The 57671-nt window shown below is 38.9% G+C and carries 61 protein-coding genes (2 of these 61 cut by a window edge); 55 read left to right on the forward strand and 6 right to left on the reverse strand.

Annotation, left to right across the window (positions count from 1 at the left end; all coding sequences use genetic code 11):
* The 5 genes from KH893_RS03960 to KH893_RS03980 all read left to right on the forward strand — a co-directional run.
* A protein-coding gene (locus KH893_RS03960; protein ID WP_281164844.1) for a peptidoglycan D,D-transpeptidase FtsI family protein crosses the window boundary here: on the forward strand, positions 1 to 1829 show its 3' portion. Its footprint begins 229 nt before the window's first position; the window shows 1829 of its 2058 coding nt (coding positions 230-2058); its start codon lies beyond the left edge, outside the window; the stop codon is at positions 1827 to 1829.
* Between the two features lie 128 nt (positions 1830 to 1957).
* Entirely contained in the window at positions 1958 to 2107 is a 150-nt protein-coding gene (gene rpmG, locus KH893_RS03965; protein ID WP_010580767.1) for a 50S ribosomal protein L33, read from the forward strand.
* 130 nt (positions 2108 to 2237) lie between these two features.
* Positions 2238 to 2468 carry a YqgQ family protein gene (locus tag KH893_RS03970; RefSeq protein WP_281164845.1) on the forward strand — a complete coding sequence of 77 codons (231 nt, stop codon included), beginning with the start codon at positions 2238 to 2240 and terminating at the stop codon, positions 2466 to 2468.
* Positions 2461 to 3420 carry an ROK family glucokinase gene (locus KH893_RS03975; RefSeq protein ID WP_281164846.1) on the forward strand — a complete coding sequence of 320 codons (960 nt, stop codon included), beginning with the start codon at positions 2461 to 2463 and terminating at the stop codon, positions 3418 to 3420. Before KH893_RS03970 ends, KH893_RS03975 begins: the two co-directional genes overlap by 8 nt.
* A 30-nt stretch (positions 3421 to 3450) precedes the next feature.
* A complete protein-coding gene (locus tag KH893_RS03980) occupies positions 3451 to 3858 on the forward strand; it encodes a rhodanese-like domain-containing protein (protein ID WP_281164847.1) in 408 nt (135 codons plus the stop codon).
* Between the two features lie 64 nt (positions 3859 to 3922).
* Here KH893_RS03980 and KH893_RS03985 read toward each other — a convergent pair whose 3' ends face one another.
* Positions 3923 to 4099, reverse strand: a complete 177-nt coding sequence (locus tag KH893_RS03985; RefSeq protein WP_281164848.1) for a DUF3042 family protein — start codon at positions 4097 to 4099, stop codon at positions 3923 to 3925.
* Between the two features lie 96 nt (positions 4100 to 4195).
* Between KH893_RS03985 and miaA the strand changes: the two genes are divergently transcribed.
* The 4 genes from miaA to glnA all read left to right on the forward strand — a co-directional run bounded on the left by miaA (position 4196) and on the right by glnA (position 8229).
* Positions 4196 to 5119 (forward strand): tRNA (adenosine(37)-N6)-dimethylallyltransferase MiaA, encoded by a 924-nt coding sequence (gene miaA / locus KH893_RS03990; protein ID WP_427859822.1) that lies wholly within the window; start codon positions 4196 to 4198, stop codon positions 5117 to 5119.
* Between the two features lie 6 nt (positions 5120 to 5125).
* A complete protein-coding gene (locus tag KH893_RS03995; protein WP_281164850.1) occupies positions 5126 to 6397 on the forward strand; it encodes a methionine gamma-lyase family protein in 1272 nt (423 codons plus the stop codon).
* 75 nt (positions 6398 to 6472) lie between these two features.
* Positions 6473 to 6859 carry a MerR family transcriptional regulator gene (locus KH893_RS04000; protein WP_281164851.1) on the forward strand — a complete coding sequence of 129 codons (387 nt, stop codon included), beginning with the start codon at positions 6473 to 6475 and terminating at the stop codon, positions 6857 to 6859.
* 26 nt (positions 6860 to 6885) lie between these two features.
* Positions 6886 to 8229, forward strand: a complete 1344-nt coding sequence (gene glnA / locus KH893_RS04005; protein ID WP_281164852.1) for a type I glutamate--ammonia ligase — start codon at positions 6886 to 6888, stop codon at positions 8227 to 8229.
* A 43-nt stretch (positions 8230 to 8272) separates the two neighbouring features.
* On the opposite strand, the gene KH893_RS04010 is transcribed toward glnA, so the two are convergent.
* Positions 8273 to 8590 (reverse strand): hypothetical protein, encoded by a 318-nt coding sequence (locus tag KH893_RS04010; protein ID WP_281164853.1) that lies wholly within the window; start codon positions 8588 to 8590, stop codon positions 8273 to 8275.
* Between the two features lie 174 nt (positions 8591 to 8764).
* Between KH893_RS04010 and gmk the strand changes: the two genes are divergently transcribed.
* The 11 genes from gmk (at position 8765) to KH893_RS04065 (ending at position 20428) form a co-directional block, all read left to right on the forward strand.
* Positions 8765 to 9385 (forward strand): guanylate kinase, encoded by a 621-nt coding sequence (gene gmk, locus KH893_RS04015; protein ID WP_281164854.1) that lies wholly within the window; start codon positions 8765 to 8767, stop codon positions 9383 to 9385.
* Positions 9382 to 9594 carry a DNA-directed RNA polymerase subunit omega gene (gene rpoZ / locus KH893_RS04020; RefSeq protein WP_281164855.1) on the forward strand — a complete coding sequence of 71 codons (213 nt, stop codon included), beginning with the start codon at positions 9382 to 9384 and terminating at the stop codon, positions 9592 to 9594. Before gmk ends, rpoZ begins: the two co-directional genes overlap by 4 nt.
* Before the next feature lie 106 nt (positions 9595 to 9700).
* A complete protein-coding gene (gene coaBC / locus KH893_RS04025) occupies positions 9701 to 10894 on the forward strand; it encodes a bifunctional phosphopantothenoylcysteine decarboxylase/phosphopantothenate--cysteine ligase CoaBC (RefSeq protein ID WP_281164856.1) in 1194 nt (397 codons plus the stop codon).
* Positions 10894 to 13311 (forward strand): primosomal protein N', encoded by a 2418-nt coding sequence (gene priA, locus KH893_RS04030; RefSeq protein ID WP_281164857.1) that lies wholly within the window; start codon positions 10894 to 10896, stop codon positions 13309 to 13311. The genes coaBC and priA overlap by 1 nt, the downstream gene beginning before the upstream one ends.
* A 20-nt stretch (positions 13312 to 13331) precedes the next feature.
* A complete protein-coding gene (gene fmt, locus KH893_RS04035; protein ID WP_281164858.1) occupies positions 13332 to 14285 on the forward strand; it encodes a methionyl-tRNA formyltransferase in 954 nt (317 codons plus the stop codon).
* On the forward strand, positions 14282 to 15601 hold the full coding sequence (gene rsmB / locus KH893_RS04040) for a 16S rRNA (cytosine(967)-C(5))-methyltransferase RsmB (protein ID WP_281164859.1): 1320 nt from the start codon (positions 14282 to 14284) through the stop codon (positions 15599 to 15601). The genes fmt and rsmB overlap by 4 nt, the downstream gene beginning before the upstream one ends.
* 14 nt (positions 15602 to 15615) lie before the next feature.
* A complete protein-coding gene (locus KH893_RS04045) occupies positions 15616 to 16368 on the forward strand; it encodes a Stp1/IreP family PP2C-type Ser/Thr phosphatase (RefSeq protein WP_281164860.1) in 753 nt (250 codons plus the stop codon).
* Complete coding sequence (gene pknB, locus KH893_RS04050; RefSeq protein ID WP_281164861.1) at positions 16365 to 18227, forward strand: Stk1 family PASTA domain-containing Ser/Thr kinase; 1863 nt, start codon at positions 16365 to 16367, stop codon at positions 18225 to 18227. The genes KH893_RS04045 and pknB overlap by 4 nt, the downstream gene beginning before the upstream one ends.
* A gap of 12 nt (positions 18228 to 18239) precedes the next feature.
* Complete coding sequence (gene rsgA / locus KH893_RS04055; RefSeq protein WP_281164862.1) at positions 18240 to 19109, forward strand: ribosome small subunit-dependent GTPase A; 870 nt, start codon at positions 18240 to 18242, stop codon at positions 19107 to 19109.
* A gap of 15 nt (positions 19110 to 19124) precedes the next feature.
* On the forward strand, positions 19125 to 19775 hold the full coding sequence (rpe, locus tag KH893_RS04060; protein ID WP_281164863.1) for a ribulose-phosphate 3-epimerase: 651 nt from the start codon (positions 19125 to 19127) through the stop codon (positions 19773 to 19775).
* Between the two features lie 2 nt (positions 19776 to 19777).
* Entirely contained in the window at positions 19778 to 20428 is a 651-nt protein-coding gene (locus KH893_RS04065) for a thiamine diphosphokinase (RefSeq protein ID WP_281164864.1), read from the forward strand.
* 40 nt (positions 20429 to 20468) lie between these two features.
* Here KH893_RS04065 and rpmB read toward each other — a convergent pair whose 3' ends face one another.
* Positions 20469 to 20654, reverse strand: a complete 186-nt coding sequence (gene rpmB, locus KH893_RS04070; RefSeq protein ID WP_010580492.1) for a 50S ribosomal protein L28 — start codon at positions 20652 to 20654, stop codon at positions 20469 to 20471.
* Positions 20655 to 20873: 219 nt separating this feature from the next.
* Between rpmB and KH893_RS04075 the strand changes: the two genes are divergently transcribed.
* From KH893_RS04075 to rplS, 15 genes are all read left to right on the forward strand, one after another.
* The gene (locus KH893_RS04075; protein ID WP_010580491.1) at positions 20874 to 21236 is read left to right on the forward strand and encodes an Asp23/Gls24 family envelope stress response protein; all 363 of its coding nucleotides are present in this window, start codon (positions 20874 to 20876) and stop codon (positions 21234 to 21236) included.
* A 27-nt stretch (positions 21237 to 21263) separates the two neighbouring features.
* Positions 21264 to 22970 carry a DAK2 domain-containing protein gene (locus KH893_RS04080; RefSeq protein WP_281164865.1) on the forward strand — a complete coding sequence of 569 codons (1707 nt, stop codon included), beginning with the start codon at positions 21264 to 21266 and terminating at the stop codon, positions 22968 to 22970.
* A 23-nt stretch (positions 22971 to 22993) separates the two neighbouring features.
* Positions 22994 to 25078 carry an ATP-dependent DNA helicase RecG gene (gene recG, locus KH893_RS04085; RefSeq protein WP_281164866.1) on the forward strand — a complete coding sequence of 695 codons (2085 nt, stop codon included), beginning with the start codon at positions 22994 to 22996 and terminating at the stop codon, positions 25076 to 25078.
* A gap of 26 nt (positions 25079 to 25104) precedes the next feature.
* Positions 25105 to 26115 (forward strand): phosphate acyltransferase PlsX, encoded by a 1011-nt coding sequence (gene plsX / locus KH893_RS04090; RefSeq protein WP_281164867.1) that lies wholly within the window; start codon positions 25105 to 25107, stop codon positions 26113 to 26115.
* A gap of 11 nt (positions 26116 to 26126) precedes the next feature.
* Positions 26127 to 26369, forward strand: coding sequence for an acyl carrier protein (gene acpP, locus KH893_RS04095; protein ID WP_281164868.1), 243 nt, complete (start codon positions 26127 to 26129; stop codon positions 26367 to 26369).
* A 111-nt stretch (positions 26370 to 26480) separates the two neighbouring features.
* Entirely contained in the window at positions 26481 to 27188 is a 708-nt protein-coding gene (gene rnc, locus KH893_RS04100; RefSeq protein WP_427859793.1) for a ribonuclease III, read from the forward strand.
* A gap of 12 nt (positions 27189 to 27200) precedes the next feature.
* Positions 27201 to 30728, forward strand: coding sequence for a chromosome segregation protein SMC (smc, locus tag KH893_RS04105; protein ID WP_281164869.1), 3528 nt, complete (start codon positions 27201 to 27203; stop codon positions 30726 to 30728).
* Between the two features lie 18 nt (positions 30729 to 30746).
* Positions 30747 to 31754, forward strand: a complete 1008-nt coding sequence (ftsY, locus tag KH893_RS04110; protein WP_281164871.1) for a signal recognition particle-docking protein FtsY — start codon at positions 30747 to 30749, stop codon at positions 31752 to 31754.
* Between the two features lie 36 nt (positions 31755 to 31790).
* A complete protein-coding gene (locus KH893_RS04115) occupies positions 31791 to 32129 on the forward strand; it encodes a putative DNA-binding protein (protein ID WP_281164872.1) in 339 nt (112 codons plus the stop codon).
* 13 nt (positions 32130 to 32142) lie between these two features.
* On the forward strand, positions 32143 to 33579 hold the full coding sequence (gene ffh, locus KH893_RS04120; protein ID WP_281164873.1) for a signal recognition particle protein: 1437 nt from the start codon (positions 32143 to 32145) through the stop codon (positions 33577 to 33579).
* 94 nt (positions 33580 to 33673) lie between these two features.
* Positions 33674 to 33949: a 30S ribosomal protein S16 gene (gene rpsP, locus KH893_RS04125; RefSeq protein ID WP_281164874.1), complete on the forward strand. Its 276-nt coding sequence runs from the start codon at positions 33674 to 33676 to the stop codon at positions 33947 to 33949.
* 11 nt (positions 33950 to 33960) lie between these two features.
* Positions 33961 to 34224, forward strand: a complete 264-nt coding sequence (locus KH893_RS04130; RefSeq protein ID WP_281164875.1) for a KH domain-containing protein — start codon at positions 33961 to 33963, stop codon at positions 34222 to 34224.
* Between the two features lie 47 nt (positions 34225 to 34271).
* On the forward strand, positions 34272 to 34784 hold the full coding sequence (rimM, locus tag KH893_RS04135) for a ribosome maturation factor RimM (protein WP_281164876.1): 513 nt from the start codon (positions 34272 to 34274) through the stop codon (positions 34782 to 34784).
* The gene (gene trmD, locus KH893_RS04140; protein ID WP_281164877.1) at positions 34781 to 35515 is read left to right on the forward strand and encodes a tRNA (guanosine(37)-N1)-methyltransferase TrmD; all 735 of its coding nucleotides are present in this window, start codon (positions 34781 to 34783) and stop codon (positions 35513 to 35515) included. The genes rimM and trmD overlap by 4 nt, the downstream gene beginning before the upstream one ends.
* Before the next feature lie 99 nt (positions 35516 to 35614).
* Positions 35615 to 35965 carry a 50S ribosomal protein L19 gene (gene rplS / locus KH893_RS04145; RefSeq protein WP_281164878.1) on the forward strand — a complete coding sequence of 117 codons (351 nt, stop codon included), beginning with the start codon at positions 35615 to 35617 and terminating at the stop codon, positions 35963 to 35965.
* Positions 35966 to 36015: 50 nt separating this feature from the next.
* Here the strand turns inward: rplS and KH893_RS04150 are convergent, their stop codons facing one another.
* Positions 36016 to 36429 (reverse strand): ImmA/IrrE family metallo-endopeptidase, encoded by a 414-nt coding sequence (locus KH893_RS04150; RefSeq protein ID WP_281164879.1) that lies wholly within the window; start codon positions 36427 to 36429, stop codon positions 36016 to 36018.
* A 22-nt stretch (positions 36430 to 36451) separates the two neighbouring features.
* A complete protein-coding gene (locus KH893_RS04155) occupies positions 36452 to 36760 on the reverse strand; it encodes a helix-turn-helix domain-containing protein (protein ID WP_281164880.1) in 309 nt (102 codons plus the stop codon).
* 209 nt (positions 36761 to 36969) lie between these two features.
* Here KH893_RS04155 and KH893_RS04160 point away from each other — a divergent pair, with 209 nt between their 5' ends.
* Positions 36970 to 37179 carry an XRE family transcriptional regulator gene (locus KH893_RS04160; protein ID WP_281164881.1) on the forward strand — a complete coding sequence of 70 codons (210 nt, stop codon included), beginning with the start codon at positions 36970 to 36972 and terminating at the stop codon, positions 37177 to 37179.
* A gap of 54 nt (positions 37180 to 37233) precedes the next feature.
* On the opposite strand, the gene KH893_RS04165 is transcribed toward KH893_RS04160, so the two are convergent.
* Positions 37234 to 37353, reverse strand: coding sequence for a DUF4044 domain-containing protein (locus tag KH893_RS04165; protein ID WP_010580166.1), 120 nt, complete (start codon positions 37351 to 37353; stop codon positions 37234 to 37236).
* A gap of 205 nt (positions 37354 to 37558) precedes the next feature.
* Here KH893_RS04165 and dapG point away from each other — a divergent pair, with 205 nt between their 5' ends.
* The 19 genes from dapG to dapF form a co-directional block, all read left to right on the forward strand.
* On the forward strand, positions 37559 to 38764 hold the full coding sequence (dapG, locus tag KH893_RS04170) for an aspartate kinase (RefSeq protein ID WP_281164883.1): 1206 nt from the start codon (positions 37559 to 37561) through the stop codon (positions 38762 to 38764).
* Positions 38758 to 39126 (forward strand): DUF3397 family protein, encoded by a 369-nt coding sequence (locus KH893_RS04175; RefSeq protein WP_281164884.1) that lies wholly within the window; start codon positions 38758 to 38760, stop codon positions 39124 to 39126. The genes dapG and KH893_RS04175 overlap by 7 nt, the downstream gene beginning before the upstream one ends.
* A 138-nt stretch (positions 39127 to 39264) precedes the next feature.
* Positions 39265 to 39696: a division/cell wall cluster transcriptional repressor MraZ gene (mraZ, locus tag KH893_RS04180; protein WP_281164885.1), complete on the forward strand. Its 432-nt coding sequence runs from the start codon at positions 39265 to 39267 to the stop codon at positions 39694 to 39696.
* Between the two features lie 12 nt (positions 39697 to 39708).
* Positions 39709 to 40656, forward strand: coding sequence for a 16S rRNA (cytosine(1402)-N(4))-methyltransferase RsmH (gene rsmH, locus KH893_RS04185; RefSeq protein ID WP_281164886.1), 948 nt, complete (start codon positions 39709 to 39711; stop codon positions 40654 to 40656).
* Positions 40657 to 40677: 21 nt separating this feature from the next.
* The gene (ftsL, locus tag KH893_RS04190) at positions 40678 to 41049 is read left to right on the forward strand and encodes a cell division protein FtsL (protein WP_281164887.1); all 372 of its coding nucleotides are present in this window, start codon (positions 40678 to 40680) and stop codon (positions 41047 to 41049) included.
* Positions 41046 to 43187 (forward strand): penicillin-binding transpeptidase domain-containing protein, encoded by a 2142-nt coding sequence (locus tag KH893_RS04195; protein WP_281164888.1) that lies wholly within the window; start codon positions 41046 to 41048, stop codon positions 43185 to 43187. The genes ftsL and KH893_RS04195 overlap by 4 nt, the downstream gene beginning before the upstream one ends.
* A gap of 14 nt (positions 43188 to 43201) precedes the next feature.
* Complete coding sequence (locus KH893_RS04200) at positions 43202 to 44692, forward strand: UDP-N-acetylmuramoyl-L-alanyl-D-glutamate--2,6-diaminopimelate ligase (protein WP_281164889.1); 1491 nt, start codon at positions 43202 to 43204, stop codon at positions 44690 to 44692.
* Entirely contained in the window at positions 44689 to 45651 is a 963-nt protein-coding gene (gene mraY / locus KH893_RS04205) for a phospho-N-acetylmuramoyl-pentapeptide-transferase (protein WP_281164890.1), read from the forward strand. Before KH893_RS04200 ends, mraY begins: the two co-directional genes overlap by 4 nt.
* Positions 45579 to 47051: a UDP-N-acetylmuramoyl-L-alanine--D-glutamate ligase gene (gene murD, locus KH893_RS04210; RefSeq protein ID WP_281164891.1), complete on the forward strand. Its 1473-nt coding sequence runs from the start codon at positions 45579 to 45581 to the stop codon at positions 47049 to 47051. Before mraY ends, murD begins: the two co-directional genes overlap by 73 nt.
* A gap of 1 nt (position 47052) precedes the next feature.
* Complete coding sequence (murG, locus tag KH893_RS04215) at positions 47053 to 48141, forward strand: undecaprenyldiphospho-muramoylpentapeptide beta-N-acetylglucosaminyltransferase (protein ID WP_281164892.1); 1089 nt, start codon at positions 47053 to 47055, stop codon at positions 48139 to 48141.
* 18 nt (positions 48142 to 48159) lie between these two features.
* The gene (locus tag KH893_RS04220) at positions 48160 to 49002 is read left to right on the forward strand and encodes a cell division protein FtsQ/DivIB (protein ID WP_281164893.1); all 843 of its coding nucleotides are present in this window, start codon (positions 48160 to 48162) and stop codon (positions 49000 to 49002) included.
* 136 nt (positions 49003 to 49138) lie between these two features.
* On the forward strand, positions 49139 to 50467 hold the full coding sequence (ftsA, locus tag KH893_RS04225) for a cell division protein FtsA (protein ID WP_281164894.1): 1329 nt from the start codon (positions 49139 to 49141) through the stop codon (positions 50465 to 50467).
* Between the two features lie 24 nt (positions 50468 to 50491).
* On the forward strand, positions 50492 to 51748 hold the full coding sequence (gene ftsZ / locus KH893_RS04230) for a cell division protein FtsZ (protein ID WP_281164895.1): 1257 nt from the start codon (positions 50492 to 50494) through the stop codon (positions 51746 to 51748).
* A gap of 35 nt (positions 51749 to 51783) precedes the next feature.
* Positions 51784 to 52197, forward strand: coding sequence for a cell division protein SepF (locus tag KH893_RS04235; protein ID WP_281164896.1), 414 nt, complete (start codon positions 51784 to 51786; stop codon positions 52195 to 52197).
* A 14-nt stretch (positions 52198 to 52211) separates the two neighbouring features.
* The gene (locus KH893_RS04240; protein ID WP_281164897.1) at positions 52212 to 52481 is read left to right on the forward strand and encodes a YggT family protein; all 270 of its coding nucleotides are present in this window, start codon (positions 52212 to 52214) and stop codon (positions 52479 to 52481) included.
* 26 nt (positions 52482 to 52507) lie between these two features.
* Entirely contained in the window at positions 52508 to 53290 is a 783-nt protein-coding gene (locus KH893_RS04245) for a YlmH family RNA-binding protein (protein WP_281164937.1), read from the forward strand.
* Positions 53291 to 53305: 15 nt separating this feature from the next.
* Positions 53306 to 54004 carry a DivIVA domain-containing protein gene (locus KH893_RS04250; protein ID WP_281164898.1) on the forward strand — a complete coding sequence of 233 codons (699 nt, stop codon included), beginning with the start codon at positions 53306 to 53308 and terminating at the stop codon, positions 54002 to 54004.
* Between the two features lie 261 nt (positions 54005 to 54265).
* Positions 54266 to 57061: an isoleucine--tRNA ligase gene (gene ileS / locus KH893_RS04255; protein ID WP_281164899.1), complete on the forward strand. Its 2796-nt coding sequence runs from the start codon at positions 54266 to 54268 to the stop codon at positions 57059 to 57061.
* Positions 57062 to 57236: 175 nt separating this feature from the next.
* Positions 57237 to 57671 carry the 5' end (the start) of a diaminopimelate epimerase gene (gene dapF, locus KH893_RS04260; protein WP_281164900.1) on the forward strand. The gene runs 558 nt beyond the window's last position, so the window shows 435 of its 993 coding nt (coding positions 1-435); it begins with the start codon at positions 57237 to 57239; the stop codon falls past the right edge of the window.

Below are 57671 nucleotides of genomic sequence, written 5' to 3' on the forward strand. Positions count from 1 at the left end.
GGAAAGTCTTGGTCGCTAATAACGCTTCGCGGGCAATTACCTATACTAAACCATTAAGTGTTACAACGACGAAGATGTACCAAATTGCTAATCGATTGGTAAAAGTTGCTGATTTCGATACGGCCAGTCTAACTGCATCAAATAAGGCGGATTATTATTTAGCGATTCCGGCGCATTTAAAACAAGTTGAAAAAGCAGTCGAAAAGCAAAAAGGAAAACTGGGTAGTTCTGAATTGTATCGTCAAGAAGTAATCTATGTCAAAAAGCATAAACTCACGCAGAACTTTACTTCAAACCAAAAACAGGCCGCTTTGGTTTATTCTAAAATGAATGGTGCTTATGCTTTATCAACGGTTTATTTGAAATATAGTGGTGTTTCAGATCAGGAAATGGCGCGGATCGGTGAAAATCTGACTGAGTTACCGGGAGTCAAAGTTGGTACAAGCTGGTCAAGAAGCTATCCAAATGGCAACTCAGTCAAGAGTGTGATTGGAACAGTAACTAGTCATAAACAAGGATTACCAAGTGATCAGATCAATAGCCTATTAGCAGAAGGTTATTCGCGGGATGATAGCGTTGGTTCCAGTTATATCGAATCACGCTATGAAAATGTTCTGAAAGGAACTAAATCAGTTATTACGCTAGAAACACAGAATAATAAGATAACTAAAGAAGTTAAAACTTATGGTGGCAAGCGTGGTGATAATTTAGTTTTAACAATCAATGCCAAATTCCAGCAGCAGGTTCAAAATATTGTTAAGTCTGCAGTTAAAAACAATGCGGGTAGCAATCCATATTTAGCAGGCGGTTATGCAGTAGTTATGAATCCTAAAACTGGTGGGATTTATGCTTTAGCGGGTGTTAGTCGAAATCTTAAGACTGGCAAAATTTCCGAAAATGCTTTGGGTGCAATTAATCAGTCATTTGTAATGGGGTCAGTTGTTAAAGGGGCAACCGTGATGGGCGGTTTATTGTCTGGAGCAATCACACCAGAAAACAATACTATGACTGATATGCCAATCAAACTGAAAGGAACAGCAACTAAGGCTTCTTGGTTCAACAAAACTGGATCAGATAATATGTCTTTGACAGCTGAAGATGCTTTAATGGTTTCTTCTAACTCATATATGATGCAGTTGGCTATGCGTGAAGGTGGTTTTCAATATAGTGAGAATGCCGGGTTAGATTTGCCAACTTCGATTTTTAGCAAATTGCGGGGATATTTTAAGCAATTTGGCTTAGGTGTTAAAACAGGTATTGATATCCCTGGTGAAGCTTCCGGCTTTGAAGGACCAGCTAACCAGAAAAATATTGGTAAAGCACTTGACTTATCTTTTGGAAACTACGATTCATATACGACGCTTCAATTGGCTCAATATATTTCAACGATTGCTAATGGTGGTTATCGTTTGCAACCGCATATTTTACAGTCAATTAGATCAAGTAATAGTAATGGAACTTTAGGTCGAACGGTTTACGAATTTGAACCAAATGTTTTAAATGTCGTTGAAGCAACTTCTGCTCAGTGGAATGTTGTTAAAACAGGTCTGTGGGATGTAGTTCACGGTACCAACTCGTTGCGGACTGGGACGGTGTTGACTGATGTAAAGCCGGCAGTTGCGGCAAAGACCGGGACAGCTGAAACATTCCATGGCTCAACAGAAACGGAAACAGATAGTATTGTCACTTATGCCCCATATAAAAATGCTAAGGTGGTCATTGCATTGGCTTTTCCAGGAATGGCTAGTGGTAACTCAACTCATATCAGTACTGAAACACCGAAATCAATCTACTCAGCTTTTTGGAAAACAGTTGAAAGTAATAAATAATTATCTGTCAAGTAAAATTGCTTAACAAATGTATAAAAAAACTAGCGCTCAAACAAAAAAAATGATATGATAAAAAACGTTGAGGCTGACAAGCTTTTAATTTTTAAAAGTGTTAAGGAGGGGCAAGAATGCGGGTCAACATTACATTGGAATGTACCGAATGCCACGAACGGACTTATTTGACAAATAAAAACAAGCGTAATAATCCTGATCGCTTGGAATTGAAGAAATATTGTCCACGTGACAAAAAGGTAACTTTGCATCGTGAAACAAAATAACAGGATAACAGGAAGTCTCCTGTTTTTTTTTGTTTTTTTAGAAAGCGTTAACTAAAATAAGTATGTAAATGTTTGTTGAGTTGAGTTTAAAAAATATAATTTTTCCTTTATAATAATGGAGGATGTTTGTGTGAAAACACTTTATGATGTACAGCAGCTTTTAAAAAAATTCGGAATCTATGTATACGTTGGGAAACGTTTGTGGGATATAGAATTAATGGCTTTGGAGCTAGATCATTTGCATCAAAGCCATGCAATCGATGATCAAATTTTTATCAAAGCCCGGCTGGTTTTAACACGTGAACATCATTTAGAAGAAGAACGTGAAAAAGAAAAATCTGGAGGCGAAAAATTTGAATAAAAAATTGGTTGGAATCGACTTAGGCGGTACTACGATCAAATTTGCGATTTTGACCGTCAATGGTGAAATTCAGCAAAAGTGGAGTGTCGCAACAAACATTTTAGATGAGGGCAGTCATATCGTACCAGATATTGTTGCATCGTTACAACATCATTTGAAACTCTATCAAATGACAGCCGATCAATTTACGGGAATTGGAATGGGTTCTCCCGGAACAGTTGATTTAAAAAAGGGGACTGTCATTGGAGCTTATAATTTAAATTGGAAAACATTACAGCCAGTCAAAGAAGTTATTGAAGATAAGCTTGGGATCCCATTTACAGTCGACAACGATGCCAATGTAGCTGCTTTAGGAGAACAATGGAAAGGCGCTGGTGAAAATGATGCGGATGTAGTTTTCATTACACTGGGAACTGGTGTTGGCGGTGGAATTATCAGTAATGGTCAATTAATTCATGGGGTGCAGGCTGCTGGTGAAATTGGACATATGAACGTTGAACCAAATGGATACTTATGTACTTGTGGCAATCATGGATGCTTAGAAACATATGCTTCGGCAACTGGAATTGTTCGAGTGGCACATGATTTAGCTGAAGAATACGCTGGTTCAGCGCAGTTAAAACAGCAATTAGATAATGGAGAGGACGTTTCTGCTAAAACAGTTTTTGATTTAGCTAAAGTCGATGATCAACTGGCTTTGATGGTTGTTGATCGAGTTTGCTCCTATCTTGGTAGAGCTTGTGCAAATATTGGCAATCTGCTTGACCCGTCGGCAATTGTAATCGGCGGAGGAGTTAGTGCTGCTGGAGAGTTTTTATTGAGGAAAGTTGATCAATCTTTTCAACAGTATGCTTTTCCGACTGTGCGGCAGACAACTAAATTAAAATTGGCACAGTTAGGCAATGATGCGGGTGTGATCGGTGCAGCATCATTAGCTTTAAAGTTTAAATAGTTGGATTAGTAAGAAGAGGTGATTATAGGTTTGTTGGCGGCAGTTTCGGTTTGGATAATTTTAAATATTGTATTGGCACTGATTATCCTGGGCTTCTTGGTATATCAATTATATATCTGGTGGCGTGGGAAAAAGGTTGCAACGATTTTGGTCAATGATGATTTTAAGGCAGGAATGCACAAAGCACAGATCATTGATTTGCGTGAAAAAAATAATTTTGATAGTGGTCATATTTTAGGTGCACGAAATATGCCTTTTAGTCAATTTAAAATTTTACGTGAGTCCTTAAGGAAAGATATGCCGATTTATTTATATGATCAGGGCAAAGCTTTGAGTGTTAGAGCAGCTGTTCAGTTGTATAAATTAGGGTATCGAAAACTTTATATTTTAAAAGATGGCTTTGAACATTGGGACGGGAAAGTTAAGAAGTCAAATTGATTTAATTACTGAATAAAAAAGGCCTGGATTTTGTCCTGGCCTTTTTAGTACACCCGGGAAATGATTAACCTTGGTGTGCAGAGTGCATTTTGTGAAGTGTACGTCTTTTTTGATCATCGACCATGGCTTCTTTTGCTTCAATTGGGTCAACAACGTTTTTCTTAAAAGCATAAAGACAGCCGGCTACTGTTCCAATAGCAGTTACCAAACCAAAAACAAAGCCTTTTTTAAAAGTGTTCATTTAAGTTTCCTCCAATCGGTTCGATTTAACTTTATTATGAATGAATTTAGCAAAAATATCCAGTTAAATGAGATTTACATTGAGGAGGTTGAAAACATTACCACTAAACTCTTATTGATTGTTGGACCAACAGCAGTCGGAAAAACTGACCTTTCATTGAAAATAGCGCAAAAATTTAATGGAGAAATAATTTCTGGCGATTCAATGCAGATTTATCGAAATTTAGATATTGGTACAGCCAAAGTTTCAATGACCGAAAGAAAAATTATTAAGCACTATTTGATCGATATCTGTCAGGTTGATCAAAGTTATTCAGTAGCTGATTTTATTGACCAGTGTCAATTCATCATTGATTTGATCAAACAAAAGCATAAACTACCGATGATCGTTGGGGGAACAGGATTTTATTTACAAGCTTTATTGGATAATTTTCATTTAGGTGGGATTCAATCAACTGGTAAAGTGGAATTGCGAAGAAAATGGGAAGCTTTTGCTCAGGCTGAAGGAAAAGATGCCCTTTGGCAGAAATTGAATAAAATTGATCCATTAGCTGCAAAAAAGATTCCTCCAGCAAATCAAAGGCGCATTATTCGAGCTTTGGAAGTCCAACAGCTCACAAACAAGCTTTTTTCAGCTCAACATGATTTTAGACAGTCAAATTTTGATCCGCTGATTTTAGGCTTGAATTTTGATCGTCAATTACTTTATCAACGAATAAATCAGCGAGTTGACTTGATGTTCCAACAAGGACTATTAGCAGAAGCTCGCTGGTTATATGATCAAGGGCCTGGTTTACCTGCTGGCAAAGGGATCGGTTATAAGGAATTGTTCCCATATTTTGCTGGGCAGACAACTTTAGCAGATGCCAAGGAATTGATCAAAAAGAATTCTCGTCATTACGCAAAGCGGCAGTTAACTTGGTTTCGCAACAAAATGAAAGTGACGTGGCTTGATCCAACTGACACGGATTTTGAAAAACAAGCTTTCGACAAAATTGATAAATGGCTTCAGAAAGGATAGAGAAAGATGAATTTATGGATGAAAGATTTTCCTGCCAGTTTACAGGAAAGAATTTTAAAAACGGATCAATTGATCCAGCCAAGGCTTGAGAAAATTGATCAACAGGTTTTATACAATCAAGAACGGGTTTTAGAGTGCTTCAAAAATCATTGGGTGGCCGAAGAAGACTTTGCTGGTTCAACTGGTTATGGATATGATGATCTAGGCCGGAGCAAATTAGAAGCGATTTATGCAGAGTATTTTCGAACTGAAGATGCCATGGTCAAACCGCAAATGATGTCAGGTACTCATGCTATTACCACCGCTTTTTTTGCAATTTTACGCCCTAATGACAAACTATTTTATTTAACTGGAATGCCTTATGATACGATTCAACAGGTAATTGGTTTGGTCGGCAATGAGCCAGGAGCTTTAAAAGACTTCCAAATTGATTTTGATTACCAGCCATTGCTTGACAATGGTGAAGTTGATTTTGCTGGTGCAAAAGAGAAACTTAAAGATCCGGCAATCAAGCTGGTTACCCTACAGCGTTCCCGTGGTTATGCAATCCGCAAGAGTTTTACGGTTGCTAAGCTGAAAAAGATGATTGAATTTGTGCGTCAAATTAGACCAGATGTTGTGATTTTTATTGACAATTGTTATGGTGAATTTTCAGAAATTCATGAACCAACTGAATACGGGGCAGATTTAATGGCGGGATCTTTGTATAAAAATGCTGGTGGTGGAATTGCCAAAACTGGTGCCTATTTAGTTGGCAGAAAAGATTTGATTAAATTAGCAGGCAATCGTTTAAATGTACCAGGAGCGGGAAAATCTGAAGGGGCAACGATTGGCCAGATTCGTGATATGTATCAGGGATTTTTCGTTGCGCCGCATGTTACCGGTGAAGCAATCAAAGGGGCAATTTTTGCGAGTGCTTTGCTAGCGAGCCTTGGGTTGCATGTTTCTCCACGTTGGGATGAACCGCGAACAGATCTGGTTCAAACGGTTACCCTGGGCTCACCAGAAAAAATGATTCAATTTTGCAGTGCGATTCAACATTATTCGCCAGTTAATGCTTTCGTTGATCCGGTTCCTAGTAAAATGGATGGCTATAAAGACCAAGAGATTATGGCTTCTGGCAGTTTTACTGAAGGTTCAACAATTGAACTTTCTTGTGACGGACCGATGCGACCACCGTATGCTTTATACATTCAAGGAGGGTTAACTTACGCACACGTAAAAGTTGCGATTTGTAAGGCAACGGAGGAAACTTTCTTTAAAAATAAAAACATGTAAGAAAAACTAACATTGAGTGTTGACAAGCAGTTGCTCGCTTGCTATGATTAATGCGTAGTTTAGAGGAGGGTTGTTATGAAAGAGAAAGAACTTAGACGGTCGCAAGCTGTTTTGCCGATTGGAACAGTTATGAAATTAACTAAGCTTTCTGCGCGTCAAATTCGTTATTACGAAGAGCAAGAATTAGTTAAGCCACAACGCAATGAAGGAAATCGTCGGATGTATTCATTAAATGATATTGATCGTTTGCTGGAAATTAAAGATTACCTTGATGAGGGAATCAATATGGCAGGTATCAAGCACATTTATGAAGAAAAAGAACGAAAACAGGCGGAAAAGCAAGCTCAGTTGCAAAAGCCTTTAATTGATGCTGATGTTCGCCGCATCTTACGCGATGAGTTCATGTCAATCGGTGGCTTAAGCAAGCAAAGTCTTTCTTTTAAACATAACAGAAACTTCTAAAATTTGATAATAGGGAGCGATTCGCAATGGCAAAGCCTAACTACACAAAAGACGATATTCGTCGCATGGTCAAAGAAGAAAATGTTAAGTTTCTTCGATTAATGTTTACCGATCTATATGGCGTGATCAAAAATGTTGAGGTCCCAGTAAGTCAATTGGATAAATTGCTTGATAATAAACTAATGTTTGATGGTTCATCAATTGATGGATTTGTTCGAATTGAAGAAAGTGATATGTGGCTTTATCCGGACTTGTCGACTTGGATGATTTTCCCATGGGGTAATGAGCATGGAAAAATTGCTCGAATCATTTGTGAAGTTTATAATGCTGATCGAACACCATTTGCTGGTGATCCGCGTAATAACTTGATCCGAGTTTTAAATGAAATGAAGAAACTTGGTTTTACTGATTTCAATATTGGACCGGAACCAGAATTCTTCCTGTTCAAGCTTGATCCAGAAACTGGCAAACCAACTTTGAATCTGAATGATAAAGGCAGCTATTTTGACTTAGCACCAGTTGATTTAGGCGAAAATTGTCGACGTGACATTGTTCTTGAGCTCGAAAATATGGGCTTTGATGTTGAAGCTTCTCACCATGAAGTCGCTCCTGGACAACATGAAATTGATTTTAAATATGCTGATGCCTTGCAAGCATGTGATAATATTCAAACTTTCAAATTAGTTGTTAAAACTGTTGCTCGCAAACACGGCTTGCATGCAACTTTCATGCCAAAGCCACTTGATCGAATCAATGGTTCAGGAATGCATATCAATATGTCACTCTTTACAAAAGATGGCAATGCTTTCTACGATGAAAATGGCGATATGCAATTATCTGAAACGGCACATTACTTCTTAGGTGGTTTATTGAAACATGCTCGCGGGTTTACGGCGGTTACTAACCCAATTGTTAACTCGTATAAACGTTTAGTCCCAGGCTATGAAGCACCAGTCTATGTTGCTTGGTCAGGTCGCAACCGTTCACCGTTAGTTCGGGTGCCGATTGCCCGTGGCTTATCGACTCGTTTGGAATTAAGAAGTGTTGATCCATCAGCCAATCCATATATGGCAATTGCTGCTATTTTGGAAGCTGGCTTGGACGGATTGCGCAGTAAGCTCGAAGCTCCAAAACCAGTTGATCGCAATATTTATCGGATGGATGATGAAGAACGCAAAGCAAATGGAATTGTTGATTTACCATCAACTTTGCACAACGCAATCAAAGCTTTACAACAGGATGAAGTGATTGCTAAGGCATTAGGTCCACATTTGTATCAGAACTTTGTGGAAGGTAAGAAACTTGAATGGGGAGCTTATCGCCAAGAAGTTTCACAATGGGAACGTGACCAGTATTTGGAGTTATACTAAAAGAAAAAAACAAGAGCAATTACTTGCTCTTGTTTTTTTACGCTTAAATAAGCTTCAAAAATTTAATGTTTTTGAATGTGACGAGTGTTGGAATTGCATTTTGATCAACTAATAAAAAAGTTTGCGGTCGATGAAGGCTAGACCTTAATTTTCCAGTGACGGCGTGTTCATTACCAACAGCGTCTTGCAGCCAGATAGTGATAGTTTTGTTTTTCTGAAAAGCCTGCTGAATGAATAGTTTAATCTGGAAGTCAGGCATTTGGGGATGCAGTTTGGAATTTGGATTAAAATTAACCGTGGCTAGATTTCTTTGGACGACAGCAGTAAATTTTTGCCAATTATTTTGCTGAATATCGATCATGACTTTTTCTCCTTTCAGAACACATGTTCGCATTAATATTATATGAACATGTGTTCGCAAAAGTCAAGCAGAATTAGTCAAACCTAAGGGATTTTTTTTAAGGTAGACTTGAAAAAAACTGGCAAAAAGTACATTATAGAGTTAATAACTTTTTTTAGAGGAGAATCAAGTAAGATGTCAAAAAGGGGAATGTTGATTGTTTTGTCCGGCCCTTCTGGAGTTGGTAAAGGAACGGTCAGAAAAGCAATTTTCGCACAGGATAATAACAAGTTTCATTATTCAATATCAATGACGACTAGGAAAATGAGACCTGGGGAAGTTAACGGGAAGGATTATTATTTTGTTAACAAAAAGGAGTTTGAAGCTGAAATTTCGGCTGGTCAGATGTTAGAATATGCTCAGTATGTTGACAACTATTATGGTACCCCTTTAAAATATGTTAATGAGATGCTTGATGCTGGCAAAGATGTTTTTTTGGAAATTGAAGTTAATGGAGCAATGCAGGTCAGAAAAAAATGTCCAGATGGTTTGTTTATTTTCTTAACGCCGCCTGATTTGATGGAACTGCGGCATCGGATTATTGAACGTGGGACAGATGATTTAGCAACTATTGATAAGCGGATGCATAAGGCAGTTGGTGAAATCGAAATGATGCAAAATTATGATTATGCAGTTGTTAATGATGAAGTTTTGGCGGCAGTCGAGAAAATTAAAACAATTATTCGTGCTGAACGTTGGCGAGTTAAGCGGTTTTTGCCAGACTATAAGAAACAATTAGGAGATGTTTTAAAATGATTCTTTATCCATCAGTTGATGACCTTTTGGAAAAAGTTGACTCACGTTATATGTTGGTGATGTTGGCCAGTAAACGTGCGCATGAGTTGGATGCAGGGGCTTTACCGCTCCTGACTAAATATCAGTCAGTTAAAAGCGTTGGAAGAGCGCTTGAGGAGATTGCTGCTGGTAAATTAGTGATCGATCCCGAAGAAAAGGAAAAATTGTAATTGCTGATTTAAATCAGGCTTAAAGCTGACATCTAATAAGACGCCAGCTTTTTTATTTAGCCTTTTCTGGTAAAATAAAGATTGACTCAGCAAGGAGGAAAAAATTTTGAAGAAGAAAAAAATCTTAATTTGTTTAGCTGGTGGCATTGCTCTCTATAAAGCTGCACCGGTTATTCGGCAGCTCTTAAAAAATAATTTGGCAATTAAGATTGCTATGACACCGACAGCAGAAAAATTTGTCAGTGCTTTGACCTTTGCAAATTTGATCAAACAAAAAATCTATCGACAGCGAGATTGGTTCGAATCTGAAAAAGTGCTTCATGTTTTTCTTGCTGATTGGGCTGATGAAATAATTGTTATTCCGGCGACTGCCAACTTGATTGCCAAAATGGCGACGGGTTTGGCAGATGATTTAGTCAGTGCAATTTTGTTGGCAGCAAATTGTCCTAAATATGTTGTGCCGGCGATGAATGAAAAGATGCTCTTGAATCCGGCTACCCAACGCAATCTTACTTGGCTCAAAGAAAATGGCGTTAAACTAATGCCAACCAACAGTGGTCTTCTAGCTGAAGGTTACGCCGGCCGTGGCCGTTTGCCTGAGCCAGCAGCAATTTTAGCTTGGTTAAATGACCAGCAGCTGGTAAAACAAGATTTGAAGGGAAAGAAGGTCTTGGTTTCAGCTGGTCCAACTGTTGAAGCGATCGATCCAGTCCGCTACTTAACTAATCATTCTTCTGGAAAAATGGGCTACGCAATTGCCAAGGTCGCCCAAAAACGCGGTGCCCAAGTTACCCTGGTGAGTGGACCAACAAAATTATTTCCACCTACGGGAGTCACTTTAGTTCCGGTAACAACTGCTTTACAAATGCAAGCTGAATTAGAAGATCACTATGAGTTAGCTGATTATGTTATTATGGCAGCAGCAGTAGCTGACTATCGGCCAGTAACAGCTGCTCAGCAGAAAATCAAAAAAGGTACTGTTAAAATCAGTTTACCGTTGGTTCGTAATCCGGATATTTTATTTGAACTGGGGCAAAAAAAGCAACGGCAGTTATTAGTTGGTTTCGCCGCTGAAACTCAGCAGTTACTGACTAACGCCCAAGAAAAATTGTGCAAAAAAAGGCTGGATCTTTTAGTGGCAAATGATGTCGCTCGACATGATATTGGTTTTGGCAGCAATGAAAACGAGGTCTATTTTTTAAGTCCAACTGAGCAACCGCTGCATTTAGCCCAAACCAGTAAACAGCAAGTTGCTGAAAAACTTTTTGATTTGCTGGTAGCTATGTCAAAGAGGAAGTGATGCATTTGCAATTAGCAGCAGTTATTGTTGATGTGCCAGCTCGTCAAACTGATCGTCCATTTACCTATTTGATTGCTGAAAACTTAAGGGACAGTATTTTGCCAGGGATGCGGGTAGTCGTACCTTTTGGACGGGCTGACCGTTTGATCCAGGGATTTGTAGTGCAAGTTTTTTCAGTGAAGGCAGTGCCAACCAAGCTGAAAGCAATTTATGCAGTCCAAGATATTGAACCAGTTTTGAATAATGAAATGTTAGAATTAGCACAGTGGCTGGCAGCGCGAACATTTTCGTTTCAGATTGCTTGTTTTCAAGCAATGTTGCCCAATGCTTTGCGGGGAAAAACCAAAAAACAATTAGTTGTTACAGCGACCGATCAGTTAGCTCCAGAAATTGTCGAATTCATGGCTGGCGAACAAGCAAAAATAATTGATACTAAACAGCTACCTGTTGAACTCTTGAAAAAGATCCGTCAGGAAAAAAAAGCTGGAAAAATTGAAGTTCGTTATTTAGTTCAAGCGACGGCTAAACCGAGACAAACAAAAATTATCATTGGCCAACTGACTAGGACGCAGGCCCTTGAACAAAAACAGCGGCAGCGTAGTAATGCAGTTCAGCGGCTGCGTTTACTGGCATTTCTAGCAGAACATTATCAACAAGCAATCTCTAAAAGTGGCTTAGAAAAAAAGCTGGATTTATCAGCCGCAACTTTAAAAACTGCTGCTAATCAAGGCTGGTTAAAGATCCAAGAACGCCCGTTACGGCGGGAAACTTACGACTTAGCCGAGATTACGCCGACGCAGCCTAAAAAGTTATCAGCTGAACAAGCCACTGCTTACAAACAAGTGGCAACTGCTGTTGAGTCACAGGCTGCAACGACTTTTTTGTTGGAAGGAGTGACCGGCAGCGGAAAGACCGAGGTTTATCTCCAATTGATCGAGTCAGCTTTGGAACAGCAACGCAGCGCATTATTGTTAGTTCCAGAAATTTCGCTGACTCCGCAAATGGTCGCCCAAGTCGTTGGTCGATTTGGTAATCAGGTTGCGTTGCTTCATAGTGGATTATCTGTGGGGGAGCGGCTTGATGAATGGCGTCGAATTGAAAATGATCAAGCTAAAGTAGTTGTTGGGGCTAGATCGGCAATTTTTGCACCAATTAAAAACTTAGGTATTATCATTATTGATGAAGAGCATGAAAGTAGCTATCAGCAGGACAATATGCCACGTTATCATGCACGTGATGTAGCCTTGTGGCGGAGTAAGTTTCATCATTGCCCGGTTGTTCTTGGCAGTGCGACGCCTTCTTTAGAGTCACGTGCACGCGCCCAAAAAAAAGTTTATCACTGGTTGCGTTTGACTCAGCGGATCAATACGAAGCCATTGCCAGAAGTTTCATTAATTGATATGCGTCAGGCAACAAAGATTAGTCGTGACCCTGACTTTTCGCCGCAGTTAATTGCTGCAGTCAAGCAAAAACTGCAGCAAAAAGAACAGATAATTTTATTGCTCAATCGCCGCGGTTACGCTTCTTTTGTGATGTGCCGGGATTGTGGCTTTGTTTTGAAATGTCCAAACTGTGATATTACTTTGACTTTGCATAAGGATCAGCAAGTAATGAAATGTCATTATTGTGGCCATGAAGAAGCAATTCCTCATACTTGTCCTGCATGTGGTGGACAGAAAATTCGTTATTATGGAACGGGTACGCAAAAGGTTCAAGAAAAACTAATCAAGTATTTTCCGACTAGCCGAATTTTACGAATGGATGTCGATACGACTCGCAGAAAAGGAGCGCATGAGAAAATTTTAGCTGCCTTTGGTGCTCATCAAGCTGACATTTTATTAGGGACGCAAATGATTGCCAAGGGTCTTGATTATCCAGACGTGACTTTAGTTGGCGTCTTGAATGCTGATACTTCCTTGAGCTTGCCCGATTTTCGTGCTAGTGAGCAAACTTTTCAGTTGTTGACTCAAGTCAGTGGTCGGGCTGGTCGAGCTCAAAAAGAAGGCAAAGTGATTATTCAAACCTTTAATCCACAGCATTATGCTTTGCAGTTAGCTAAGAAGCAAGATTATGAACGCTTTTATGCTTTTGAAATGCAGTTGCGTCATCAAAGTGGCTATCCGCCATATTACTTTACAATTCAAATTGCAGCTAGTGCAATAACTGAGAAAATAGCGTTCAAGGCTCTGCTCCAGGTGGCAGCTGAATTAAAAACTGTTTTAAGTCCGGCTGCTAAAATTTTAGGACCGGTGCCGCAGATGATTTTAAAAATTAAAAATCGGTATCGTTATCAATTGATCATTAAGTATAAACATGAAGGAAAGCTAAATCAATATTTGCGGACTTTACTTGAAAAGAGCCAGCGTCAAACTGATTTACAGCTCGATATCGTTCGTGAACCGCATAATTTTATTTAAAAGACCAAGGAGGAATCATTTTGGCAACAATTATTTTTATGGGAACGCCCACTTTTGCTGCAGAAATTTTGCAGGGAATCTTAACCAAAACTGATCACCAGGTTGTAGGCGTTGTTACACAACCTGATCGTTATACCGGTCGAAAGAAAGTTTTAACGGCTTCACCAGTTAAACAACTGGCTGAAAAATATCGGCTGAAAGTTTATCAACCGGAAAAACTATCACGTAGCCAGGAATTGACTGAATTGCTGGATTTGCAGGCGGATTTGATTATTACAGCTGCCTATGGGCAATTTTTGCCGGAGAAACTGATCAAAAGCGTAAAAATTGCAGCGATTAATGTTCATGGGTCACTGTTGCCGAAATATCGCGGTGGAGCTCCAATTCAATATTCATTGATCAATAGCGATCAACAAACGGGGATTACTTTGATTTATATGACCAAGAAAATGGATGCCGGCGAAATGTTAGCGCAAAAGACAATTAAAATCATGCCTGAAGATGATGCTGGCAGCTTATTTAAAAAGTTAAGCACAGTCGGCGAGCAGCTGTTATTGCAAGAACTGCCGGCAATTATTGCTCGGCAGGTGCCGGCTGTTGCTCAAGATGAAGCAGCAGTAACTTTTGCACCGATCATTACTTCGGCGCAAGAAAGACTTTCATTAACAATGACTGCTCAGCAGCTGGATGGGATGATCCGGGCTTTACGACCGCAGCCGGGGGCCTATTTTGCCAATTTTGCCGGAAAAAGGACAAAAATTTGGCAAATCAAGCCGCTGCCTGAAAAAACTGAATTGGCAGCTGGCCAAATCGTAGCAGTTGATCATCAGTTGTTAAAAATTGCTGCTGCTAAGGGAACAGTTTACCAGCTTGAAGTCTTACAACCGGCAGGGAAAGCTAAACAAATCATCAAAGATTATTTAAATGGTCAAGGACAAAATTTGACAGCAAAGCAGAGGTTGATCATTGAATGAAGACAAATACTTCTTTGTATCAGACAACCCGTTATTTAGCAGTCGAGATCTTGACACGAATTCAGCAGGAGAATTCTTATTCAAATATTTTATTAAATCAGACTTTAATGAAATATCAACTAACAGTTCAAGATGCAAATCTATTGACTAAGATCGTTTATGGAACTTTGCAACAACAACTGACCCTTGAATATTGGCTGGATCCGTTTATCAAGCAGAAAAAAGTTTTGCCCTGGGTCAAAGAACTTCTCTTGAGTGCTCTTTTTCAACTTCAATATTTGGATCGTATTCCGGCCCGAGCTGTTTTGGATGAATCGATCAAAATTGCGAAAGCTAAGGGACATGATGGTATTCGCAAATTTGTTACTGGTGTCTTGCACGCAATTTTGCGTAGTCAACTACCTGATCCGCAAAAAATTGCTGATCCATTTAAGAAAGCTCAGATCGTTTACAGTGTGCCAGCATGGCTGGTCAACCAGTTGGTTAAAGAAAATGGTTGGAAAAAAACTAATTTACTCTTAAGTTCGATCAATCAGCCGCCACATCAAGCAATTCGCGTCAATACTTCAAAAATCAGTTTACAGCAGGCCAAAAAGGTTCTGACCGTGGCAGGTTTCACTTGTCGGCGTAGCCAGTTAAGTCCGACTAGTTTGATCATTCAAAGCGGCTTTGCTGGTAATAGTCAGTTATTTAAAAATGGATCAATCGTTTTTCAGGATGAAAGTGCTGCTTGTGTTGTGGCTTCAATGGAACTTAAAGCCAATCAAAAGGTTTTAGATGCTTGTGCTGCTCCAGGTGGCAAAACACTGCAAATTGCAGATCAGTTAGAAACGGGGCATGTTTGGGCCTTGGACATTCATGAGCACAAAGTGAAATTGATCAAAAAAAATGCAGTTCGTTGTGGCTTGCAAGCTAAGGTAACCGCTCAAAAACTAGATGCTCGCTTAGCTGCCACAAAGTTTGTGGCTGGCTATTTTGATCAGATTTTGTTAGATGCCCCTTGTTCTGGAATTGGCTTGCTGCGTCGAAAGCCGGAAATCAGATATCGCAAAGATTTGCAAGATGTTAATACTTTAAGCACACTGCAACTGAATTTGCTGGAAAATTTAGCACCATTAGTAAAACTCCATGGTAAAATTACTTATAGTACTTGTACAATCATGCAAGCAGAAAATCAACAAGTAATTAAGAGCTTTTTGAAGAAACATCCGCAGTTTAGCCTGCAGGATCCAAGGAAAATCGGTCGGATAATTTTTCCAGATGATTATGAAACAGATGGCTTTTTCATAGCTAATTTGATAAAAAATGCGGATTAATTGGGGGCAATCGTGTGAGTTTTGCATTTAAAAGTGATATCGGCAAGGTGCGCAAGAAAAATGAAGACTATGTTGACGTGTTTGAAAACCAAGCAGGAGTGATTTTTGGAGTTGTTGCTGACGGACTTGGTGGGCATCAAGGTGGTGACGTAGCTTCAGAAATGGCAGTTTCTCATCTTGGTCATTTTTTTGAGAAAACTAATTTTTCTGATCCTCAAGCAGGTGCTCATTGGTTAGAAACTCAAGTCAAAGAAGAGAATCAGTTGATTTTGCAACGTGCGAATCAATACAGTGATTTGATGGGAATGGGGACAACGCTAGTATGTGGTCTTTTTTTTGAGAAACAAACAGTGTTGGCTAATATCGGTGACAGCCGTGGCTATTTGTTGAGGGATGGTGAATTATTTCAACTGACAGAAGATCACTCATTAGTAAATGAGTTGTTTAAACGTGGGGAGATTAGTGCAGAGCAAGCCAAGCATCACCCTAAAAAAAACATTATTACCCGGACTTTAGGTGTTTCAAAAGAGGCGGCTTTAGATCAACATTTAATCAACTTTCAGCCTAATGATTTATTCTTATTATGTACAGATGGTTTAACTAATATGCTTGAAGATCAAGAAATCAAAAAAATCTTGACAACAACTGAATCATTAACGACGAAGTGCAAGCTTTTGATTGATCGCGCTAATAAAATGGGCGGTAAAGATAACATTACCGTTTTATTAGCCTTAGTCGCTAGCAAAGACGAGGTGGATGAAAAATGAGAGCGGGCTATGTTTTAAATGAGCGCTATCAAGTCAAAAAAAGCTTAGGTGAAGGCGGAATGGCTAACGTTTATTTGGCCCGAGATTTAATTTTGCATCGCCCGGTGGCTGTCAAATTAATGCGTTTGGATCTGAGGGATGATGCTGCTTCAATTCGGAGGTTTCAGCGCGAAGCCATCTCGTTAACTAAACTAAGTCATCCTAATATTGTCAGTATTTACGATGTTGGTGAAGATAATGGAATGCAATACTTGGTTACAGAATATGTTGAAGGTACAGATTTAAAAAATTATATTGCCGAAAAATTTCCGATTCCTTTTGAAAAGGTTGTAAATATTATGGCGCAAATTTTAGCTGCAGTTGCGCATGCGCATGCTCATGAGATAATTCATCGGGATTTAAAGCCACAAAATATTTTGATTAATCGTCAAGGACATGTTAAAATTACTGACTTTGGGATCGCTTTGGCTAGTGGTGATTCATTGACACAAACTAATACTTTGATGGGCTCGGTACATTATCTATCTCCCGAGCAAGCACGGGGCAGTGTAGTCACCAAACAGTCGGATCTTTATTCACTGGGAATCATTTTATTTGAATTACTGACTGGGCAGGTTCCATTTCAAGGCGAGACAGCGGTTTCAATTGCTTTAAAACATTCACAAAGTCAAATGCCATCAGTTCGCAAGCTCAACCCGGCGATTCCGCAAGCACTTGAAAATGTTATTTTGCATGCAACTGCTAAAGATCTACATAATCGTTATCAAACAGCGCAAGAAATGGCTGACGACTTAAAAACAGTTTTATCACCAGCTCGAAAAAATGAAGCGCGTTGGCAACCGCAAGATCTTGATGATGAAACTAAGTTGCTTGAACCACTTGATTCTACAAAGAAAACGACTAAAAAAACTCCTAAAAAGCCAGTTAAAAAGATCAAAAAGAAATTGTTAATTTTTGGAATCATTTTTGCAGTTTTTTTACTTATTTTATTGATTTTAGCATTAGTTTTCCGTTCAAATTCAGTTAAGGTTCCTAATTTAGGTGGAATGAGTCCTAATGAAGCGGCGGCAACTTTAAATGAAAAACACCTAAAATTGGGTAAAATCAAGCATCAGTACAGTAATAAGTATTATCATGGTCAAGTAATTCGGACATTACCAGCAGCAAAAACTTCAGTTAGGCAATCATCTGAAGTAAACCTGATAGTTTCACGTGGACCGCAAAAGGTTAAATTTGGTGATTATCGCGGTCAATCTTTTAAGAAAATTAAAAAGAAGCTTGAAAAAAAAGGTGTAACAGTCTTAAAATCAGAACATTATTCTAATACCGTTGCAGCTGGTGAAATTATCAAGCAAAGTCTTTCGCCGGACCATCGAGTAATTTTGAAAAATACAACGGTAACTTTTACAGTCAGTTCAGGTAGAAGATCGGTTAGAATTAGAGATTTGACAGGTTATACGCGAAAAAGCGTTGAGGATTACGCAGAGGAGTTAGGACTTGTATTGCATGCTGAATGGGAGAATGATGATCATAGTGACCAAAGTGATACAGATTTGGCTGTAGCTCAGCAGCCAACTGCTGGAACGCGTTTAAAATCTGGCAGTACTTTAACAGTCTTTTTTTCCGCTGCAGATACAAATCGAACAAGTAGCGGGCAAACGACTGCTACTGTTCCAAGTCAAAGTCAGACTTCAAATGCATCTTCATCGGCAACTGAGACGAGTTCATCAGCTAATAGTTCGTCAGCTAAAAGTAACCCACAAACCTCTTCAAATGCAGCCAGCAGCAGTTCCAGTGCTAACAGCAGTTCCAGTAGCGCATCGGTTACGACAGCTTCTAATCCAAGCAGTGGACAATAAAAGGGGGACTCCATGAAGGGACTGATTTTACAATCATTAAGTGGTTATTACGATGTTTTAGCTTCCGGTATAGTTTATCGGACTAGAGCTCGCGGCAATTTTCGCAAACGGCGGATCACTCCACTAGTTGGTGATCAAGTTGAATTTAAACCAGCTGGAGTGAAAGAGGGATATTTATTAGAAATTGCTGCTCGCAAGAATAGTTTAGTGCGTCCTCCAGTTGCTAATGTCGATGCAGCGATTGTCGTTGTTTCATGTAAACAACCGAATTTTTCAGCTAATTTATTAGATCGACAACTGGTAATGTTGGAAGCTCAGAAAATTAAGTCAGTGATCTATTTTTCAAAGAAGGATCTGCTTTCAGATCAGGAGTTAAAAGGTTTTATGCACATTTTTGCTGCATATGCATGTTATCCGGTTTTTGAGGATTCAGTAAAGTTGCAAGAATATTTGCAAAAGCAGCTTAAAAAGCAAATATTAGTTGTCATGGGTCAGACTGGTGCTGGGAAATCAACCTTGTTAAATAAGTTCGATGCGACTTGGAAATTGCCAACGGGAGAAGTTTCGAAAGCTTTAAGTCGTGGTAAGCATACGACGCGAAAAGTTGCTTTAATGGCTTGGAAAAACAATTATATTGCTGATACTCCAGGTTTCTCATCTTTTGAATTGCAAAACCTAGACAGCCAAAACTTACGTCAATTATTTCCAGATTTTTGGCCAGTTCAAAACAACTGCAAATTTCGCGGTTGTTTACATCAAAATGAACCACATTGTGCAGTTAAAGCGGCAGTTGCTGCAAAAAAAATCGCGGCCAGTCGATATCAAAGTTATTTGCAATTTTTAGAAGAATTACAGCAGAAAAAACCAAAATATAATAGATGAAAGGATTGATCATTAATGAAAATTGCTCCTTCAATTTTAAGCGCTAATTTTGCTGAACTCGGCAAAAGTGTTCAACAAGTTGCTGCTGGCGGGGCTGATTATTTGCATATTGATATTATGGATGGACATTTTGTACCCAATTTGTCATTTGGGTTACCAATTATTAAAGCATTGCGGCCAGTGACGGATCTGCCATTTGATTGTCATTTGATGGTTACTAATCCAGCTGACTATCTTCAAGCGCTAGCAGCTAGTCAGGTTCAGATCATTGGTGTTCATGCTGAAGCAACTGTTCATCTTTGTCGTTTGCTGCAGCAAATCAAAGCTGTTGGCTGTCAAACTGAGGTCGTGATCAATCCAGCAACAAGTCTAACGGTTATTGAAGAGGTCTTGCCACTGGTGGATTCGGTTTTATTAATGACGGTCAACCCTGGTTTTGGTGGTCAAAAATTTTTACCATTTGTCTTGAAAAAGATTCAGCGCTTAGCACGAATTAAACAACAAAATAATTATCAATTTGAAATTGAAGTTGATGGTGGCATCGATCCAGTAACTATTAAGTCATGTGCCACAGCCGGAGCAACAATTGCTGTTGCTGGATCATTCATTTTCCAAGCCGATCCACAAAAACAGTTGGCATTATTAAAGGCAGCCGTGGAGGGATAATGATGGAGATCAATTTATTAGTCGGCGGTCCAGTCAAAAATTGGCCCAAGGATTTGTTGGGTAAAAAAAAGGCAGCCGTTTGGGCAGGAGCTGATCGTGGTGCATTATACTTGGTTCAAAATGGGATTCAGCCGCTTTTAGCAATCGGTGATTTTGATTCAGCTACCTCCATGGAACGAAAGTTGATATTTGCTAAAAGTCAACGAGTGATCACTGATCAACCTGAAAAAGATGATACTGATACTGAATTAGCAGTTCGACATCTATTGACCGACTATCAAGCAGCGAGAATCAATATTTACGGAGCAACTGGCGGTCGGATCGATCATTTATTAGCTAATCTATTTTTTGTCATTCGACCGGAATTTCGGTCACATTTGCAACAAATCTTTTTATTTGATCGGCAAAACTCAATCAGTTTTTTTAACCCAGGTCATTATATAATTAAACGTGAAACTGATAAAAAATATTTAGCATTCGTTCTTTTGACGAGTGTTGCCAAATTGTCATTATATGACGAAAAGTATCAATTGGCAGGTAAAAGTTTTACTTATCCGATTTCGCTTGCTAGTAATGAATTTATCGGTCAAACGGCCAGCTTTTCTTTTGCTAGTGGTGTGGTCGGTGTAATTCAAAGCAAAGATCTAAATTAAAAAGAGCCTCCATCCATTATGAAGGCTCTTTTTAATTTATTTATACACGGGTAACTTTTCCAGATTTAAGGGCACGGGCTGAAACCCAAACACGTTTCGGCTTGCCATCAACTAAGATCCGAACTTTTTGCAAATTTGGTTTCCAAGAACGGTTTGTTTGATTCAAGGCATGTGAACGTTTTTTGCCAAAAGTCGTTTTACGGCCGGTTATGAAATCTTTAGCCATTTTATTTTCCTCCTAAATATACAAATTCGTAGCATTTCTGCTCACTTACTTATTAAAATTAACATAGTTAACAGGTGATTGCAAGGCTTTTGTAAAGTAAAAACACTTGGCAGCTACGAGAAACTTTTGAGATGTTAAATGGCTTACTTGGTGTTATCATTCATTTTATGATAAAATATCTTTAATTGTGGTGTTCTTAATTTAAGGAGGTTGTCATTTATGGCTGTTAAAATCAAAACACAGTTTGGTGACATTGAGATTACAAACGATGTTATTGCTACTGTTGTTGGTGGCGCTGCGACCGAAATCTTTGGGATCGTCGGAATGGCTAGCAAAAACCAAATCAGAGATAATTTAAATGAGATCCTAAAACGTGATAATTATTCTAAAGGGGTAGTTGTTCGTCAAGAAGACGACGCAGTAGCAGTTGATGTCTACATTATTGTTGGCTATGGTACCAAGATTTCTGAAGTGTGTCGTAATGTTCAAGACAAAGTTAAATACAATTTAAAATCGATGTTAGGAATAACTGCTAACTCTGTTAATGTGATTGTGCAGGGTGTCAGAGTGATTGAAGATTAGCGGTTATTTCAGGAGGTACAGTAAAAGTTGAAAGTAAAAGAAATTACGGCAGCAGAATTTAGAAAGATGGTAGCTGTCAGTTCTGAGCGCTTAAATGAAAATGCGGAATTTATTAATTCTTTGAATGTTTTTCCCGTACCAGATGGCGATACGGGAACTAATATGAGTTTATCTTTAGCGAGCGGGGCTAAATATGTAGTCGATTCAACAGCTGAAGACGTAGGCTCATTGGCTTCAGCCTTGGCTAAAGGACTTTTAATGGGAGCCAGAGGAAATTCCGGGGTTATTTTGTCACAGATTTTCCGGGGCTTCTATAAAAGTACAGAAAAAAAGCACCAGTTAACTGCTAAAGATTTAGCAGCTGCTTTAACTGGTGGAGTTGAAACAGCTTATAAAGCTGTCATGAAACCTACTGAAGGAACAATTTTGACCGTTGCCCGGCAGGCAGCTAAGGCAGCTAATCAAGTTGCTAGTGGTAATGATGTTGCAGCTAGTGAAGTCATGACGGCAGCTTTTAAAGCAGCTAAAATTGCGTTAGCGCATACACCAGAGCAATTGCCAGTTTTAAAAGAAGTTGGCGTTGTTGATTCCGGCGGTCAAGGCTTGACTTTTGTTTATGAAGCTTTTCATGATGCTTTGATAAATCAAGATACAGCTGTTCATAAGACTCATCAGCCAAGCATCGGTGAAATGGATGAGATGGTCAATGCGGCTCATCATCAAAGCGTTCAGAGTCAGTTGAATACTGAAGATATTCGGTATGGGTATTGCACGGAAATTATGGTGCGATTGGGTGCTGGGCGTTTAGTTGATCAAAAATTTGACTATGACCAATTTCGTCAGCACTTGAGCAAAATTGGTGATTCATTATTGGTGGTTGCGGATGATGAAATTGTTAAGGTGCATGTTCATACTGAGCATCCAGGTGAAGTGTTAGCTTATGGCCAGCATTTTGGCTCACTGATTAAAGTTAAAGTTGATAATATGCGCTTACAGCACGAAACAATTCTTGAACACGATCAACAACAAACTTCAAGTGCCTCGGCAGCAGTTGCAACGCCGACCACAGAAACCGTCAATGGTTATGGCGTAATTGCAATTGCATCTGGTGCTGGTTTGGCAAAATTATTTAAGGGTTTGGGTGCCACTTTGATTTTAAATGGCGGCCAGACGATGAATCCAAGTACAGAAGACATTGTTGAAGCAGTCAAACAGACTGGGGCAAAGAAAGTTATTATTTTACCAAATAACAAAAACATTTTCTTAGCAGCTCAACAAGCAGCTAAGGTTGCTGAAGCTGAAGTTACCGTTGTCCCAAGCAAAACGATTGCCCAGGGGATGACCGCTTTACTTAGCTTTGATAGTCAAGTAAGTTTATCGGAAAATCAGTCCAGAATGACGGAAGAACTTGATTCAGTTAAATCTGGGCAAATAACGACAGCAGTTCGTGATTCAACAATTGATGGCCAAGAAATAAAAAAGGGCGATTACATGGCAATTGTCGATGGGAAAATCATCTTGACCAACGCAGTGAGAAAAACAGCTGCAGTTGCGATGCTTAAGCGGATGCTAAGCGATGATAGCGAAATCGTCACAATTATCTACGGAGCTGACGGAAATGAAGAAGAAGCTAATGAAATTGCGGCAGCGGCTCATCAGCTGGATGAAGATCTAGAAGTAGAAGTTCATTTTGGTGGTCAGCCAGTTTATCCATACTTGATTTCTGTAGAGTAACAATCATGTTTTGCTGACTGGTAATGACTTACCAGTCAGTTTTTTTTAGAAAAGAAGTGATCAATTTGACTAATGTTTTAAATCAGCCGGTTTCTGTCTTAAAGGGTGTTGGTTCGAAAACCGCTGCGGCCTTGCAGCATTTACAGATTGTAACTTTGGAGGACTTACTGACGGCTTATCCATTTCGGTATGATGATTACCGGCCTAAAGCACTGGCAGAACTGATTGATCAAGAAAAAACTACCTTAAGAGGGACAGTCGCTAATCCTCCAGTCGTGACCCGCTTTGGAAGAAAGAAAAATCGCTTGAATTTTCGCTTGCTGCTTGATCAGGATGTAATTTTAGTTACTTTTTTCAATCAAGCTTATCTTGCTGACAAAATTGAAACCGGAGCTGAAGTGACTGTCTTTGGTAAATGGGACAGTTCGCGGCAGCGTTTAGCTGGGATGAAGTTGCTGACTTTTAATCGCAATGATCAACTGGCTGGAATTTATCGCTCATCAAAAGAAATTAAACAAACTAAATTGCAAAGCTTGATCAAAGAAGCTTATCAAAAATTCAGTGCAGAGATCACAAATTTGGTGCCGGCTGTTTTACAAAAAAAATATCATTTGTTAGATCGTAAGCAGATGATCCATGATATGCATTTTCCTGCATCAGCGGCAGCAGCCCAAGCAGCAAAACGTTCAGCAATTTATGAAGAGTTCTTCTTATTTCAAGCTCGACTGCAGTATTTGAAACAAATTGATCAAAAAAAGAGTGGTTTGCAAATTAATTATCAAAATGATCAATTGAAAAAGTTTATTTCCAGCTTGCCATTTGAATTAACACCAGCACAAAAAAGATCTGTTAATCAGATTTGTCACGACTTGCATCGCCCAATTCATATGAATCGTCTTTTACAAGGAGACGTTGGTTCAGGGAAAACGATTGTGGCGGCAATTGCGATGTATGCTGCTGTGACTGCTGGTTTTCAAGCAGCTTTAATGGCTCCCACTGAAATTTTGGCAGAGCAGCATGCTGAAAAACTATTTCAACTATTTCAACCCTGGGGAGTTTCTGTGGGTTTGCTGACGAGTTCGATCACAGCAGGTTCTCGGCAACGCCAGGAACTATTGCATCAAGTTGCGACTGGCAAAATCAATATTTTAATCGGAACGCATGCTTTGATCCAAGATGAAGTCAAATTTGAACGGCTTGGTTTGGTGATTACAGACGAGCAGCACCGCTTCGGCGTTAATCAGCGTCAAGCTTTGCGGCTAAAAGCCACGCAGCCAGATGTTTTGGCCATGACTGCTACCCCGATTCCACGAACATTAGCTTTGACAACTTACGGAGAAATGGATGTTTCATTGATTAATGAATTACCAAAAGGACGTAAGCCGGTCAAGACATTTTGGCTTAAGCCAACGCAGTTACAACAAGCGTTTGATTTTATTAAGCAGCAATTGATTAAGAAACAGCAGGCCTATTTAGTAACACCATTAGTTGCTGAATCTGAAGCTTTAGACTTACAAAATGCTGAGCAGCTTTTTGCTGATGCCCAGAAATTTTTTTCACCGGAATATCAAGTTGGTTTAATTCATGGTAAAATTAAAAACAACGAAAAGCAGCAGATTATGCAGAATTTCAAATCAGGCAAATTAAATATTTTAGTTGCAACGACGGTGATTGAAGTTGGGGTCGATGTACCACAGGCTTCAGTGATCTTGATTTTAAATGCTGATCGCTTTGGCTTAGCTCAACTGCATCAGTTGCGTGGACGAGTCGGTCGAAGTAGTATTCAGTCATATTGTTTGCTGATTGCTGATCCAAAAAATGAAGCTGGGGTTCAACGGATGCAGGCAATGGTCAAAACGACAGATGGATTTGTCATTGCACAAAAAGATTTAGAATTGCGGGGACAAGGGGAGATCTTAGGAAATAAGCAATCTGGTCTACCAGACTTTCGGGTTGGTGATCCAATTAAAGATTTGAAAATTTTAGAAGTTGCTCAAATGGATGCTGCCGAACTTGTGCACCGGCCAGATTTTGTGACTAATCAACAAACTGGCCGATTAGCAGCTTATTTACGTTTTAAAGTTCAACCCAAATTGAGTTTTGATTAAAATAAATGATTTATAGGAGTGGTATCATGAAAATAGCAATTGATGCAATGGGTGGCGATCATGCACCGGCCGCAGTTGTTGCTGGAGTTATTAAAGCCCGTGATCAATTTCCTGATTTAGAGTTTTTATTATTTGGACAGATCGAGCGAATCCAGCCTTTGATTAAAGACTCAACCCGAATTAAAATCCTTCCGGCAACCGAAGTCATCGGAATGAATGATGAACCGGTCCAGGCAGTTCGACGGAAGAGAAATTCGTCGCTGGTTTTAGCTGCTAAGGCAGTCAAGGAAGGTCAAGCAGAAGCACTTTTTTCTTGCGGCAATACAGGAGCTTTATTGGCGGCTGGCTTGTTAATCGTTGGCCGAATCAAGGGAATTACGCGTCCTGGACTATTGTCGACCTTGCCGATGATTAGCCAGCAAAGTGGGGCTTTTAATTTACTTGATAGCGGGGCTAATGCCGAAAGCAAACCTGAGCATCTTTATCAATATGCATTGTTAGGAAAATATTATGCCCAAAAGGTCCGGGGAGTTGCTAATCCGCGGATCGGTTTATTAAATAATGGGACTGAACCACATAAGGGTAGTAAAGTTACTCAGGAAGCCTATCAACTATTAAAGGCAGACCCTGAAATTAATTTTGTTGGCAATGTTGAAGCCAATGCGGTTTTGAAAAATGTAGCTGATGTTATTGTTGCTGATGGTTTTCTTGGCAACACTCTGCTAAAATCAATTGAGGGGACAGCCAGCGCAATTATGCATTTGTTAAAAGAATCGATTATGGCAGGCGGTTTTAGCGGCAAAGCTGGAGCATTGCTTTTAAAACCGATATTTAAAGAATTAAAATCAAAGATGAATCAGGCGAAATATGGTGGGGCGGTCTTACTGGGTGTTAAAGCTCCAGTGGTTAAAGCTCATGGTGCCAGTGATGCAGAAACAGTCTATTATACTTTAGCTCAAATTGAGCAAATGCTGAAGGAAAAAATGATCCCTGATTTTGTTGAGTATTTTTCGAAAACAGCAATTAAAAAAGATTAAAGGAGATAACTATGACCGAAAAGGAAATTTTTGATAAAATTGCAAAGATAATTCACGAAAGATTTGAAGTTGAACTAGACAAGATTACACCTGAACTGAATTTTACACAGGATTTGGACGTTGATTCAATTGACTTAGTGGAGTTTGTTCTCGAATTAGAAGATACTTTTGGGGCAGAGATTCCAGATGAGGAAGCAGAAAAGATGACAACAGTGGCCAATGTAGTTGCTTACGTTAAAGCACACCAGGCATAAAGCTGAAAAAGTGATTTAAATAGGCCGTCCCAAAACAATTTGTTTTGACAGCGGTCTTTTATTTTAATAATTAGGAAAGTTTGGATTTTAAATAAGAAGAGGAGATCGACTTTGATTAACGGATTAACCCAGATGCTAAAAGAGCAGTTTGGAATTGATTTTAAGAAAACAGAATTATTAGATGAAGCTTTCACGCACGCTTCTTATGTCAATGAGCATCCAAAGGAGAACTTGAAGTATTATGAACGAATCGAATTCTTAGGTGATGCGGTCATGCAGCTCTGTGTTTCAGAGTACCTTTTTTTAAGGTTCCCTAATTTACCGGAAGGAAAGCTTTCACGTTTAAGAGCAGCTATGGTTTGCGAAGATAGTTTTAGTAAGTTTGCGGTAGAATGTAGTTTTGACAAGTATATTCGGCTAGGTAAAGGCGAGGAAAAAGCCAACGCTCGCCAGCGGTCTTCATTGCTTTGCGATATTTTTGAATCATTTATTGGAGCTTTATATTTGGATGAAGGTAAAGCAGCCGTTGACCAATTTATTGAGCAAGTTGTCTTTCCTAAAATTGATCTTGGCTGGTTTGACCATTTGCTTGATCATAAAACTGAGCTGCAGGAATATTTGCAGCGCAATGGTGATGTGAATATTGAATATCAAGAACTAGCTGATTTTGGCCCAGAAAATGATAAAAGTTATCAAATGGCTGTCAGTGCTGACGGAAAAACCCTTGGTATTGGAACTGGTCATTCAAAAAAAACGGCTGAACAAGCAGCAGCCAAAAAAGCGTTGCAAATTTTATCGGCAGCCAAACAAGCTGATTAAGGAGCAGTCACGATGAAACTCAAGTCACTAACATTGAATGGCTTTAAATCTTTTGCTGAAAAAACTATGATTGAATTTCGTCCTGGTTTGACAGCAATCGTTGGTCCCAACGGCAGTGGCAAAAGCAATTTGATTGAAGCAATTAGGTGGGTTCTAGGTGAGCAATCAGCTAAAAGTTTGCGTGGTTCAAAGATGCCCGATGTGATTTTTGCTGGTTCCACTAAACAGCAGGCGTTAAATCGGGCAGAAGTTGAATTACTTCTGGATAACAGCGACCATTTTTTGCCATTAGAAAGTACAGAAATTGCGATTGATCGTCGAATTTATCGAAATGGTGAAAGTGAATATTTGCTAAATGGCAAAAATGTTAGGTTGAAGGATATTACAGATTTATTGTTAGACACCGGCTTGGGCAGGGATTCTTTTTCAATTATTTCTCAAGGAAAAGTTGAACAGATCTTTAGCAGCAAACCAGAGGAACGTCGTCAGATCATTGAAGAAGCTGCTGGAATTTTAAAATATAAGCAGGAGCGAACGAGTGCTCAAAATAAATTAGCTGAGACTGAGGACCATTTGCTGCGAGTTGCAGATATTATCAGTGAATTAGCAACGCAGCGTGAACCACTTAAAGAACAAGCAAGTTTGGCTCATGATTATTTAGAGCAAAAAAATCAATTAGCTTTTTATGATCGCAGCCGCCTTGTTTATGAACTGGAGCAAGCCACCAGCCAACAAACTGTTAGTAAACAACAACAAATTAGTGCCAAAAAATCAGTTGCAGCATGTCAGCAAGATAAGCGGCTTCTGGCGCAAAAAAAGGATCAGTTGCAGTTTCAACAGGAAAAACAATTGGCACTGATCGATCAGTTGCAAAGTGAATTGATGCAGACGGTTAAACAAAAAGAACGTTTAATTGGCCAACAACACCTTTCACAACAAGCAGCGGACTATCAGAAACAACAAAAACGTGAATTAGAACAACAAATTGCAGCAGCCAAACAAGCTCAGACAGATTTAAAGCAAGAGTTAAACAGCTTGCAGCAGCAGTCGGAAATCCATTCGCATAATTTAATGGCAACGCAAAGTCAAATTAAAAGCTTTCAACAGCAATTAACCTTGAGTGCCAATGATCTGCAAGATAAGGTTGAGGAGTTACGCGGACAGATTATTGATAAAATGCAGCAGCAAGCATCATTGAATAATCAAAGCCATTATTTAAAAAAAGAGATTCAGCGTCAAGATTTGCAACAAGCTGCTTTAACTAAGAAGCTGGCTCAACTCCAACAGCAACAAGCAGCTAAGAGTATAGCCAACCAGCAGGTCACTGAACAATTAGCATCAAGTCAAAAAAGTCTGCATGAACTAAGCAATGGTGCCACAGATTTGCAAAAGCAAAAAACGGAACTTGAGCAAAAAATTTCTGATCAGCGTGAACAATGGTATCAGGCGGCCGGCATTTATCAGCAGACTAAGGCCAAATATGAGAACCTAAAAGAATTGACCCAAGGATATAATAATTATTATCATGGTGTTAAGGAGATTCTCTTAGCTAAAAAGCAGCTGACAGGGATTATTGGCTCAATAGCTGAATTGCTCACGGTTCCCGAACAATTAGCACCAGCAATTGAAACGGTTTTAGCCAGTCAACTGCAAAATGTTGTTGTCAGTGATGAGCAAGCTGCAAAAAGTGCAATCAGTTTTTTAAAGCAGCATCATTATGGTCGAGTAACGTTTTTGCCGCAGACGTCGATCAAAGGTCGCCAATTACGCCCTGATTTGAGACAGAAATTGGCAAATTTGCCGGGAGTGATTGGGATCGCCAGCAATTTGGTCACAATCTCAGCTGCTAATCAAGCTATCTTGGAATATCTTTTAGGGACCACAGTCATCGTCAAAAAAATTGACGATGCGATTGCTGTTGCTCGCAGTCTGAATTATAGTTGTCGGATTGTTTCTCTAGAAGGAGACGTAATCAATGCTAGCGGTGCAATCTCTGGCGGATCACGGCGCAAGACAAGCGGCCTTTTATTTCAACGCCAGCAGTTAGCTAAATTAATAACCGCATTAAAAGAAATGAAAGTTAAACTAGCGAAGTTAGAACAGACTGGAGTGGAAACTAAACAACAGCAGCAGCAAGTGGAAAAATCAGTTGCCGCGGCTCAAACAGCAGTCGCGGCGAAACGTGATGAAGTTCAAAAGCTGTCAGCTAAATACCAACTTATAAAAAATGAAGAGCACCATTTAATAGAGCAGCTGGCAGCCCAAAAATTTGAAGTCCAACAAAATAATTTAGCTAACAGCAATTTTGCTGCCAGTCAGCAACAAGTTGCTAAACAGCGGGAGCAAGTTGCTGAAGAATTAGCCGAATTAAAACAAAATTTTGCTGCCTCGCAAGCTGCCTTGGCTAATTTTTCAGCTAGTCGGCGTAAGCAAGAGCAGAAACTAGCCGAATTGCAACAGCAAGCTGCCGTCAGCAAGGCACAAGAGCAAAATCTTCAGCAACAGGTTACTAGTTTAACAGCCAGATTTGCAAAACTATCAACGGAAGTCAAAACCAAGATGGCTGCTCTGACTGAGTTGAGTCAACCTCAAAAGCTTCAACAACAGCAGCAGCTTGACTTAAATTTAAAGCAGCTAGTTCAAAAGCAGCATGAATTAGAAGCAAAACTGTTACAAGAAAAACAAGTTCGCCAACAGTTGCAAACACAGTTAACAACGGTACAAGCAAACTTGAATCGGCAAACAGAATTATTGCAGTTGCAACAGCAGCAATTGCAGCAAGTCGATTTGAAAGCTCAAGCAATCACTGACCAACTTGATCAGAATTTGACTGACCTGAGCCAAAAGTATCAGCTGACTTTTGAAGCTGCTCAGCAAATGAAACGGGAAACGGATTTTAAAGTGATTCAGCGACAGTTGAAGCTTTTACAGCGTGGGATCAGAGAATTAGGAAATGTTAACCTAGGTGCAATTGATGAATATCAACGAGTCGATCAACGTTATCAGTTTTTGGAGACTCAAAAAGCAGATTTGCTAAAAGCTAAAGCTCAGCTGCAAGAGAGTATGGCAGAGATCGATCAGCAGGTCAAGCAGCGCTTTAATAAGACCTTTACTCAAACAGCTGCGGCTTTTGCTAAAATTTTTCCAGAAATGTTTGGTGGTGGACAAGCTAGCTTAAAGTTAACTGATCCAGCTGATCTTTTGCAAACAGGGGTGGAAATTATGGCTCAGCCGCCGGGAAAAAAGCTGCAGCGTTTAAGTTTACTTTCTGGTGGTGAAAAGGCACTGACAGCAATTGTTTTGCTATTTGCAATCTTAAAAGTCCGGCCAGTACCATTTGTAATTCTAGATGAGGCAGAAGCAGCTTTAGATGATGCTAATGTTGAACGCTACTCAAAATATTTGAAAAGGTTTTGTCAACAGACACAATTTATCGTGATTACGCATCGGAAGGTTACTATGGATTATGCTGATGTACTTTACGGCGTAACGATGCAAAAATCTGGAATCTCAAAAATGGTTTCGGTCGCTTTGACCTGACAAAAAGGAGGATTTTAAATGGGTTTTTTTGAAAAGATCAAACAGGCTTTTAGCGGTGATCAGCAGCCTAAAGAGGATGCTGAAACCCAAAAATATGATCAAAGTCTTGAAAAATCAAGAAATACTTTTGGTGCTAAATTAAATAGCTTATTAGCAAATTTTCGAAGTGTTGACGAAGATTTTTTCGATGATTTGGAAGAAACTTTGATCGAAGCAGATGTTGGTTTTGAAACAGCTGTTAAAATTAGTGATGAACTCAAACAAGAGGTTAAATTAAAAAATGCTAAAACCACTCAGGAAGTTGCAGAGACAATTATTCAAAAATTGATTAATCTTTATGAACAAGAAGGTCAAGGCGAAGACAATCAGTTGCACTACGCTCAAGCTGGACCAACCATTTTTTTGTTTGTTGGAGTCAATGGTGTCGGTAAAACAACTACAATCGGCAAGTTAGCTTTCCGTTTAAAAAAAGAAGGCAAGAAAGTCTTACTAGCTGCCGGAGATACTTTTCGAGCAGGAGCAATTGAACAATTGGCGGAATGGGGCAAAAAGGTTGGCGTTTCAGTTGTCCAAAAACCGGCTAAAAGTGATCCAGCAGCAGTTGTGTATGATGCTGTCAAAAAAGCTCAAAAAGAAAATTATGATGTGTTATTGGTCGATACAGCTGGTAGATTACAAAATAAGGTCAATTTAATGCGAGAATTAGCAAAGATTTCACGAGTGATCACTCGTGAAATACCAGCGGCACCACAGGAAGTTCTACTGGCGCTGGATGCTACTACTGGGCAAAATGCTTTAAGCCAGGCTAAGCAGTTTAAAGCAACTACACCTTTGACGGGAATTATTTTGACTAAGCTTGACGGTACAGCTCGTGGTGGGATCGTCTTAGCGATCCGTAATGAATTGCACTTACCAGTCAAATTGGTAGGGTTGGGTGAAAAAATGAATGATTTACAGGACTTTGATCCGGAAAAATTTGCCGCTGGTTTATTCGGTCAATTATTAGCTAAGAATTACGATGCCTGAGAATAGAAAATAAGCAATTAAGGAAGCAGGTCGACGATGACAATTGAAAAAACAAATCGAGTCAATGGATTGCTTGATTTTTATGAACCATTGCTGACAGAAAAACAAATAGTTTATATTGTCTTGTATTATCGCGATGACCTTTCGTTAGGTGAAATTGCGGAAAACTATCACGTCTCACGGCAAGCAGTTTATGATAATATAAAAAGGACCGAACTGATCCTAGAAAAATATGAGGAAAAGTTGCATTTATTTCAGCAATATCAAAGCTTAAATCTGAAATTAGATGAATTGAAAGCTTATGTCCAGCAGCATTATCGAACTGATGGTGAATTGCTGACTTTGGTTGATCAGTTAGAAAACATGGAAGAATAGGATAGGTGATTTGATGGCATTTGAAGGATTGACTGAACGTTTACAAAATGCGATCGGAAAATTAAAGCGTAAAGGCAAAGTCAGTGAAGCCGATGTTAGAGAAGTTATGCGAGAAATTCGCTTGGCGCTGTTAGAAGCCGATGTCAATTTTAAAGTCGTTAAAGATTTTGTCAAAAATGTTCGTGAAAAAGCAGTTGGTGCCAAAGTTTTGGAAAGTTTAACGCCAGCCCAGCAGATTGTCAAGATCGTTAATGATGAGTTGACAGCAGTTATGGGACAAGAAGCCGTTCCTTTAAATAAATCAGCGAAGATTCCGACGATCATTATGATGGTTGGATTGCAAGGAGCTGGTAAAACTACCACGTTAGCCAAATTGGCACTTAAGCTAAAAACGGAAGAAAATGCGCGGCCATTGATGATTGCCGGAGATATTTATCGACCAGCTGCGATCGATCAATTGCAGTCACTAGGACAACAAATTGAGGTCCCTGTTTTTTCGTTAGGAACTGAAATTTCTCCAGTCGAAATTGTTCGCCAAGGATTGGCTTTAGCGGCCGAAAAAAAGAATGATTATGTTTTAATTGATACCGCTGGTCGTTTGCAAATCGATGAAAAGCTGATGGCAGAGTTAGCACAAATTAAAGCACTGGCACAACCAGATGAAATTTTGCTGACAGTTGATGCGATGACCGGGCAAAATGCGGTTGAAGTTGCTAAGGGCTTTAACGAACAATTAGACGTCACTGGAGTAGCTTTGACCAAACTTGATGGTGATACCCGTGGTGGGGCCGCTTTGTCAATTCGCGCGGTGACTGGTAAGCCAATTAAGTTTATTGGTCAAGGCGAAAAAATGACCGATCTGGATGTTTTTCATCCAGATCGCATGGCTTCACGGATCTTGGGTATGGGTGATATGCTGACTTTGATTGAAAAAGCTCAGCAAGATTTTGATGAGAAAAAAGCGGTTGAAATGCAAGAAAAAATGCGTGAAAACAGCTTTGACTTTAATGATTTTCTGGATCAAATGGAACAAGTGCAAAAAATGGGACCAATGGATGATCTTATCAAAATGATTCCTGGGTTAGCCAGCAACCCGGCATTGAAAAACTTTCAGATTGATGAAAAACAAATTACTCATATCAAAGCAATCGTTTTGTCAATGACCCCACAGGAAAGAGAAGAACCTGATGTTTTAAACCCAAGCCGCCGCCGGCGAATAGCTGCTGGTTCGGGCCGTCCGGTTCAAGAGGTCAACCGGATGATCAAACAATTCAATCAGATGAAAAAAATGATGAGCAATTTTAGCAAGGGCAACTTTAACGGGATGGAGAATTTGCTCGGCAATGGTTTGTCTGGCAAAATGGCTAAAATGTCGTTAAATTCAATGGCGAGAAAAGCTAAAAAACGCAAAGTTAAACGACTTAAAAAATTGCGCAAGCGAAGAAAATAAAAAAATTATCACTGTCAAGAATTTATACTTTACAGCAGAGAGTTTTATTGGTATATTATTAAGCGTGGATAAACAATTTAGGAGGTGTTGATCAATGTCAGTAAAAATTCGTTTGAAGCGAATGGGTTCTAAGAAACGTCCTTTCTACCGGATCGTAGTTGCAGATTCACGTTCACCACGTGATGGTCGTTTCATTGAAACTGTTGGAACATACAACCCATTAACTCAACCAGAATTGGTTACTCTTAAGGAAGAAAAAATTTTGAATTGGCTGCAAAATGGTGCCCAGCCTTCAGATACTGTTCGAAATATTTTATCAAAACATGGTATTATGAAAAAATTCCATGAAACACGTTTTGCTAAGAAATAGGATCTGATAAAATGGATGATGAATCAAGAATTGAAAAACTGATTCGGTTATTAGTTAGTCCATTGGTCACTGAGCCAAAAAAGATAGAAGTCAGTTGTCAGCAGAAAGATGGAGTATTTGAGTGTTGCTTACGCTTGGCTGCTGCTGATGTTGGTAGAGTGATTGGCCGGCAAGGTAAGGTTATTAGCGCTTTGAGAATTATAGTCAATAGCTTAAAACTTTCGCACCATCAGCTGGTTAGATTAGATATTCAAGGTGATAAAAAGCTCTCATAATGAAACAGTAATGTTTTATTAGAGGGCTTTTTTAAGGGAGAAATAATATGAAATATTTTGCTGTTGGAAAAATCATTAATACGCATGGTATTCAAGGGGAAGTTAAAATTTTAGTAACAACTGACTTTGCCATGCAAAGATTTCAACCCAATAATACTTTGTATGTCAAACAAAATGATCAATTGCAGCCACTCAAAATTAGAACTGCAAGAAGATTTAAACAATTTTATTTGCTGAGTTTTTTTGAGTATCCTGATTTAACGGCAGTTGAAAAATTAAAAAATTGTCAATTATTAGTTGAGGAAACTCAACAAACGGCATTAGCTGATGGGAGTTTTTACTATCATCAAATTATTGGTTTAACAGTAATTGATCAACAGGGCAAACAAATTGGCAAAATTAAGGAGATTTTAAGCCCAGGTGCGAATGATGTTTGGGTTGTCGAGCGGCCCGGTAAAAACGAATTGTTATTGCCAGCCATTAAACAAGTAATCAAAAAAATTGATTTAGATCAGCAACAAATTGAAGTCGAAATGATTGATGGGTTAGATGAAGAATGAAAATTAATATTTTAAGCTTATTTCCAGAAATGTTTACTGGTCCATTACATGAATCGATTATCGGCAAAGCAGTTGCGAAACAGTTGGTTACTTTTGAAATCGTCAATTATCGAGACTATACTCAGAGTCGGCAAAAGCATGTTGACGACTACCCATATGGTGGGGGTGCCGGAATGTTATTGCAGGCTCAGCCAATTTTTTCAGCACTTGATGCATTGGTTGAAAAACAAAAAGATTTAGGCCGGATTATTTTACTTGATCCTGCGGGGAAAAGGTTTGACCAAAAAGTTGCTCAGAGTCTTTCTCATGAAGCCAGTTTAACCTTTATTTGCGGGCACTATGAAGGTTATGATGAACGGATTCGGTCACGTGTAACTGATGAGTTATCATTGGGGGATTTTGTTTTGACCGGCGGTGAGCTTGCAGCGATGACAATGATTGATGCTACTTTGCGGTTGATACCGGGAGTCTTGGGTAATACTGCTTCGGCACCTGATGATTCATTTACAACCGGTTTGCTTGAATATCCGCAATATACGCGGCCAGCAGAATACCGAGGATTAAAAGTTCCAGAAGTTCTGTTAAGTGGTAACCACCAAAAAATCGCCGAGTGGCGGCAAAAAGCAGCTTTGAAACGGACCTTTGAGCGGCGTCCGGATCTTTTAGCACAGTTGACCTTAAATGAACAGCAAAAGAGATGGTTGCGTGAATTTTCGATGCGAAAAGATTGAATAATTGATTTTAGTATGCTAAAATAATAATCGGCTTATGCCGCATTAACAGCATTCCGCTGCGACTGGACATGAATGCTGGCGAAAGGAAGAAAAAAGATGAATTCATTGATTCAAAAGATTACAGCATCACAATTGAGAAGTGATATTCCAGACTTTCGTGCTGGAGATACAGTTCGGGTTTATGCACGAATTGTTGAGGGCAGTCGTGAAAGGGTCCAGTTATTTGAAGGCGTTGTGATCAAGCGCCGCGGACAAGGAATTAGCGAGACATATACAGTACGTAAAATCAGTAGTGGTGTAGGTGTTGAAAGAACTTTTCCGCTGCATTCACCACGAGTAGATAAAATTGAAGTTATTCGTCATGGACGTGTTCGTCGGGCTAAACTTTATTACTTAAGAAGTTTACATGGTAAAGCAGCACGTATTCCAGAAAAACGCCGTAACTAAAAGAAAGAGTTCCAAAAGCTGGTCAAGCTTTTTGGAACTCTTTTTTAGAATCAATTTTGCAAATCATGTAAAACTTCTTGAACTAGGTCGAGACAACGGGTCGGGATGCCAAACTGTTCAATGAAACCCCAAGCATTCACTTTAGTTGGACCAAGATCATCTAGATAAAAAGGCAATAATAATTTAATAGCACACTTATTGGTTTGCGCTTCAATTTGCAATAAATTAGTTTTACCAGTTTGGTATAACTCGTCATAATAAGGTTCATTATTAAAAAAATGCGCTAATTCATGAGCTAATTGGAAGGTTAACTCTGTTTTTGGTGACCAATTTAAATTCATAATGATAACTCTTTTTTTGATCAAAGCCAGGGGTGGTGTATCATTGGCTAGCTGATCTGACCAAATTACGGTGATTTGCTGCTGCTGAGCAATCTTAAGCAAGGAAAGCTGAACTTGATTCAATCTTTATCTCCAAAATAGGTTTTTAATTATTATTTCGCAAAATAGACTTAATCAGCTCTAATTGTTGCTCAGAAATTTTTTTCCCTTCATAGGTGAAAATAACATCCTGATTTTCTGTCAGATCAACACTTGGTTTAAGATCATCTGTTCTTCCTAAAAGGAAGTCAACGGAAACATCAAAAAAGTCAGCCACTTTTTGAACTCTGAGAATTGAAGGCTGGCGATGATTCCACTGATAAATCGTGTTGTGACCAAGAGATAATTGATCTTCAACTTGATAAACAGACAGGTGTCGCTGTTTAGCTAATTCTTTGATGCGTTCAACGATCATAGGTAACTCCTATCTTCTTAATTTAACTAATAAGTTAGAAAGACTCTTGATTTCTAACTTATTAGTTAGTATAATTTAAGATGTAAAATTTAGTAAACTTATAGAAATAAAGTAATCAGAACATTTAAAACATACTTTATAATATAATATTACTTTTATTTTCGTCAAATTTATTAGTTAACATATTAGACGATGAGGAGTGAAGTTGAATGTCGTTTGAATTTGCTGATGCGGTAGTTCTTTGCTTGAAAAGGAATAAAAGATTAGGAATTAAGCCGTCTTCACAAACTGAGATAGCCGAACATTTTGGACTGTCTAAGCCTTATGTCAATCAATTGATCAATGGAAATGTAGCTAATACTGCTAATACACGTCATTGGATCGAAGAAATCAAAAAATACGTCGAAATCGATGAATAGAAAAAGACGAAACGCAATTATTTGCGTTTCGTCTTTTTTAAATAGCCTGTAATTTTAATAGCCAATTACCGAAAAAATTGCAGTGATAAAGACAGTCCCAACAGTAACGATCAGCATGATCCAAATAACTGCACGAGTAATTTTTTCAAAGCGACTAAGTTTCTTCTTTTTCATTTTAGCGTTCATCCTTTAAATCAGCATTTATAATTTAACTATACCTTTTCAGCTCGAGAGTTGTCAAATTGGTTTGGAATCTTAATTTTATTCAGGAAAACTTGAAAAAAGTTCATATTTCACGTAAACTATGAACGATTTATCATTTTCGTAGTAAAAGCCATTTAAAACTTGATTTTAGCAAGAGACGGGGGATTAGTTACTGATGGAAATTATGGTACAAAAATTCGGTGGTACATCGGTTCAAGATGATCAGGCTAGAAAAAAAGCAATGACACATGTTAAGTATGCTGTTTCGAAGGGATACAAAGTGGCAGTTGTTGTTTCAGCAATTGGCCGTAAGGGGGCTCCTTATGCTACTGATTCATTGTTGAACTTGGTTGGAAGTAATAATTCTTTACTGTCAGCACGGGAACTTGATATGTTAGTCTCGGTTGGTGAGATTATTTCAGCAGCAGTTTTTACCGAAATGTTAAAAGAAAACGGCTTTAGTGCAACAGCCTTAACTGGACCGGATGCTGGTTTTAGAACAAACAACGAATATCAAAATGCTAAGGTCTTAGATATTAAAACTGACGAGATTTTAAAATGCTTTAAATCACAAGATGTGGTCGTAGTAGCTGGCTTTCAAGGCCTTTCACGGGAAGGACATTATACTACTTTAGGACGCGGCGGCAGTGATACATCAGCAGCTTTGCTTGGAGCAGCTCTTTCGGCTAAGCGGGTCGATATTTTCACGGATGTTTCCGGAATGATGACAGCTGACCCACGTTTAGTTAAAAAAGCCAAATTTTTAAAGAATGTCAGCTATGAGGAAGTTGCCAATATGGCGCATGAAGGAGCTAAAGTTATTCATCCACGAGCGGTAGAAGTAGCTCAACAGGCTCATTTGCCGTTGCGAATCAGATCGACTTGGGATGGTGTCGATGAATTAGGTACCTTAGTTTCTGACCGTGATTTATCAATTCGTCACTATCGCACAGTTACTGGAATTGCCCACCAGGTTGGGCTAACACAGTTTAGTGTTACAACTGAAAAATATGATCCACAAACGATTTTTAAACTGCTGGCTGACAATCATTTAAGTATTGACTTTATTAATATTCTGCCAGAAAAGTTTGTCTTTAACTTGGATGCAAAGGAAAGTCAGAAAGCCAAGAAATTGCTGCAAGAAAAACAAGTAGCTGCTGAAATCATCGAAAATTGTGCTAAAGTTTCAATTGTTGGTGCCGGCATTATGGGAACGCCAGGAATAACAGCTCAAATCGTGGCGGCTTTAAATGGAAAAAACATCAAAATTTTGCAGACAACCGATAGTTATACAACTATCTGGGTTTTAGTTAAACAATCAGATCTGCCAGTTGCAGTTAATGCTTTGCATGACGCATTTTTGAGTGATCGTCAATGCTAAAGATTTTTATTTGGCCCTATCAGTTAGTAGGACTCATTGTTTGCTGGCTGAGTTTGTTTTTAATTAAGCATTGTCTGCCAGCCAAGTGGAAACAAAAATTTCATTATCTAGATTTTCTATTGATCTATTTAATTTTGGTGATTCAAGTGTTATCGTTGCAATTTTTAAAGATTTCACTTTTGCCATATTTCTTATTTGCAGCAGCAGTTTTGGGAATTGGATTGACATTTGGACTGGCGTTGGTCAAAGGAGAGATCATTCAAACTAAATTTTGGCGTTTTTATTGGCGCTTGATCGAGCTATTAGCAGTCAGTACGTATATCGTATTAATTGTTTTGACAATTTTGAAAAATTTTAGTTAATTAGTTAGTATTAAATACCTTGCTTTGGTTAGCAGGGTATTTTTTTTGTAGATTTTTAAAATCTAGTGGTAAAATAGTGGTTGATAGTGGTGGATTGTGGTAGTATCAATTTGTAATCATTATTTGGGGGTGAGCTGCATGCTGATGGGAGAGTATCATCACACGCTTGATACCAAAGGGCGAATGATCATTCCAGCAAAGTTTCGCGAACAGTTGAGCGATCAATTCGTTTTAACACGCGGGATGGACGGCTGTTTATTTGGCTATCCGAATGATCAGTGGCAACTCCTTGAAAAAAAAATGCAGCAGCTTCCACTAACTAAACGTGATGCAAGAGCTTTTGTTCGCTTTTTTTATTCGGCAGCTACCGAATGTGAATTTGATCGCCAGGGACGGATTATTATTCCTAAAGCTTTAAGAGATCATGCTGAATTAGAAAAAAAATGTGTGGTTGTTGGAGTTTCAAATCGCTTTGAAATTTGGTCCGAAGATCGCTGGAATGATTTTAGTCAAAAAGCTGAAGAAAACTTTGATAGCATTGCTGAAAACATGATCGATTTTGGTTTATAAAGAGGTGCAGAAGTGACAGAAACATTTAAACATCAAACAGTAATGCTGCAGGCTGCTGTTAGTGGTTTGCAAGTCAAACCAGCTGGAACTTATGTTGACTGCACCTTAGGCGGTGGAGGACATAGTCATTTGATTGCACAGCAGCTGGAAGCAAATGGTCATCTGTATGCTTTTGATCAAGATCAAACAGCAATTGATTATAATCGTGATCGTTTTCATGAATATCCAGTAACTCTGATCAAGAGCAACTTTCGGGAACTAGCCGAACAGCTTAAACAAAAAAATGTTACGCAGGTTGATGGGATTTTATATGATTTAGGAGTTTCTTCACCACAATTTGATGATGCTCAGCGCGGTTTTAGTTATCGTTTTGATGCTCCATTGGATATGCGAATGGATCAGACTCAAAGTTTAAATGCCAAAGTAGTCGTTAATGAATGGTCATATGAAAAGCTAGTTAGGATTTTTTGGCGCTACGGTGAGGAAAAATATGCCAAATCAATTGCCAGACACATTGAAAAAGAACGAACTAAAAAAGTAATTGAAACGACAGGCGAATTAGTTGAAGTAATTAAAGAAGCAATTCCGGCACGTGCCCGGAGAACTGGTGGACATCCGGCTAAAAGAGTTTTCCAAGCAATCAGAATTGCTGTTAATGATGAATTAGGGGCACTTGAAGATTCATTAACTCAGGCTTTATCTTTGCTGAAAGTACATGGTCGAGTTTGTGTCATAACTTTCCAATCCTTAGAAGATCGTTTAGTTAAAACCATGTTCAAAGAAAAAAGCTCATTACCTGAATTACCACCGGGCTTACCAGTAATTCCTTCAGAAATGCAGCCACATTTTAAGCTGATTACGCGTAAGCCGATTGAACCGTCAATTGAAGAGCTGCAACAGAATCATCGTGCTCATTCAGCTAAGCTAAGAATTATTGAACGAGTTAGTCAAGGTGAATAATTTTTTAAAGGATGTGATTATATGGCAGGCAGTGCAGCACCAAAGAGAAAGTCCATAATGCCAGCAGAACCGCAGATACATAAAGAACCACTCAAGCAACATTCAGTGGTTCCACGGCGAGTTTCAGTTTCTAAAGCAGAAATTTTGAGTTTTTTAATAGGAAGCGTGATTTTAATGGCAATGACGATTGAGGTGATTGCCAGTCAGGTTAATTATACTAGAGCACAGTATACCCTTCAGAATATCAATCAAAAAATTACGGCAGTACATAATCAAAATATTAATACTAAACAAGAAATCAGTACTCTCTCGAGTCGAGATCGTTTATTGGAGCTAGCCAAAAAGTATGGATTATCGATGAATGACAGCAATATAAGGAATGTTTCTAAATGAATAAAAAGAAAAAGCAGCTAAAACACCAAAAAAACCGCAAAATTTATGGGATAATTATTTTTTTCATTGCGGCAATAATTTTCACTGTGTTTATTGGCCGTTTTTTTTATATCGCAATTTTTCATTCAATTGATCGCGTCGATCTTAAGCAGAAAGTTGCTCAGCTATATGCCAGTAAAACTGAGATCAAAGCTCAAAGGGGAACGATTTATGATAATAATGACCAGCCGATTGCCGAAGATACTTCAACTTATAAGATCTACGTGGTTCTTTCAAAATCAGCAGTTGCCTTCGGTAAACGTAAGTACTTGGCTGAAAAGGATAAATCGAAAGCAGCTAAAGTTTTAAGCAAGAATTTAGGTATCAGTTATCAAAATGTCAGAAAATTACTTGATCCCGTTAATAAAGATGTTTATCAAGTTGAATTGGGTAATGCTGGTAAAAATATTTCACTAGAAACTAAGCAAAAAATTCAAGCAGCTCATATTACGGGAATCTATTTTAAATCGACGACTGCTCGACTGTATCCAAATGGGGTGTTTGCCTCACACATCATTGGCTTAGCAGAGAATCAAAATGGAAAATTAGTTGGAGTGATGGGACTTGAACAAGCCCTTAATCATGAACTAGCTGGTAGAAATGGTGTTCGTAAGGTTGAAAAGGATACTAAAGGAACGCCAATCCCAGGCTCTAAAGTTAAAGCTCGTGCAGCTAAAAATGGCGATAATGTTTATACAACCATTGATACACGATTACAAACTTATTTAGAAACATTAATGACCCAAGCACAGAAGCGTTATCATCCTCAAGAAATGACGGCCATTTTAATGAAAGCTAAAACCGGTGAAATTTTGGCTGCTAGTCAACGACCAACTTTTAATGCGCAGACAAAAAATGGTTTAACTAAGATTTGGCGGAATATTTTAGTTGAAGATAGTTACGAACCAGGATCAACCATGAAAATTTTTACAGTCGCAGCGGCGATTAACAGTGGTAATTTTAATGCTAATGCGACTTTTAAATCTGGTTCGCTCCAAATTGATGGGAAAAGTGTTTATGATTGGAATCGCAGCGGTTGGGGGTATATTACCTATCAAGATGCTTTTATTCGCTCTTCAAATGTTGGAATGGCGTACTTAGAACAACAAATGGGGGCTAAAACTTGGTTGAGTTATATTCACAAATTTGGATTCTTAAAAAAGACGGGTTCAAAAATGCCAAATGAAGTTGCTGGCAGTATTGAGTATAAATATCCGATTGAGCAAGCTAATACAGCTTTTGGTCAAGCAATCAATGTGACTGCTTTGCAAATGATGCAAGGTTTTTCGGCAATTGCAAATCATGGCACAATGGTTAAACCATATCTGGTGAAAAAAATTGTTGATCCAAACAATCAAAAGGTCATTTATCAGGCAAAGACGAAGAAAGTCGGTCAGCCAATCAGTAGTCAAACTGCTAATCAGGTTTTGAGTTTAATGCAGGATGTAGTTTATAATGAAAATGGAACTGGTTCAGCTTTCAAAATCAATGGCTATCAGATTGGTGTTAAAACTGGAACAGCTCAAATCAGTAAAACTCAGGGTTCTGGTTATTTAACTGGTGAGACTAACTATATCTTCTCGGTCGTCGGAGTTGCACCAGCTAATAATCCAAAATATATTCTATATGTTACAATGAAACAGCCGACAACTTTCAGTAACGGTACGTCAGGACAAATGTTGGCAACCATTTTTAATCCAATGATGCAGCGAGCTTTACAACAATCTGCAGAAAGTACTAGTCAAACCAGTCAGCAAGTCAAACTTAAAAATTGGACTGATAAAAGTTTAGCGACAGCCAAGAAAAATTTGGAAAGTTCTGGATTACAAGTGACAGTGATCGGCAATGGCAGCAAAGTTAGACGACAATCTGTGGCAGCTGGCAACACGCTGCTTAGTGGTGAAAGAATCATCTTATTAACAACCGGCACTAAAACAATGCCGGATTTGACTGGCTGGTCGCGGAATGATGTTTCAGCTTTAGCGAAACTGTTAAACTTGAAGGTGAAGTATACTGGCTCTGGGTATGTAGTCAGTCAAAGTATCACAGCTAATCAAGCTTTGACGGGACAAAAAGAACTAATAGTCAAATTAAAATAAAATCTGGTGATAAAATGCAGGCAAGCAAACTAATCGAATGTCTAAAATTTAAAAAAATAATTCCAAGTAATTTTGAGGATTTTACCGTATCCCTATTAACTCAAGATACGCGCGAAGTTGTTGAAAATAGTGTCTTTGTGGCAGTTAAAGGAGCTCAATTTGATGGTCATGTATTCGTTCAACAAGCGCTAAAAGCTGGTGCAAAGATGATTGTTGCACAAGAAGAAGTCAACGTGACTGAGGTTCCGGTAGTTTATGTCAATGATACCAAACGGGCGATGGCAATTTTGAGCAGTCGTTTTTATGGTGGTGCAAGTCAAGCACTGCATATTGTTGGAGTGACCGGAACGAACGGTAAAACAACTGTTACGCATTTGATTGAAGCAATCTTTCGGGCACAGCAGCGTAAGACTGGTTTAATTGGAACAATGTATCGCAAAATTGGTGATGAAGTATTGCCAACTAAAAACACAACGCCTGACATCATTACCTTACAACGAACTTTAAGTAAAATGGTTGAACGTGGTGTTTCGGACGTTGCAATGGAAGTTTCATCAATCGCTTTGATTCAAGGTCGTGTTTGGGGAATTGATTTTGATGTCGCAGTGTTTACTAATTTGACACGTGATCATTTAGATTATCACAAAACCATGGAGAACTATGAACACGCTAAAAGTTTACTTTTTTCGCAATTAGGAAATCGTTATGCATTTAATGGTGATTCTAAAGTGGCGGTGTTAAATATTGATGATCCAGTCGGTAAGCATTTTGAACAAGTAACTGCAGCACAGGTGTTAACGTATGGAATTAAAGAATCAGCTATGATCAGAGCAAAAAAAATCAAAGCCCATAGTCGTGGCACGGATTTTGAATTGCATGTTTTTGATCAAGTTTATCAACTGCATACACAAATGATCGGTATGTTCAACGTCTATAATGTTTTGGCTGCTTTTGCGGCTACCTATGCTTCAGGATTATCTGCAGAAGATATCATCACAGCACTGGATGGCTTCAAAGGTGTTCGTGGTCGGATGCAACTGGTCAGTTCACCGACGGAGATAAGTGCAGTTGTTGATTACTCTCATACGCCAGACGGCCTATATCAAGCTCTCAAGACTTTAGCGGAAGTTGCTAAGAAGCACGTCTTTTGTGTTGTTGGTTGCGGCGGTGATCGCGATCATGGCAAACGTCCGAAAATGGGCAAAATCGCCGCAGAATTTAGTGATTTTCCAATTTTTACTTCAGATAATCCACGTTCTGAAGATCCTCAAAAAATTATCAACGCAATGTTAAGTGGTGTTCCAGCTGGAATCAAAGTTCCAACTTTTGTTGATCGCCGGCAGGCAATTAATTACGCCATTAAGCAGGCTCAACCGGGAGATCTGGTATTAATTGCTGGCAAAGGTCACGAAGATTACCAAATTATTGGCAAGCAAAAACGACATTTTGATGATGTTGAAGAAGCAACTAAGGCATTATGGTTAAAGGAGCAGGCTGGTAAATGACAGTTTTAGAAGGTATTATTTCAGTGATTTTAAGTTTTGGGGCAACTGTGATTTTATTACCGCAGTTTATCAATTACGCACATCGAAAAAAACAAGGACAAATGATACGTGAAGAGGGTCCAAAATGGCATCAAAAAAAATCGGGGACGCCGACAATGGGAGGGCTGATTTTTAACTCGGTTATTTTAATTGTCAGTCTGATCGTGGCAGCAATTGGAAATCAGTTGACTTCTCAGCTGTTGATTTTAGTGTTCATTTTATTTCTTTATGGCATGCTTGGTTTCTGGGATGATTCGATCAAACTATGGAAAAAGCAAAATGAAGGACTGAAAGCCTGGCAAAAATTTTTAGGTCAAGTCCTTGGGGCGTTAATTTTTTTAGCAGTTTACTATCATGAACATTTGATTTTAGGCTTGCATTTGTTTGGCCAAGTTTTTAACATTGGTGGTTGGTTTATCTTATTTGCAGTTTTTTGGTTAGTCGGATTTTCCAATGCAGTCAATTTAACTGATGGTATTGACGGTTTAGTCGCTGGTCAGGCAACGATTGCTTTTGCAACTTATGCAGCCATTGCAGCTTTTCAGCATCAAACAGATGTTTTACTATTTTGCTTGGTTGTAATTGGTTCATTGTTAGGTTTCTTTATCTTTAATCATAAGCCCGCTAGGATCTTTATGGGTGATATGGGATCATTGGCTTTAGGCGGAGCTTTGGCAGCTGTTTCGATTTTAGTTGGTCATGAAGCATCTTTGCTTTGGATTGGTTTGATTTTTGTCATTGAAACTGCAAGTGTTATTTTACAAGTAGCTTCATTTAAGTTAACTGGCAAACGAATTTTTAAGATGAGCCCAATCCACCATCATTTTGAATTGCTGGGGTGGAGTGAATGGCGCATCGATTTAACTTTTTGGTCAATTGGCTTAATAACTGGTGTTACAGCACTATTGGCAATTATTTAAAATTAAAAAAGAGAAGAGTTTTAATTATGAAGGCAATTTCAACTTATCAAAATAAAAAAGTCCTAGTGCTAGGTTTAGGACAAAGTGGGTTAAATGCGGCACGTTTATTGCATAAATTGGGAGCTGAAGTAACGGTTAATGATTTAAGGGCACCTAAGAATCCTAAGATAGTTTCTGAACTAACAGCTTTGGGAATCAAGGTTATCACTGGTAGCCATCCGCTAGAGTTGGCCAAACAAAATGATTTAATGGTTAAGAATCCGGGGATCCCTTATACCAATCCGTTAGTTAAAGCAGCTTTAAAGAATCAATTACCGATTATTACGGAACCAGAACTTGCCTATGAAATATCAACTGCGCCCATGGTTGCAATTACTGGTACTAATGGGAAAACCACGACGACTACTTTGACGACGCTGATGCTTGATGAACAACGTTTAAAAGGGAAAGCTTATGCAGCAGGTAATATTGGCATTCCAGCTAGTCAAGTAGCTCAAACAGCAACTAAAGATGATGTACTGGTCACGGAACTTTCTAGCTTTCAATTACTTGGAATCAGTAAATTACATCCCAAAATTGCGGTAATTACCAATATTTATGAGGCACATCTGGATTATCATGGGGACCGGAATAATTATGTCAATGCTAAAATGCGAATTACAATGAATCAAACATCGGCTGACTACTTGGTGATCAACTGGGATTCAGCAGAATGGCAGCAGCTTAGTCAGCGTTCTCAAGCTCAAATCGTTCCTTTTTCTCGGAAGCAAGAAATCAGAACTGGAGCTTATCAAAAAGGAAATTATCTATATTTTCGTGGTGAACGAATTATTAAGCTGGCCGACATTAAATTGGCTGGAGTTCAAAACATTGAGAATGCTTTAGCAGCAATTGCAGTTGCTAAATTGATGGGCAAAAGCAATGCGGCAATCTGTCAGGTGCTGAGAACTTTTGGCGGTGTGCGGCATCGAATGCAATATGTTGAAACTATCAAACAGCGACGATTTTATAATGACACAGAAGCAACTAATATTGAAGCTTGTCAGCGAGCCTTGGAAAGCTTCCAACAGCCGATTGTTTTGGTTGCTGGTGGACTAGATCGTGGATTTAGTTTTGAAAGCTTATTGCCGTATTTTAAGAAGCTTCGGGGTCTGATCTGCATGGGGCAGACTGCTCAGGCAATGGCTGAAATGGGTAAGAAAGCTGGTGTTAAGCAAATTGAATTTGCTAAATCGGTTGTCGAAGCAGTTCCTAAGGCTTATCAACAAAGCCAACCTGGAGATGTTGTCTTGCTTTCACCTGCTTGCGCTAGTTGGGATCAGTATCCAAGGTGTGAAGTAAGGGGAGACTTATTTATTCAAGCTGTTGCGAATTTAAAGAAAAATCAGGAGGAGAGTTAAGATGCGTTTGTTGATATCAGGTGGAGGGACAGGTGGCCATGTCTACCCGGCTTTGGCATTGATCGAGGAAGTCAAAAAGCAAGAGCCTGACTCGGCTGTTTTATACATTGGAACCCATCGTGGCTTGGAAAATAAGATTGTACCAGCAGCTGGGATAGATTTTCAAACGATCAGGATCCAGGGCTTTAAACGATCGCTTTCGTTTGAAAATTTTAAAACAGTCTATTTATTTTTGAAAAGTACGCAACGAGCAAAACAGATTATCCGCGAGTTTAAACCAGATGTGGTCGTTGGAACAGGCGGCTATGTTTGTGGGGCGGTTGTTTATGCGGCGTCACGAATGAAAATTCCAACATTTATTCACGAACAAAATAGCATTGCTGGCATTACTAACAAGTTTTTGAGTCATTTTGTTGATCAGGTAGGAATTTGTTTTCCAGAAGCAGCTAAAGAGTTTCCTAAAAATAAAATCGTTTTTACCGGAAATCCGCGGGCTCAACAAGTAATGGGAATTAAAGCGGCTAACCAAATACAAGCTCTGGGACTAAACCCAGCTAAACCGACAATTTTGATTTTTGGTGGTTCTCGAGGAGCACGGCGGATCAACGAATCAACTTTGGAAGCCTTAAAATTTTTGGCAGATAAAAAATATCAAGTTTTGTTTGTTACTGGCAGCGTTCATTTTGAAAAGGTTAAATCCCTAGTTAAGGAGATTCCAGCTAATGTTGTGATTAAGCCTTATATTGCTAATATGCCGGCAATTTTACCGGAGATCAGTTGTATTGTTGGACGGGCTGGAGCAACCAGTTTAGCTGAGATCACAGCTTTAGGAATTCCTTCAGTTTTAATTCCCAGCCCGTATGTCACGCATGATCATCAAACACACAACGCCCAAAGTCTGGTCAACGTCCAAGCAGCTGAAATGATCAAAGAAAGTGAACTAAATGGCCAAGTATTGGCTAAAGTGATTGATAAACTGATGAACGACCCTGACTTAAGGTCTAAAATGGCTAAAAATGCTAAACAAGCCGGAGTTCCGGATGCGGCGACCCGGGTTTTCAACTGTTTGCAAAAGCTGATCGGCAAATAATTACGAGGAGGGGTGATGATGAGCTCGAAAAAAAACAAAATGAAAGTTCAAACAGATTTGCCCCTGACTCCGTGGGAAACAGCTCAAAGAAAACGCCAACAGCAAAAGCATCCACACTTGAGTTTTTTTAAAAAACAACGAATTGGTGATAAACTCCCAAGCCTCGTAGCCCAGCGCAGAAAAAGGCTCAGAAAAGCTTTAATTGAAAATCTGCTCGTTTTTGGTATGTTACTGTTAGCAGCGCTATATTTTATTTTGCCAATCAGCAAAGTCAAATCAATTGAAGTTTCGTCAGATAATCAGCATACTGCAAAACAAATTATTAAATTAAGTGGGATCAAGCCGCAACAATTACAGATTGGAGTTCTTTTAAGGCAAAATCAGATTCAGGCAAAGATTAAAAATCAAGCCTCAGAAATAAAAAAGGTTAGCTTTTCGTATTCAACTAAGCAAGTGAAATTAAAAATAATTGAAAAACGGAATTTAGGATATGTTTCAAAAAATAATCTTTTTTATCGAATAGAGACAAACGGCAAGATTTCAAAAATCAGTCATCAGAATCCAGTCAGTGACGTTCCAATTTATTTTAATTTTAAAAAAAGATTACTTTGCCGACAGATTACTCAACAGATTGAGGCACTTTCACCTAAAATTGTTCGAGCCATTTCTGAAATTCATGCAGCACCAACCAAAAATGATCCGCAAAGGGTCCATTTATATATGAATGATGGAAATCAAGTCCTTGCTACAATTAAGACTTTGGCAGCTAAAATGCGATATTATCCGCAATTTAAGGCAAGTTCAAGCCAAAAAATAATGATTGATCTGCAAGTCGGAGCTTATTCTTATCCGCTTCAATAAATTTTTTGCAAATCGCGAATTTCTTGCAACCTTAAGCGTGTATTAATAGTTAGTGGTGTGGTAAAATTATTACATAAGCATTAAAAATAATTTTAGCCTGAAACTGATTAAGATTTGAGAGAAGGAGGCTCAATTGATGGAAAAATCTGGAATCTTTGTCGGACTAGATATTGGGACAACTTCGATCAAAGTTATTGTTGCTGAATATCTAAAAAACCAGATAAATATTATTGGCGTTGGTAATGAGCTAGCTGATGGGCTTAATCGAGGGGTCGTTGTCGATATCGATCGTGCAGTGCAAGCTATCAAAAGGGCTGTTGCTCAAGCTGAAGAGAAAGCAAATTTAGAAATTAAAAAAGTCCAAGTTGGATTGCCAGCTAATTTGTTGGAGATCGAACCTTGCAATGGAATGGTAGCTGTTAGCAATCATGATGGATCGGCCAAAGAAATCAATGAAGATGATGTTATTCGGGTTACCAAAGCGGCTTTGACACAACAGCTGCCACCAGAACGTGAGGTTGTCGATGTAATTCCAGATGAATTTATTGTTGATGGTTTTGACGGCATTAAAGATCCGCGCGGGATGGTTGGTATTCGTCTGGAAATGAAAGGAGTCGTTTATACCGGGCCGAAAACAATTCTTCATAATACCTTACGCTGTGTTGAAAGGGCTGGTTTGCAGCCAAGTGGTGTTGTTGTTGCACCACTTGCTTTGGCGAATGCAGCTTTAAGTGATGGTGAACAGGATTTTGGTTCTATTTTGATCGATCTTGGTGGTGGACAAACGACAGTAGCAGTTATTCATGATCATAAGTTGAAGTATACATATGTTGACCAGGAAGGAGGACAATTTGTTACGAAGGATATTTCAATTGTTTTGAATACTTCGGTAGCTAATGCAGAGAAGATAAAAAGAAATTATGGTTATGCGGATAGTACACTGGCTCCCCAAGATGAAAAATTTCCTGTTGAAGTTGTTGGTCAGGCTGAACCAGTTGAAATTAGCAGTGAATACTTGGCTGAGATTATTGAAGCAAGATTAACTCAAATCTTTGATCGACTTAAGCAAGTTTTAGATGATATCTCTGCTTTAAAACTTCCGGGAGGGGTGATTATCACTGGTGGTCAGGCTGCTTTGCCTGGAGTTAAGGAATTAGCTGCTGAAATCTTTGCTACAAATGTTCGACTGTTCATTCCGCAACAAATGGGATTGAGACATCCCTCATTTTCCCAAGTGATTGGTCAGGTTGAATTTGGCTGTCATTTGAGTGAAATCGAAAAAATTGCTAAGATGGCAGTTTTTCCTGATTTCAAACAGTTTGTACCAATTGCTGAACTACCTGGTATTGAAGCTCAAGATAACCAAGCTAACAGGCAATCTAGTGGTGAAACAAAAAATAAGAAAGAAAAAAGCGGAAATAGATTTGATGGGATCAAGAACTTTTTCAGTAATTTTTTTGATTAACAACTGATGATGGAGGTAAAAAGCATGGAATTTTCACTCGATACAAATGAAAATACTGGTGCAAAAATTAAAGTGATTGGTGTCGGCGGTGCTGGCGGGAATGCAGTCAATCGGATGATAGCTGATGAAGTTAAGGGTGTAGAGTTTATCACTGCCAACACTGATGTTCAAGCTTTAAAGGGTTCGAATGCTGAAACTAAGATTCAATTGGGGCCTAAATTAACTCGTGGTTTAGGTGCCGGGTCAAATCCTGAAATTGGCAGCAAGGCAGCTCAAGAAAGTGAAGAAGCAATTGCGGAGGCTTTAAAAGGAGCCGACATGATCTTTGTAACCGCTGGAATGGGTGGTGGAACTGGAACGGGCGCGGCTCCAATTATTGCTAAAATTGCTAAGGAGCAAGGAGCACTAACAGTTGGTGTTGTAACTCGTCCCTTTAGTTTTGAGGGCCCTAAGCGTGCACGCTATGCAGCCGAGGGAGTTACTCAGTTGAAGGAGCATGTTGACACCTTAGTTATTATTGCTAATAATCGCTTATTAGAAATTGTTGATAAGAAGACCCCAATTATGGATGCTTTTAAAGAAGCTGATAACGTTTTGCGTCAAGGCGTGCAAGGAATTTCTGATTTGATAACGTCTCCAGGCTACGTTAATTTGGATTTTGCCGATGTTAAAACGGTTATGGAAAACCAGGGTTCAGCTTTGATGGGAATCGGGACTGCTAATGGCGAAAATCGGGCAGTTGAAGCAACAAAGAAAGCAATTTCTTCACCGTTGCTGGAGGTTTCAATTGATGGAGCTGAACAGGTTTTGTTAAATATCAGTGGTGGTCCGGACCTAAGCTTGTTTGAAGCTCAGGATGCTTCAGATGTAGTTGCTCAAGCAGCAACAAGTGATGTTAATATAATTTTTGGGACTTCAATCAATAATGATCTTGAAGACAGTGTGATTGTAACAGTTATTGCAACCGGAATTGACAAGAAGAAAAAAGAACGACAAATTAAACGGCATTCGAATTACGATTTAGATCAGCATGACAATAGTTCAGAAAGTAAACAACAATCCGAGACGACGCAAAGTTCCAAGGAGGATCCTTTACAAGATTGGGATTTACGCCGTGAGTTTTCTGAAAGAGGCCAAGGCGAGGGAAGACGTGTCGACTTTGAAAACGTCGAAAAAAAGAAATTTGACGTTTTCAAAATGAATGCCGATCAAGAAAAAGATGATAATAGTAACGATAATGATTTAAATAAGCCACCATTTTTCCGTCATCGCCGTAAGTAATTTTTAGATTTTGATAATGATCTGAGGTGATCAAAATGGCTTTTGGTAATAAATTAAGTCGTTTTTTTGGAATTGAAGACGACTATGAGGAATCAGAAGGCGAAAATCAGGACAGTGTTAATTACCAGGGACAAAATGTTGTTCCTTTTAGAGAAAATAGAGAAAAAAATGGTGGTTTGGTTGAAAAAAAGATTGCATTATTTGAACCAAGAATTTATTCTGATGTTAAGACAATTGCAACTAAACTTTTACATGGTCAAGCTGTTGTGATCAATTTTCAACGGATGGATGATGCTCAAGCTCATCGGGTAGTTGATTTCTTAACAGGGACGGTTTTTGCAATTGGCGGTGAGATTCAGCGAATCGGTGATCAAATTTTCTTATGTACTCCTCATGGTTATGTGGTTGAGGGAGACTTAGAAGATAAATTAGATCACGATAACTTTTAGTGAGGAGTGGACAGGTGCTTATTTTAACGATTATTAATCGCTTATTTGAACTTTACTCGCTAGCAATTGTTGTTTATGTGTTAATGTCTTGGTTTCCGGGGGCCCAGCAGAGCAAGTTCGGTGACTTTTTAGGCAGATTATGTGACCCATATTTGAACTTCTTTGAGCGAATTATTCCGCCAATCGGGGGCATCGGCTTTTCACCGATCATTGCACTGATTGCTTTGCAGTTTATTCAGAATGGATTAGATTTAGTTTTAACTTTGATTTTTGGATTAGGTTAATAGAGGTTCGATTAAGCGTGCATAATATGTCTATCTACCAACATTTTAGATCAGATGAAGCTCCACTGATTGCTGAATTTAATGATTTGATCAATCAGTCTGAACTGGAATATCGGCCAATTTTGACTCATTTTTTAAATCCAAGGGAACGCGTCATCATCGCTTCTTTGCTTGGTCAGAAGAGATCAGTCAGATTTTGTTCTAATGGTCTATTTAAACAAGCCGAGCGAAAACGGGGCATCTTTTATCCTGAGTATTTTGCCCCTCAACAAGCTGATTATCAGCTGACATTGTTGGAAATTAAGTATCCGATAAAATTTGCTCAACTTGAACATCGTCAGATTTTAGGAACCTTATTGGCTAGTGGCCTAAAACGCTCAGCAATTGGCGATATTGTCACCGATGGGGTTCGGTGGCAAATTATTATTGAAGAACCAGTTGCTGAGTTTTTAAAACAGGAAATTGAGCGGATCGGGAAAATTAAAGTTCAGCTTGAAGAAGTTTCATTTGCGGAGTTGCTTCAACCAAAAGTTGAGTGGGAAAAAGCTTCTTTTTCAGTCACTTCATTGCGAATCGATAATTTAGTTGCTAGTGTTTGCCATTTTTCACGAGCACGTTGTAAACAGTTGCTCGGAGCAAAAAGAGTTCATTTAAACTGGATGTTAGTTGAACAACCAGACCTGGACTTGAAAATCAAGGATGTTGTTTCGGTAAGAGGGTTTGGCAGATTCCAATTAGCTGACCTTGGTCGCATCTCTAAAAAGGGCCGATTACAAGTTGAAGTTTTAATTTTAAAAAATAATACATAATGGAGGTGTTGGGGCATGGCATTAACCCCATTGGATATTCACAATAAAGAATTTCGTGTTAAGTTGCGTGGTTATGATCAGGATGAAGTTAATGATTTTTTGGATCAAATTATTAAGGATTATGAATTTAATCTAAAGGAAAACAGTCGCTTGACTGAAGAGTTGAAACAAAATCTGGAAAAACTAAAGTACTTCAATGATTTAAAAGATTCACTCAATCAATCAATTATTGTCGCTCAAGAGGCTGCAGACAAAGTTAAGTCAAGTTCACAACGAGATGCTGAAATCACTAAGCGTGAAGCGCAAAAGGAAGCTGCCGATATTATTTCTGAGGCAAATGAAAAATCGCATGAGATAATTGAACAGGCATCCCAGAAAGCAAAGAAGTTAATTTTTGAGACGGATGATTTGAAAAAACAAGCTCGGATTTTCCGCCAAAAATTACAAGTTATGCTTGAGTCACAGTTGGAAATCGTTAAGAGTAATGAGTGGGATGACATCCTGCGTCAAGGCGATACCACTGATTATGAAGCAATTCAAAAGATTATTCAACGTGATGCAGACCTTGACAAACAAACAGCAAAAGAAGTAAAATCAGTGTCAAACAGTGATGAAGCTCCTAAAAAAACGGTGGTTATTCTTCCAGAAGAAGATGATGATGACCCAGGACAGCATTTTACAGCGCATGAAACAAAACAAAAAAGTGATAATTAATCTTGTAGCAGAACACGAATAACTTAAAGTAAGCACAGAGAATCGACTGATGGTGAGAGGTCGAACTTCAACTTTAAGTTGTCTATCATCTGCGATAAAAGTCAGACTGAAGTTAGTAAGCTGACCGGTTTATTGTCGTTACTCAATACTTGAGGAGAACAATTCCTAATTGTTCTTAAATTTGGGTGGTACCACGAAGATCTCGTCCCTTTGGGCGAGGTCTTTTTTATTTTGTTTTTAAAAGAGAAAGGATGAAGTAAGATGAGAGTTAAAGATACTCTGAATTTAGGAAAAACTAAATTTCCAATGCGTGGCAATCTTCCGGTTCGTGAAGTTGAACGACAAAATGAATGGGAAGAAAATAAGGTTTATGAAAGGCGTCAAAAATTAAATGAAGGTAAACCAACCTTTGTCTTACATGACGGACCTCCATATGCTAATGGAAATATCCATATGGGTCATGCATTAAATAAAATTTCAAAAGATTTTATCGTACGTTCTAAATCAATGATGGGTTTTCGAGCACCATATGTTCCAGGTTGGGATACACATGGTTTGCCAATCGAACAGCAGCTAAAAAAGGCTGGTGTTGATCGCAAAGCTTTATCAATTGCTGATTTTCGGGAAAAGTGTCGTGAATATGCGCTTGAACAAGTTGCTAAACAACGTAAAGATTTTAAACGGTTAGGCGTTGCTGGTGAATGGGACAATCCTTATTTAACACTTGACCCCAAATTTGAAGCTCAAGAAATTCGAGTTTTTGGAAAAATGGCAGAACGTGGTTTAATTTATAAAGGCAAGAAACCAGTCTTTTGGTCATGGTCTTCAGAATCAGCTTTGGCTGAAGCAGAAGTTGAGTACCATGATGTAACTTCACCATCCGCTTTTTATGGCGAAAAAGTGGTTGATGGTAAAGGTGTTCTTGATGAAAATACTTATATGGTCGTTTGGACTACCACTCCATGGACTATCCCTGCGTCAGAAGGAATTACTGTTGATAAAGATTTTGATTATTCAGTTGTACAACCAGCTGGTGATGAGCGAAAATTTGTTTTAGCATCAGAGTTAGTTGAAAAAAATGCGGAGTTATTTGGCTGGAAGGACTATCAAGTTGTTAAAACACTTAAAGGAAAAGATCTTGAATATATTTTGACCCAGCATCCATTTTATCCAGATAAGACTTTATTGACGATGGTCGGCGATTTCGTAACCTTAGATGCTGGAACTGGTTTAGTCCATACCGCTCCTGGCTTTGGTGAAGATGACTTTAATGTTGGTAAGCAATACGGTTTGGATATTTACGTTCCTGTTGACGATAAAGGCTATCTGACTCAAGATACTGGCAAAGATTTTGCTGGTGTTTTCTACGATGATGCAAATGAAATTTCTTTAAACAAATTAAAGGAAGCTGGCTTGTTGCTTAAATATTTGCCGATTAAACATAGTTATCCGTTTGACTGGCGGACTAAGAAGCCAATTATTTTTCGGGCCACTCCACAATGGTTTGCTTCAGTTGACAAAATTCGTGATGAAATTTTGGCAGCTATTGATGAAGTTAAGTTTTTCCCGGACTGGGGTCAAAAACGGCTGCATAATATGATTGCTGATCGTGGTGACTGGGTAATTTCTCGTCAGCGTGTCTGGGGTGTTCCATTGCCAATCTTTTACGGGGAAGATGGCGAAGCAATTATCTCAAAAGAAACAGTTTCTCATGTCGCTGATTTGATTGAGAAATATGGTTCAAACGTTTGGTTCCAGAAAGAAGCTAAAGAACTATTACCCGAAGGATTTACCAGCGAGCACTCACCACATGGGAAATTCACTAAAGAAAATGATATCATGGATGTTTGGTTTGACTCTGGTTCTTCGCATCAAGGCGTATTGGCTGCCCGTGATTATTTGACTTACCCATGTGATATGTATTTGGAAGGCTCTGACCAATATCGTGGCTGGTTCAACTCAAGCTTGATTACCAGTGTTGCTTTTTCAGGACATGCTCCGTATAAACAGGTGTTGTCACAAGGATTTACCTTGGACGGTCAAGGTCGTAAAATGAGTAAATCACTTGGAAATGTAATTGCTCCAGGAAAAGTTATCAAGCAGTTTGGTGCAGAAATCATTCGTTTGTGGGTATTAAGTGTTGATTCTTCAGCTGATGTTCGCGTTTCAATGGATAGTTTCAGTCAGATCTCTGAAGCTTACCGGAAAATTAGAAACACTATTCGTTTTCTGCTGGCAAATACAACCGATTTTGATCCTAAACAAGAGGCGGTTGCTTTTGATCAACTAGAATCACTTGACCAATACATGGAAATCAAGGTTAATCAATTTACGAAAGAGGTCCTTGATTGCTATGCTAAATATGATTTCATGGATATCTATAAGAAATTGCTTAATTTTGTAACTACTGATTTGTCGGCTTTTTATTTAGATATTGCTAAGGATGTGGTTTACATTGAAAGCAAGGATAGTCATAAACGGCGTTCGATGCAGACGGTGTTGTATGATATTACCGTTCGGTTGGCTAAACTACTGACACCTGTTTTGCCACATACAACTGAAGAGATTTGGCAGTATCTCAAAGAGCCGGAAGATTATGCACAGCTTGCTGAAATGCCATCAGTCAAGCATTATAATGATGAAGCTAAGAAGTTGGCATTGTGGGATGTCTTTATGAAGGTTCGTAGTGATGTCTTTAAGTCATTAGAAAATGCTCGCAATCAAAAATTGATTGGAAAATCATTTGAAGCACATGTTACCCTGTATTTAAATGATGAAGAGCTTCAGCAGCTTGAGCAATTAAAAACCGATCTGCGACAGAATTTAATTGTTTCAGCATTGACGGTTAAGCCACTAGCTGATGCACCAGCTGACGCTGAAAAATATCGTGACCGTGCAGTAGTTGTCGAACATGCTGCTGGGGATGTTTGCCCACGTTGCCGGATGATTCGAACTGATGTTGGCAACGATCCTAAATTGCCAACTTTATGTGGCCGTTGTGCAGCAATTGTTGAAAAAAACTTTTCAGCGGTTGTAGCTGAAGGTTTTGACGATTGATTTTTTTAGAAAAAAATCAAGACAAAATTATTAATTTGTTAAGAACTTCAATTAAGGACTAGAAAGTTGATCTTTTTAGTCTTTTTTTGTCTGCTAAGCAAGTGATAGCTTAAATCAACTGGGTGAGTTATAATAGTAGGAAAAATGTTACTGATTTTTGAATGGAGGAACAATGATGGAATTATTGAAGGTTCATGGTTCCGGAAATGATTTTTTTATTTTAGATGAGAAAAATCTGGAATCTCCGTTAAACGATCAACAACTGAGCAGCTTGGCTCAAAAAATTTGTGACCGAAAAAATGGTCTCCACGGTGGTGCCGATGGAATCTTGTTCGTCACTAAAAGTGATCTTGCTTCTCAAGCTGTTGAAAAGATGCGGGTGATCAATGCTGATGGTAGTGAAGCCAGTATGTGCGGTAATGGCATTCGAACAGTGGCAAGATATTTAAGCTCAAAAAATCAGCAGACAGATTTTAAGATTCAAACGATGTATGCTGATTTGGAAGTAAAAAAGGAAAATGAATTTGCGCCGGGAGTTAAAGTTTTCTCAGCTGAAATTTCGCCGGTTAGTTTTGCTGCTAAGGATTTAAAGATGCATTTTCCTGAAAAG

It is taken from the genome of Liquorilactobacillus sicerae (assembly GCF_029916425.1).
Classification (GTDB): Bacteria; Bacillota; Bacilli; order Lactobacillales; family Lactobacillaceae; genus Liquorilactobacillus; species Liquorilactobacillus sicerae.

Excerpts from the sequence above, each read along its gene's own strand:
- rpmG (WP_010580767.1), top strand. The coding sequence starts at position 1,958 with ATGCGGGTCAACATTACATTGGAATGTACCGAATGCCACGAACGGACT.
- KH893_RS03985 (WP_281164848.1), bottom strand. The coding sequence starts at position 4,099 with ATGAACACTTTTAAAAAAGGCTTTGTTTTTGGTTTGGTAACTGCTATT.
- KH893_RS03995 (WP_281164850.1), top strand. The coding sequence starts at position 5,126 with ATGAATTTATGGATGAAAGATTTTCCTGCCAGTTTACAGGAAAGAATT.
- KH893_RS04000 (WP_281164851.1), top strand. The coding sequence starts at position 6,473 with ATGAAAGAGAAAGAACTTAGACGGTCGCAAGCTGTTTTGCCGATTGGA.
- glnA (WP_281164852.1), top strand. The coding sequence starts at position 6,886 with ATGGCAAAGCCTAACTACACAAAAGACGATATTCGTCGCATGGTCAAA.
- KH893_RS04010 (WP_281164853.1), bottom strand. The coding sequence starts at position 8,590 with ATGATCGATATTCAGCAAAATAATTGGCAAAAATTTACTGCTGTCGTC.
- gmk (WP_281164854.1), top strand. The coding sequence starts at position 8,765 with ATGTCAAAAAGGGGAATGTTGATTGTTTTGTCCGGCCCTTCTGGAGTT.
- rpoZ (WP_281164855.1), top strand. The coding sequence starts at position 9,382 with ATGATTCTTTATCCATCAGTTGATGACCTTTTGGAAAAAGTTGACTCA.
- priA (WP_281164857.1), top strand. The coding sequence starts at position 10,894 with ATGCATTTGCAATTAGCAGCAGTTATTGTTGATGTGCCAGCTCGTCAA.
- rsmB (WP_281164859.1), top strand. The coding sequence starts at position 14,282 with ATGAAGACAAATACTTCTTTGTATCAGACAACCCGTTATTTAGCAGTC.
- pknB (WP_281164861.1), top strand. The coding sequence starts at position 16,365 with ATGAGAGCGGGCTATGTTTTAAATGAGCGCTATCAAGTCAAAAAAAGC.
- rsgA (WP_281164862.1), top strand. The coding sequence starts at position 18,240 with ATGAAGGGACTGATTTTACAATCATTAAGTGGTTATTACGATGTTTTA.
- rpe (WP_281164863.1), top strand. The coding sequence starts at position 19,125 with ATGAAAATTGCTCCTTCAATTTTAAGCGCTAATTTTGCTGAACTCGGC.
- KH893_RS04065 (WP_281164864.1), top strand. The coding sequence starts at position 19,778 with ATGGAGATCAATTTATTAGTCGGCGGTCCAGTCAAAAATTGGCCCAAG.
- rpmB (WP_010580492.1), bottom strand. The coding sequence starts at position 20,654 with ATGGCTAAAGATTTCATAACCGGCCGTAAAACGACTTTTGGCAAAAAA.
- KH893_RS04075 (WP_010580491.1), top strand. The coding sequence starts at position 20,874 with ATGGCTGTTAAAATCAAAACACAGTTTGGTGACATTGAGATTACAAAC.
- recG (WP_281164866.1), top strand. The coding sequence starts at position 22,994 with ATGACTTACCAGTCAGTTTTTTTTAGAAAAGAAGTGATCAATTTGACT.
- plsX (WP_281164867.1), top strand. The coding sequence starts at position 25,105 with ATGAAAATAGCAATTGATGCAATGGGTGGCGATCATGCACCGGCCGCA.
- acpP (WP_281164868.1), top strand. The coding sequence starts at position 26,127 with ATGACCGAAAAGGAAATTTTTGATAAAATTGCAAAGATAATTCACGAA.
- smc (WP_281164869.1), top strand. The coding sequence starts at position 27,201 with ATGAAACTCAAGTCACTAACATTGAATGGCTTTAAATCTTTTGCTGAA.
- ftsY (WP_281164871.1), top strand. The coding sequence starts at position 30,747 with ATGGGTTTTTTTGAAAAGATCAAACAGGCTTTTAGCGGTGATCAGCAG.
- KH893_RS04115 (WP_281164872.1), top strand. The coding sequence starts at position 31,791 with ATGACAATTGAAAAAACAAATCGAGTCAATGGATTGCTTGATTTTTAT.
- ffh (WP_281164873.1), top strand. The coding sequence starts at position 32,143 with ATGGCATTTGAAGGATTGACTGAACGTTTACAAAATGCGATCGGAAAA.
- rpsP (WP_281164874.1), top strand. The coding sequence starts at position 33,674 with ATGTCAGTAAAAATTCGTTTGAAGCGAATGGGTTCTAAGAAACGTCCT.
- KH893_RS04130 (WP_281164875.1), top strand. The coding sequence starts at position 33,961 with ATGGATGATGAATCAAGAATTGAAAAACTGATTCGGTTATTAGTTAGT.
- rimM (WP_281164876.1), top strand. The coding sequence starts at position 34,272 with ATGAAATATTTTGCTGTTGGAAAAATCATTAATACGCATGGTATTCAA.
- trmD (WP_281164877.1), top strand. The coding sequence starts at position 34,781 with ATGAAAATTAATATTTTAAGCTTATTTCCAGAAATGTTTACTGGTCCA.
- rplS (WP_281164878.1), top strand. The coding sequence starts at position 35,615 with ATGAATTCATTGATTCAAAAGATTACAGCATCACAATTGAGAAGTGAT.
- KH893_RS04155 (WP_281164880.1), bottom strand. The coding sequence starts at position 36,760 with ATGATCGTTGAACGCATCAAAGAATTAGCTAAACAGCGACACCTGTCT.
- KH893_RS04160 (WP_281164881.1), top strand. The coding sequence starts at position 36,970 with ATGTCGTTTGAATTTGCTGATGCGGTAGTTCTTTGCTTGAAAAGGAAT.
- KH893_RS04165 (WP_010580166.1), bottom strand. The coding sequence starts at position 37,353 with ATGAAAAAGAAGAAACTTAGTCGCTTTGAAAAAATTACTCGTGCAGTT.
- dapG (WP_281164883.1), top strand. The coding sequence starts at position 37,559 with ATGGAAATTATGGTACAAAAATTCGGTGGTACATCGGTTCAAGATGAT.
- KH893_RS04175 (WP_281164884.1), top strand. The coding sequence starts at position 38,758 with ATGCTAAAGATTTTTATTTGGCCCTATCAGTTAGTAGGACTCATTGTT.
- mraZ (WP_281164885.1), top strand. The coding sequence starts at position 39,265 with ATGCTGATGGGAGAGTATCATCACACGCTTGATACCAAAGGGCGAATG.
- ftsL (WP_281164887.1), top strand. The coding sequence starts at position 40,678 with ATGGCAGGCAGTGCAGCACCAAAGAGAAAGTCCATAATGCCAGCAGAA.
- KH893_RS04195 (WP_281164888.1), top strand. The coding sequence starts at position 41,046 with ATGAATAAAAAGAAAAAGCAGCTAAAACACCAAAAAAACCGCAAAATT.
- KH893_RS04200 (WP_281164889.1), top strand. The coding sequence starts at position 43,202 with ATGCAGGCAAGCAAACTAATCGAATGTCTAAAATTTAAAAAAATAATT.
- mraY (WP_281164890.1), top strand. The coding sequence starts at position 44,689 with ATGACAGTTTTAGAAGGTATTATTTCAGTGATTTTAAGTTTTGGGGCA.
- murD (WP_281164891.1), top strand. The coding sequence starts at position 45,579 with ATGGCGCATCGATTTAACTTTTTGGTCAATTGGCTTAATAACTGGTGT.
- murG (WP_281164892.1), top strand. The coding sequence starts at position 47,053 with ATGCGTTTGTTGATATCAGGTGGAGGGACAGGTGGCCATGTCTACCCG.
- KH893_RS04220 (WP_281164893.1), top strand. The coding sequence starts at position 48,160 with ATGAGCTCGAAAAAAAACAAAATGAAAGTTCAAACAGATTTGCCCCTG.
- ftsA (WP_281164894.1), top strand. The coding sequence starts at position 49,139 with ATGGAAAAATCTGGAATCTTTGTCGGACTAGATATTGGGACAACTTCG.
- ftsZ (WP_281164895.1), top strand. The coding sequence starts at position 50,492 with ATGGAATTTTCACTCGATACAAATGAAAATACTGGTGCAAAAATTAAA.
- KH893_RS04235 (WP_281164896.1), top strand. The coding sequence starts at position 51,784 with ATGGCTTTTGGTAATAAATTAAGTCGTTTTTTTGGAATTGAAGACGAC.
- KH893_RS04245 (WP_281164937.1), top strand. The coding sequence starts at position 52,508 with ATGTCTATCTACCAACATTTTAGATCAGATGAAGCTCCACTGATTGCT.
- KH893_RS04250 (WP_281164898.1), top strand. The coding sequence starts at position 53,306 with ATGGCATTAACCCCATTGGATATTCACAATAAAGAATTTCGTGTTAAG.
- ileS (WP_281164899.1), top strand. The coding sequence starts at position 54,266 with ATGAGAGTTAAAGATACTCTGAATTTAGGAAAAACTAAATTTCCAATG.